Below are 54,533 nucleotides of genomic sequence, written 5' to 3' on the forward strand. Positions count from 1 at the left end.
AGCGCGCCAAGGGGCACGTCGCCGAGCTCGGCCTCGACGCGATCATCCCGATCGGCGGCGAGGGCACCCTCAAGGCGGCCCGGCTCCTCTCCGACGCGGGCCTGCCCATCGTCGGCGTCCCCAAGACCATCGACAACGACATCGCCGTCACGGACGTCACCTTCGGCTTCGACACGGCCGTCGGCGTGGCGACGGAGGCCCTCGACCGGCTCAAGACCACCGCCGAGTCGCACCAGCGTGTGCTCATCGTCGAGGTGATGGGCCGGCACACCGGGTGGATCGCCCTGCACTCGGGCATGGCCGCGGGCGCGCACGCGATCGTCGTCCCCGAGCGCCCCTTCGACATCGAGGAGCTGGCCGCGAAGGTCGGCGAACGCTTCTCCGCGGGCAAGAAGTTCGCGATCGTCGTCGCCGCCGAGGGCGCCAAGCCCCGTGAGGGCTCCATGAAGTTCGACGTGGGCGGCAAGGACGTCTACGGCCACGAGCGGTTCGCGGGCATCGCCCGTCAACTCTCCCTCGAACTGGAGCAGCGCCTCGGCAAGGAGGCCCGTCCGGTCATCCTCGGCCACGTCCAGCGCGGCGGCACCCCCACCGCGTACGACCGCGTCCTCGCGACCCGCTTCGGCTGGCACGCCGTGGAGGCCGTGCACCGCGGCGAGTTCGGCAACATGACGGCACTGCGCGGCACGGACATCACGATGGTGCCGCTCGCGGAGGCCGTGGAGACGCTGAAGACGGTGCCCGAGGAGCGGTACGCCGAAGCGGAGTGCGTGCTGTAGTCCGCTCGCCCGTCGAACTCCTGCCCCCGGTCGCGTCAGCGGCCGGGGGCAGTTCTACTCTGGTGCCGACACACGTCGCACAATCCGCACGAATCAGGAGCCACTGGATGGATCACAGCGGGCACGGCATGAACATGGATCTGCCGCCGTTCACGCTGGGGCGAGGCCTCGAGCTGTCGGCCGACCCCTTCTTCCTCATCGGCTGCCTGGTGGCCCTCGCCCTGTACGGGTGGGGCGTGGCGCGGCTCGTGCGGCGCGGCGACAAGTGGCCGGTCGGCCGCACGGTCTCGTTCGTGATCGGCATCCTGACCGTGCTCCTGGTGATGTGCACCAAGCTCAACGACTACGGCATGGTCATGTTCAGCGTGCACATGGTGCAGCACATGGTGATCAGCATGCTGTCGCCGATCCTGCTGTTGCTCGGCGCGCCGATCACGCTGGCGCTGCGTGCGCTGCCCGCGGCGGGGCGCGGCCACAAGGGTCCGCGCGAGTGGCTCCTCTGGCTCCTCCACAGCCGCTACGTCAAGATCATCACGCATCCCGCGTTCACGATCCCGCTGTTCATCGCGAGCCTGTACGCGCTCTACTTCACGCCGCTCTTCGACACGCTGATGGGTTCCAAGGCGGGCCACATCGGGATGATGGTCCACTTCCTCGCCGTCGGCCTCGTCTTCTTCTGGCCGATCATGGGCGTCGACCCGGGACCGCACCGCCCCGGCTACATCATGCGGATGCTGGAGCTGTTCGCGGGCATGCCGTTCCACGCGTTCTTCGGCATCGCGCTGATGATGGCGAGCCAGCCGATGATCGGCACGTACATGCACCCGCCCGCCTCGCTCGGCATCGACGCGCTCGCCGACCAGGAGGCCGCGGGCGGCATCGCCTGGGCGTTCAGCGAGATCCCGTCCGTGGTCGTCCTGGTCGCCCTGCTCTTCCAGTGGCGGCGCTCCGACGACCGCGAGGCGCGCCGCAAGGACCGCGCCGCGGACCGCGACGGCGACAAGGAGCTGGAGGCGTACAACGCCTATCTGGCCTCACTGGCCGCTCGCGGACGCTAGCGCCAGAGGGTCTTCCCGGGTCACGATGGTCTTCGGACCGCGGTCTGGGCGCGTGAGCGCCGCAGGCTGCCGGGAGGAGGCTGAGCGATGCCCGGTTCCACGAAGACCATGGGTGGGTTCACCATCGGGGGCCTCGTCATGGTGACGGCCTACACGGTGGCTCTCGGAAGCAACGGCTGGTTGTGGTTCGGCTGGGTGGTGCTCGGTCTGATCACGCTGGCCATGGTGCTGTCGCGGGCCACGTGAGGGCGGCGGCGGAAGGTTCAGAAGCGGAACACGTGGCCCGTGTCCGCGTCCAGGGCGCAGGCGTTCGGGTATGTCTTGCGCCAGGTGACCTCCTTGCCCTTGTAGGACCCGGTCGCCGTAGCCGTGACCGGGTCGAATTCCTTCGTGCAGGCGTGCGGGTCATCCGGCAGCCGGTCGAAGTCGCCCTTGGCCAGAGCGACCGCCCCGCACGCCATGGCCGCCTGCGGATGCGCCCCGGCGGGTTCGGGCACGCAGTGCAGCAGCACGCCGCGCACCCAGGTGTTCTCGGCGCCCGAGACGGTGAGGAAGAGCCCGCGCTTCGGGGCGGGCGCGGCGGGGTCGGCGGCATGGGCGGGCACGAGCCCGCCGAGAGCCAGCAGGGCGGTGGCGGCCACGAGGGGGAGCGAGCGCATGGGGGACCTCCGGGACACGCGTCGGATGGGACGGCGGCGGTGACGTTCCGTGGCGTCGGGCGACGCCGTGAAGAGGCCAGGGCACCCTTCCCCGGTGGCATGCGTCGCGCCGCCGCGCCGGTCCTTCGCCCGCCCGGCCGTACGCGACGACCCGTTCGGGCTCTCGCGTCCGCGCGATCGATTGACTACTGTGCGTCGGCACCGGGACCAGGGGGAAGGCGGCCGCCATGTTCTACCTACTGCTGAAGCACGTGATCCTCGGCCCGCTGCTCCGGCTGATGTTCCGGCCCAGAATCGAGGGCCTGGAGCATGTGCCGGACGGCGGCGCGGCAATCGTCGCGGGGAACCACCTGTCGTTCTCCGACCACTTCCTGATGCCGGCGATCATCAAGCGCCGCATCACGTTCCTCGCGAAGGCCGAGTACTTCACCGGGCCGGGACTCAAGGGCCGTCTGACGGCCGCGTTCTTCCGCAGCGCCGGACAGATCCCGGTGGACCGCTCCGGCAAGGAGGCGGGCCAGGCGGCGATCCGCGAGGGCCTCGGCGTGCTGCGCAAGGGCGAGCTGCTCGGCATCTACCCGGAGGGCACCCGCTCCCACGACGGACGCCTCTACAAGGGCAAGGTCGGGGTGGCGGCGATGGCGCTCAAGGCGCAGGTGCCGGTCGTCCCGTGCGCCATGATCGGCACGTTCGAGGCGCAGCCGCCCGGCCGGAAGTTCCCCAAGTTCAAGCGGGTGACGATTCGTTTCGGCGAGCCGCTCGACTTCACGCGCTACGTCGGGATGGACGGTGAGAAGGCCGTCCTGCGAGCCGTCACCGACGAGATCATGTACGCGATCCTCGGGCTCTCCGGGCAGGAGTACGTCGACAAGTACGCGGCCGTCGTGAAGGCGGAGGAGGCGGCGGAAGCGGAACGCGAGCGCGCGGCGGCGGGGGGCAAGGAGCCGCGACGGCGGCCTCGGATGCCGCTGAGCTGAGAGCCTGTCCTTGAGCCCCGAGCCGAGAGCCCGTCCTTGAGCCCCGTCTGCGCCCCGACGTCCGGCACGGGGTGCGCCACCGCCGCGACGCACCCCGCTTGGTAGCCGCTCGCTAGCCGAAGAACACCGAGTGCGGAACCGTGGCTCCGCCGTACACGCCACCGGTGTTGGGCGCCAGCGTGTCCTGCGGGAGGGTGCAGTCCTTGCCCCGGTAGAGCGTGGCCACGGTGTCGGTGAAGTTGTCGACGACGCCACCGCCGCCCGGCATCACGATGCACTCGTCGTCCGACGGGTTCTCCATGACCTGCCGGAAGCCCGTGTCGGCCCGGTTGTAGGCGAACTTGCCCGACGCGGCCTCGGCGCTGGTCGACAGACCCGTCACCAGCACGGCCGCGGACGCGGCCACCACGGCCGACCTGCCCAGTCGTTTCCACTTGCCCATGGGAATCCCCTGTTCTGAAGCGGACGATGTCCACTCCAGGACAGCAGGACGGCGCCGGGCCCACCGCCACTCCCCCGGGAAGACACCCGAAAGGAGCGGCGCCGCCGCGTGCGCTCCCGGGGCACGCGACGCACGAGCGACCCGGCCCGTCTGCCGACAGCAGATTCCTCTTCTGCGCGCGGCGCCCCGCGCCTACGGTCCGATCATGAAGAGCGCATTGGTGATCGGAGCGACGGGACAGATCGGGCGCGTCGCGGTGCGGGCCCTCGCCGAGGACGGCTGGGCGGTCCGGGCCGCGTCGCGGGGCGCGGGCCGCGACGAACGGTGGCCCGGGGACGTACGAGCGGTGCGGCTCGACCGGGAGGACGACGCGGCGCTCGCGGGCGCGCTCGGCGACGGTGTGGACCTCGTGGTCGACATGGTGGCGTTCACGGCCGCGCACGCCCGGCAGTACGTGGAGTACGCGGACCGGATCGGGTCGGCCGTGGTGCTGTCCAGCGGGGCGGTCTACGCGGACGGGCGGGGCCGCGGCTTCGACACCCAGGACGAGCCCGACGGCTTCCCCGCGTACCCCGTGCCGATCCCGGAGAGCCAGCCCACGGTCGAGCCAGGCGACGCGACGTACGGCACCCGCAAGATCGGCATCGAGCGGGACCTCCTGGCGCTCGGCGACACGCTGCCGGTGACACTGTTGCGGGCCGGCGCGATCTACGGCCCGTACTGTCCCGCACCGCGCGAGCTGTACTTCGTGAAGCGGAACCTGGACAAGCGGCGCACGCGCGTCCTCACCCACGGAGGACGCAGCCGCTTCCACCCGGTGAGCGTGCACAACATCGCGGAGCTCGTCCGTCTCGCGGCCGCGCGCCCCGGTTCCCGGGTCCTCAACGCGGCCGATCCGGAGGCGTCCACGGTCGCGGAGATCGGCGCGGCGATCGACCGCGTGATGGGGTTCGAGAGCGAGACGGTGACGGTGCCCGGCGAGGCCCCCGCCCCGAACGTCGGTGTCACCCCGTGGAGCACGGCGCATCCGGTCGTCTACGACATGTCGGCGGCGGAGCGGGAGCTGGGGTACCGCGCCGTGACGTCGTACGTCGACGCCCTGGAGGAGACGGTCGACTGGCTCACGAGCCGCCTGGGCGACCGCGACTGGCGCGAGGTGTTCCCGAGGATGGCGGCGAACTACGACCGGTCGGTCGACCTGTTCGACTACGCGGCGGAGGACGCGTGGCTGGCGGGAGACCGGATCTCCTGAGCCACCGGATACAGGAGACGGCCGCCACCGGGATTCGCGCCGGTGGCGGCCGTGCAGGTCACCTCATGCGTTACGGCTCGCGTTACGGCTTGGGCGTGGCGTGCGGGCCGCAGGTGACGTCGGACGCGTCGACCTCGCCGGTCAACAGGTAGGCGTCGACGCGGGTGTTCAGGCACGGGTTGGCGAGGTTGGTGATGCCGTGGGAACCGGCGTCCTTCTCCGTCACCAGGCGGGAGCCCTTGAGGCGCTTGTGCAGCTCGACGGCGCCCGGGTACGGCGTGGCGGCGTCACGCGTGGACTGCATGATCAGCGTCTTCGGCAGACCCTTGTGGGTCCCGACCTCGATCGGACGCTGCTGCTTGCTCGACCAGGTCGCGCAGGGCAGGTTCATCCAGGCGTTGCCCCAGGTCATGAAGGGGCTGGTCTTGTGGATGCGGGTGTTGTCGCGGTCCCACTTCTTCCAGCTGCGCGGCCACTTGGCGTCGGCGCACTCGACGGCGGTGTAGACGGCGTTGCCGTTCTCGCTCGCGATGTTGCCCGCGGTGTCGGAGAGGTCGGGGCTCGCCGCATCGATGAGGGGCTTCGGGTCGCCGGCGACGTACTTGCTCCAGTTCGTGGCGATCTCGACCCAGTACGAGTCGTAGTACGGCGCGTTCTGGAAGTACGACTGCAGCTCGGCCGGGCCGACGACGCCGTTCAGGGGCTGCTTCTTGGCGGTGGCGCGCAGCTTCTCCCACTGGGCGCGGACCTCGGTGTAGGTGCCGCCGAGGTGGAAGGCGGAGTCGTTCTTCGCGACCCACGTCATCCAGTCGATGAGGCGCTTCTCGAAGGCGACGTCCTGGTCGAGGTTGACCTCGTACCAGATCTTGTCCGTGCGCGGGTTGACGACGGAGTCGAAGATCATGCGGCGCACGTGCGTCGGGTAGAGGGTGCTGTAGACCGCGCCCAGGTAGGTGCCGTAGGAGACACCGAGGAAGTTCAGCTTCTTCTCGCCGAGCGCGGCGCGGATCACGTCCAGGTCGCGTGCGGTGTTGGGCGTCGTCATGTGCGGCAGCATGTCGCCGCTGCGCTCCTGGCAGCCGTCGGCGTACTCGGCGGCGAGCTTGCGCTGGGCGCGCTTGTCGGCCTCGCTGTCGGGAATCGGGTCCAGCTTGGGCGCCTTCACGAACTCCTGCGGGTCGACGCAGGATATGGGCGCGGAGTGGCCGACGCCGCGCGGGTCGAAGCCCACGAAGTCGTACGCCTTGGAGGTCTTCTCCCAGAGCTTGTTCTTGGTGGTGACACGGCGCGGGAAGCGCATGCCGGAGCCGCCGGGGCCACCGGGGTTGTAGACGAGGGCGCCCTGTCGCTCGTCCTTGGTGCCGGTGCTGCCGATGCGGTCGACGGCGATCTTGATCTTCTTGCCGTCGGGCTTGGCGTAGTCGACGGGGACGGTGACCCAGCCGCACTGGATGGGCTTCTCGAGCCCCCAGTCGGCGGGGCAGTCCCGCCAGTCGATGCCGGACTTCGCGGCGCGCTGCGCGGCGAGGACGGCGCCGCGCATCTCACGGTCCTTGCCGGAGCGGGCCGCGTCGGTCCGCGGCGTCGAAGCGGCGTCGGCGTTCGCCGTCGGGGCTGCGACGGCACCGGCTATCAGCGTCGCCGCGACGAGGGCCCCCGCGGATCCGAACACCGCCGTCCGCCGTCTGGTCCCTGGGGTCCTTCTCAAGTCGGGCCTCCCGCACATCGATTCGAGCAGATTCGATCAGTACGGGGGATCCTTGCGTCTGTGGGGTGGCCGAGAACAGATGGGGGGACTGTTCTTTACTAATCCGATAACCGGTGTGGGTGGTACCGGCTATCGGCGTGACGGGTTCAGACCGTGGGGATGGGTTCGCCCGTGGCCCGGCTGGCCGGTTCCTGCGGCTTCGTGGGTGGCCGGTTCGCGGGAGAATCGTTGCCGCGGGGTCGGACGCAGGCCGGGGAGGACGCCGACATGAGTGTGCTGTCGACCAGGCTCACCGAGAAGTACGCCGTCCCCCATCCGTTCGTCTGCGCCGGGATGGGCATCGTCGGCGGCAACCCCGAACTGGCGGTGGCCGTCGCCGAGGCGGGGGGTATCGGCGCGGTGGGAGCCGCTTTCATGCCCCCGGACGTCCTGCGGCAGACCATCCACGAGGTACGCAAGGGCGTCGGGCGTGCACCGTTCCACATCAACCTGATCACGTACTTCGACAACTCCGAGCACGTCTCCGTCTGCGCCGAGGAGCAGGTGCCGATCGTCTCGTACCACTGGGGCCACCCACCGGCCGAACAGCTCGAACAGCTCCGTGCGGCAGGGGTTTCGGTGTGGGAGCAGGTGGGCTCCGCCGACGCGGCCAGGCGTGCCGTCGACGACGGTGTGGAGGCGGTCGTCGCGCAGGGCTGGGAGGCCGGCGGGCACAACTTCGGCGGGCTGCCCACCATGGTCGGTGTGCCCGCCGTCGTCGACGCGGTGGGAGATCGCGCGCTGGTCCTCGCCGCGGGCGGCATCACCGACGGCCGCCAGGTCGCCGCGGCCCTCTGTCTGGGCGCCGACGGCGTCTGGGTGGGCACGCGCATGGCCGCCACGCGTGAGGCGCAGGTGCATCCGGAGCACCATCGTCGCCTCGTCGCGGCCCTGGGCGAGGACACGGTGCTCACCGCGATCTTCGGCCCCGAGTGGCCGGAGTTCAACCCGATGCGGGTGCAGCGCGACCGCGTGGTGGCCGAGTGGCACGACCGTCTCGCCGAAGTGCCGAGCGCCCGCGACGCGCTGGAACAGGTGGGCACGACCGTCCTTCAGGGCGAGGAGACCGTGCTGCGCAAGTTCAACGTACTGCCGCCCGTGCCGGCGACCGAGGCGGACTGGGAGGAGATGCCCTGGCTGATGGGCCAGGGCGTCGGCCTCATCCACGACATCAGGCCCGCCGGCGACGTCGTCCACGAGATGATGGGGCAGGCCGAGGAGGTGCTGACGGGGCGTCGGCAGCGGTGACGGGGATGCCCGGCCAATGGCCTCTCGGCGCTCGGTACGTAGGATGCTTGCATGCCCATGCCGAGACCCAGGCACCGCCGTACGTGGATCGCCACCTGGGCGGTGCTGTGCGCGGGCGGGGTCGCGGCCACCGCCGCGTTGAACGCCTCGTCCACGCCGGACCGGCCACCCGAGGAGCCCGTCAGCGCTCAGTGCCGGGCCTACATCGCCGAGGTCGACCGGCAGTTGGCCGAGGCCGAGCAGGGCGGCCGGAGGGACAGAGTGCAGGCCTACGCGGGCATCCGGAACAGCGGCGAGGACGACTGCGACGACGAACTCGCCCGCCATCTTCGAGAGATCCGATAGCCCGCCCTCGGCGTCGCCCCGCCCTCACCCCAGACGACGCAGAGCCTCGTCCATCGCCCTGCGGACCAGTAGCGCGTCCGGTGCGACGGCCGTGACCAGGACGCCCGGGCCCGCGAGCGGCGTGATCGCGGCCCACTCCCCCAGCGGTTCGGCGGGGGGCTTCTCGTGCGCGTACTCCGGTCGTACGACGATGAGTTGACCGATCGCGCGATGGCCCGCCAGGACCGCGGGGCCGTCCCAGCCGCCGGGGGCACCGGGGCCGCAGGCCAGTTCCTGGTCGAGGAGCAGGTGTCCGGCACGGCGTACCGTGAGGCGGCTGGTGAGGCGGCCCGGGACCTCTCCCGTGCGGCCGAGGACCTGCTCCTCGCGCAGCACCAGGCGTGCACCCGCGGCCAGTTCGGCGCTGGTCGTGACGCGCAGGTCGCTGCCGCACACCGAGATCAGCTGTTCCGGCAGCCAGTGCAGTTCGGCGCCGTCGGCCACGGACAGGCGGACGTCGTAGCGTGCCGCCTTCTCCGTCTGGCCCGGCAGCGCCATGGTGGCCGCCGCCGAGTCCATGTGGAGTGCGGCCCCGGCGTGGACGGCCGCCTCGACGGTGAGGTGGTCGCCGCCGAGGGGACCACTCATCGCCCCGACCAGCGTCACGCGCGCCGTGCGGCCCGTGGAGCGGGTGCGGCGCAGCGCGAGCGGGCCCTCGCCGTCGAGTACCGGCAGGGCGACGCGGCCGCGGTCATCGGTGCGTGCCTCCACGCGGGCGGTGGCGCGGATACCCGCGGCGTTCGGTCGCCTCCCGTCGGCGCCGGGGTGCGGGACGGCGTCCGCGACGGCCGCACCCCGGGACGCGAGGTCCACCGTCACGCCGACTCGGTCCACGCCGCGTACTGCTCACGCACCCATGCCGCGACCGGGCCGACGCCCTCGCCGGACCGCAACGACTGGAACGCCACGGGCAGTTCGGCGCGCTGGGCCTTCGCGTCGGCGGCCATCCGGGCGAGGTCGGAGCCGACATGCGGGGCGAGGTCGGTCTTGTTCACGACGAGCAGGTCCGCCGTCGAGACACCGGGGCCACCCTTGCGCGGGATGTCGTCGCCGCCCGCGACGTCGATGACGAAGATCTGCGCGTCGACGAGGCCCTTGGAGAAGGTCGCCGTGAGGTTGTCGCCGCCGGACTCGACGAGGATCAGGTCGAGCGGACCCACCTCGTCCTCCAGGTCCTCCACGGCCTCCAGGTTGGCGGAGATGTCGTCGCGGATCGCGGTGTGCGGGCAGGCCCCGGTCTCCACCGCGGTGATGCGCTCGGGCGGCAGGACGGCCTCGCGGAGCAGGAACTCGGCGTCCTCGCGGGTGTAGATGTCGTTGGTGACCACGGCGAGGGACAGTTCGTCGCGCAGGTCGCGGCAGAGCGCGGCGACGGTCGCCGTCTTGCCGGAGCCGACCGGCCCGCCGAGCCCTATGCGCAGCGCGCGGCGGGTGCCGTCGGGGCGGTGGGCGTCGGCGGATACGGCGGCGGGGCCGTCGTGGGAGTGGTCGAGGTGCATGTTGCTGCTCCTTCGTGTGGTGCCGGTGGTGCGGAGAGAGGCAGGTGTGCGGAGACCCGTACGGGCAGCCGCGAGGGCTAGGACGCGAAGAGCCGCACGGGCCATGCCGCGTGGGCCTCCGCGCTGATCTCCAGGAGCGGCGCGGACGCCGCGGGCAGCGCGTCGACGCCCTCGTCGACGGCGCGTCGCGCGGTTTCGGCGGCCCGGTGTGCCACCTCGTCGACGTCCGGGGCGAGCCGGGCGAGTACGGCCGTGGCGTCGAAGGGGTCGAGGCTGAGGAGCCGTACGGTGGCGGTCGCGGGGCCGCTGATCCCTTCGTACGCCGAGCAGTACGCGGCGTCCTCGGGGCCGAGTCCGGCGGCGCGGGCGGCGAGCCCGAGGACCACCGGCTGGTGGGCCCCCTTGGGAAACTGCCGGGCCAGCGCGTCCAGTTCGGGGTGCGGCCAGGTCGCGCGGGCGGCCCGCATCATCTGCCGGCCGAGGCGCCGCGCGGCGATGCGCAGGGCCGGTGACGGCGTGCGGGCGTCCGCAGCCGCGTCCAGGGCGCCCGGGTCGACGCCGAGGGCGGCGGCCGCGGCGAGGGCGGCCGCCACGAGCCCGGAGGTGTGCAGCCGGCCCCGGCAGAACGCCTCCAGGCTCGCCGCACCGGTGATGCGGCCCGCCTTGACGGCCGCTTCGGCCCCGCCGGAGTGGGCGTGCCCACCGGCGGGGAAGCGGCCGTCGGCCAGGACGAGGAGTGCTGCTCGTGACATGTGATCGTCGCCAGCTGTCGAGGGTGGAGGATCGGGGAGCGGGTTTCCGGCCGTCAGGCCGTCAGAACAGGAAGTACCGCTGTGCCAGCGGCAGTTCCGCCGCCGGTGACGGTTCGACGAGTTCTCCGTCGATCGTCACGGCGAAGCTGTCCGCCGCGACCTCGACCCGGGGCAGCGCGTCGTTCTCGCGCATGTCGGCCTTGCTGCGCCCCCGCGTGGAGCGGATCGCGGCGAACGGCTTGTCGAGGCCCAGGCGTTCCGGCAGTCCGTCGTCCAGGGCCGACTGGGTCACGAAGTTGACCGAGTTCAGGGCCGGGGCCCTGCCGTGTGCCCCGTACATCCGTCGGGGCAGCACCGGCTGCGGGGTCGGGATGGAGGCGTTCGCGTCGCCCATCTGCGCGTACGCGATCTGGCCGCCCTTGATGACGAGCTGCGGCTTGACGCCGAAGAACGCCGGTTCCCACAGGACGAGGTCGGCGAGCTTGCCGGACTCGACCGAGCCGAGCTCGTGGTCGATTCCCTGGGCGACCGCCGCGTTGATCGTGTATTTGGCGACATAGCGACGCGCGCGGCGGTTGTCGGCACGGGTGTCCCCGGGCAGGAAACCGCGGCGTCGCTTCATCACGTGCGCGGTCTGCCACGTACGCATGATCACTTCGCCGATGCGCCCCATCGCCTGGGAGTCCGACGACATGATCGAGATGGCGCCGAGGTCGTGGAGGATGTCCTCCGCCCCGATCGTGCTGGGCCTGATGCGCGACTCGGCGAAGGCGAGGTCCTCGGGGACGGCCGGGTTCAGGTGGTGGCAGACCATCAGCATGTCGAGGTGCTCCTCGACGGTGTTGACGGTGTGCGGCCGGGTGGGGTTGGTGGAGCTCGGCAGCATGTTGGGCAGCGAGACCGCCGTGATCATGTCGGGCGCGTGCCCGCCGCCCGCGCCCTCGACGTGGAAGGCGTGCAGCGTGCGGCCCGCGACCGCGTCGAACGTGGCGTCGATGAAGCCGGCCTCGTTCAGCGTGTCGGTGTGGACGGCGAGCTGGGCGCCGGTCTCCTCGCAGACGTTCAGACACGCGTCGATCGTGGCGGGCGTCGCGCCCCAGTCCTCGTGGATCTTGAAGCTGACGGCGCCGGCGCGCAGCTGGGCGTGCATCGACTCGGCGTTGACCGTGTTGCCCTTGCCGAGGAAGCCGATGTTGACCGGGCTGGACTCCAGCGCGGCGAACATCCGGGCCAGGTGCCAGGCGCCCGGCGTGATGGTCGTGGCCTTGCTGCCCTCGGCGGGCCCCGTACCGCCGCCGAAGAGCGTGGTGACACCGGAGGCGAGCGCCTCGTCGACGATGGTCGGCGAGATGAAGTGGATGTGGGTGTCGATGCCGCCCGCGGTGAGGATCTTGCCGTTGCCCGCGATGACCTCGGTCTCGGGGCCGATGACGAGGTCGGGGTGGACGCCGTCCATGGTGTCCGGGTTGCCGGACTTGCCGATGCCGGTGATGCGGCCGTCGCGGATGCCTATGTCGGCCTTGACGATGCCCCAGTGGTCGATGACCACCGCGCCGGTGATGACGGTGTCGGGCGCACCTTCGGCGCGGGTGGTGCGGGACTGGCCCATCGACTCGCGGATGACCTTGCCGCCGCCGAACACGGACTCGTCGCCGGAGCGGCCGGGTCCGCCCGAGCGGTCCTCCTCGATCTCGATCAGGAGGTCGGTGTCGGCGAGCCGGATCCGGTCGCCCGCCGTGGGGCCGAACAGATCGGCGTACGCGGCACGGGACAGCTCAGGCATCGAGGGCACCTCCGGTCTCGCCACGCAGGCCCGGCACGACACGCTTGCCGGCCAGCGGGACGAGTTCGACGTCGACGGGGATTCCGGGCTCGAAGCGCACGGCGGTTCCGGCGGCGATGTTGAGCCGCTTTCCGTGCGCGGCGCCGCGGTCGAAGTCAAGACCCGGATTGGCCTCGGCGAAGTGGTAGTGGGAGCCGACCTGGACGGGCCGGTCGGCTGCGTTGAGGACGGTGAGGCGGGTGACCTCGCGGCCCTCGTTGTAGGGGACGGGCTCGTCCGCGAAGAGGATCTCTCCGGGGATCAGCCCTTGTCCCGTGCCGTGCGGAGCGGCATGCATGTGACGCGAACTCCCGTCAGACGATCGGCTCGTGGACGGTGACGAGCTTGGTGCCGTCCGGGAAGGTGGCCTCGACCTGGACGTCGTGGATCATCTCGGCGATGCCCTCCATGACGTCGTCACGGGTGAGGATCCGCCGCCCGGAGGACATGAGCTCGGCGACGGTGCGGCCGTCGCGGGCGCCCTCCAGGATGTGGGAGGTGATGAGGGCGATCGCCTCGGGGTGGTTCAGGAGCAGTCCCCGCGCCCTTCGCTTCTCGGCCACGTCCGCGGCCACATGGATGAGCAGTCTCTCCTGCTCGTGCGGGGTCAGTTGCACGGTTCCCACCTCAAGTCCTCGCCCGAACCATGCGGGGTCCGGTCGCCGCGGCCACCGCGACGGGTATAGATGTAACACACATCGAAAGCGCGCGATCTTGCGCACCCCGGATAGAAAAACCGCTGGTGGCGTGGCACGGGAGGGTAGTTGGAAGGAGTTTCAACGAGGTTAACCAGTCATTGACCATCGCATGACTGTCCGCTGGGCTGCGCCATACCTGTCGATGCCCTGGGCAACCTTTCGAGGACCCGGGCGCAGCTCAGGGAATGTGCCGAACTGTTACGTCGCCCGCGGACCGTGGTGTTCCGCCGCGATGCCGAACCGCTGCCGCTCGGACGGCGCGGGTGTCACCGACCCGACCGACGTGACCGTACTGACCGTCCGCTCCTCCGTGTCCGCCGCGAGCCCTTCGAGACGCTCCAGATCGGCGGCGGACACCAGCGCCACGAGCGGCTTGCCGTGCCGCGTGACGACGACCCGCTCACCTCCGTAGACGACGCGGTTGATGAGCTCGGCGAGCTCTGCGCGGGCTTGCGTCACCGGAATCTCGTAGGCCATGCGTCCAGCTTAGACGCCACTCTTCGCGGGGCCGGGCATGAGCAAGCCCCCATGCGTTACGTACGTCCTGTACATTTTTTACAGAGACCGGAAGAGACCGGAAGAGAGGCGCGCCATGAACCGTCCGCACCGTCCACCGTCCGCCCGTCACGTCCTGCCCGAGTTCACCGAACGCACCAGTTCGGGGGCGCGGACCATGGATCCGTACTCCAAACTCCTCGAAGAGCGCATCGTCTTTCTCGGCACCCCCATCGACGACACCTCCGCGAACGACGTGATGGCGCAGTTCATGCATCTCGAGTACCAGGCGCCGGACCGCGACATCTCGCTGTACATCAACTCACCCGGCGGCTCGTTCAGTGCGATGACGGCGATCTACGACACCATGCAGTTCGTCAGGTGCGACGTGGAGACGACCTGCCTGGGGCAGGCCGCGTCCGCCGCCGCCGTGCTGCTCGCCGCCGGCACACCCGGCAAGCGGTTCGCGCTGCCCGGCGCGCGCGTCCTCATCCATCAGCCCGCCATCGCCGAACCGCTCAGGGGTCAGGCCACGGACCTCGCGATCCAGGCCGACGAACTCCTGCGTACACGGCGGCTGTTGGAGGAGATGCTCGCGCGCCACACGGGGCGGAGCGGGGAGCGGATCGCCGCGGACATCGAGCGGGACAAGATCCTCGACGCCCCCGCCGCCGTCGCGTACGGCCTTGTGGACCGGATCATTCCGAGCCGCAAGACGTCGCTCGCCGCCCGCGACCCGAGGTGACCCCGCCGATGCTGCCGCCCGAACTGCCGCCGCTCCCCGCGCTGACCCGCGCCGAGGCGGAGCTGATCGACCGCTATCTCGAAGTCGTCGATCTGCTCGGCCGGATCAATCCGGCCCGCGCCGAGCACACCTACGGCGGACTGCGCGCCGCCCAGGCCCTCGTCGGCCGGGCGGGCGCCCTGCGCGACGCGCTCGCCCTCATGCATCAGCGGGGCGAGAGTGAAGTGCACGCGCCGACGCTCGCCCAGGCTCTGCGCGTCCTCGACGGGGAGCGACGGGCCGGAAGAGTCACCGTGCCGCCCCCGCGCGAAGGCTGAGGCTCCGTCGGCCCACTGTGTCCTCCGACACCTCGACGTCCGGGGCGACTTCGAAACGGACCAGTCGGGCTACCACGGACGGCGTACGAATACGTCGTTCCTCGTGGGGGCGAAAGTTGCGTTCTGCGAGTACAGCACCGGCGGAATGGTGTATTCCGCTGCTGGTCGGGGGGTCGTAGGACCACGCCGTCCGGAGGCGATTTCGGCAGTGTCCACCTGAACAGGTCAGTCGTGAGGAGCCTCACAAAACGCCGTTTCGGCTCGGTTTTTCGACCCATCTCGGGTCAAGATCCCTTCCGACGACAAGCCCCCGCCACAGCGGCGGGGCGGTCCGGGCGGACGCCGAGTCCTGCCGCCACCCGGATGACCGGTCGACATCTGTGCAACGGCAGGAGTGGAGGACCCAGGTACGACGGGCCCGTCCGGGAAGTCCGGACGACGCCCTTGGGGTGAAGCCGCAGAGCACGACGCGGCCGGGCATCTTCGCCTGCCCGAACCCGACAGGTCATCTTTCACAGGCGGCTGACGAAGGGTTGCGCATGACCGCGCTGAATCATGTTCCGTCGCTGCTCACCAGGACCGGTGCCGCATCGGTCCTCACGCTCGCCGTCGTAGGCGGCACCGTCGTGGCCCCCGGGCTCACGTCGGAGGCCGAGGCAGCCACACACGGGACGAAGGCGCTCAATATCGCGGCGTCCAAGAAGGGCTCCCCGTACCGCTACGGCTCGGCGGGACCCAACCGGTTCGACTGCTCGGGACTGACGCTCTACTCGTTCAAGAAGACGGGCAAGAAGCTCCCGCGCACCGCCGCCGCGCAGTACAACAAGACCAAGCACATCTCCAAGTCCAGCCGGACCCGTGGCGACCTGGTGTTCTTCCACTCCGGTCGGAACGTCTACCACGTCGGGATCTACGCGGGTAACAACCGCATCTGGCACGCTCCCAAGAGGGGCACCGTCGTGCGCCTGGAGAAGATCTGGTCCAAGAGCGTCTGGTACGGCAGGGTCCGCTGAGATCCTGTCGTTGAACCACCGCGGCCGGTCCGGCGCGCGCCACGCACCGTCAGGTGCCGGTGCGTGGAGCGCGCCGACCGCAACGTCGCGGAGCCGCTCCAGGAGCTGAGGGTGACGCGGACGGGCCTCCAGATCCTCTTCGCCTTTCTGCTCACCCTCGCCTTCAGCCCGCGCTTTCCGTCGCTGGACGCGGTGCGGCGCGGCACCTACGTCACGACGCTGCTGCTCGCGGTGCTCGGGCTGTGGGGCGTACTGCCACGGCAGGTAGGGCGCCGGAACGTGCGATGGTCGGCCCCACGTCAGTGGGCGGCGTCGCGGGGAGTGCGACGGACGGGCGCGCGCCAGGGCAGCGCGATCCACACGGTCTTGCCGCCCTCGTCGGTGGGGCTGACCGAGAGCCTGCCGCCGCACTCGGCGGCCAGCCAGCGAATGATCACCATGCCGCGGCCGTTGTCCTGCTGGACGGCCGCGGGGAGGCGCTTGGGGTAGCGCGGATGGCTGTCGGTGACGCCGATCCGCAAGTGTTCGTCGCGGTCGAGTTCGACGTCGACCGTGAAGGTGGGCGACTGTCCCAGGGTGTGCTGCACTGCGTTGGTGGCGAGCTCGGAGACGATCAGTCTGATCGTGTCGGCCACCTCGGCGTCGCCGGGCAGGCCCCATTCCGCGAGCACGCGCGAGACGTATTTCCGGGCGGCGGGGACCGAGGCAGGATCGCTCGGCAGGGTGACGGAGGCTTCCTGGTGGTCTGCCATGACGGCGCTGTCCCTTTCCCACCGGGACCGGTCTCCGACCCGCGGCGGATGACTCGAGGACAGTCCCGGACTGGTGCTTCGCGCCAGCCTGCCACTCCTTGGCCGGTCACGGGTGGCGATCCACCGAGATGTGCATATATCTGTCGCTCGAAGCGGTGAACTCTGCTACGGCAGACCGTATTTGGGCGGGAGAGCGGTACTTCCTCTAATCTCGCCTACTGCCCTGCCCCGCCGCCGGGAAATCCGGCGGCTCCATCCGGAAGGAGACAGGCATGCAGTACGGCCCCGCGGTGCGCCGCCGTCAGCTCGGTGCCGAACTCCGCGCGCTGCGCGTGCAGGCGGGACTCACGAGCAGCCAGGCCGCGGCCAGGGCCGGCTGGCACCAGTCCAAGGTGAGCCGGATCGAGACGGGCCGCAGTGGCGTGAAGGCCGCCGACGTGCGGCTGCTCCTGGAGGTGTACCAGGTGCAGGACCCGCGCCTCGGTGAACTGCTCATAGCGTTCGCCGGCTCCGACGACCCGGGGGCGGGGCGCCACCACTGGTGGAAGGCGTACCGCGATCTGCTGCCCGCGACCTATCGGGATTTCATCAGCCTGGAGTCGCAGGCGAGTTGGATGCGCACACTCGAGACGACGGTCGTGCCGGGCCTGTTGCAGACACCCGCGTACGCGCGTGCGGTGACGCGGGCGGCACTCGGCGGAGTGCCGCAGAAGCAGGTCGACGCGTTGGTCGAGGTCCGTCTCGCCCGTCAGGACGTGCTGCGCGCGGATCCGCCGCTGCGTCTGCACGTGGTGATGGACGAGGCGGTGCTGAGGCGTCCGGTGGGTGGGGCGGAGGTTTTCGCCGAACAGTTGAATTGGCTACGACAAGCATCTCTTCTGCCCCACGTCGAGCTGCAGGTACTGCCGTTCGCCGCGGGTGAGCATGTAGGTCTGATCGGTTCTTTCGTTATTCTTTCATTTCCGGACATTGCTGATCTGGATGTGGTTGTTCTCGACCATTTGACGAGTAGCCTCTACCTCGAACGGAAAGAAGACCTCCAGGCGTACTCGGAGGCCTACTTGTCCCTTCAAGTACAAGCGCTCTCACCCGAGGACTCAACGGAATTCATCGCCGGGCTACGCGACGGCGCGTAAGGAGGCACCATGACCGCACTGCCTCGGTACGTACCTTCCAGCACGACACTTCAAGGTGCGCGGTGGCAGCGCAGCAGTTTCAGCAATGGAATGAACAACTGCGTCGAGACCGCCACCCTCGACTCGGGTCCACTGACCGGCCTGTGCGCCGTGCGTGACTCGAAGAACATCGCAGGGCCAGCCCTGCTCGTCTCCCCCGGCCCCTGGGAGTCGTTCCTCAACAGCCTCCGGTAGGCGCTTCCCGGCCCCGGGCGGGGCCCGGCACGCTATCGGTGCGCACTGCGGCTGATCACCCGTACGGCATCGGCGATCTGTGCGTCGGTGAGGTCCGCGCGGGCGGTCAGCCGCAACCGCGAGACGCCGTCGGGCACCGACGGCGGCCTGAAGCACCCCACGGCAAGACCCTCGGCCCGGCAGTCGGCCGCCCATCGGACGGCCCGCTCGGGCGACGGCGCGCGCACGGAGACGACGGCGGCGTCGGGACGTACCGCCGAAAGACCCTCGGCCGTGAGCCGCCGGTGCAGCTCGGCCGCGACCTCGCGGGCACGCGCGGCGCGTTCGGGCTCGCGGCGCAGCAGGCGCAGGGCGGCGAGCGCGGCACCGGCCGCGGCGGGCGCGAGACCCGTGTCGAAGATGAACGTACGGGCCGCGTTCACCAGGTGCTCGATGACCGCGGCGGGTCCGAGCACGGCGCCGCCCTGGCTGCCGAGGGACTTGGAGAGCGTCAGGGTGGCCACCACGTCGTCCGCCCCCGAGAGCCCCGCGGCGTGCGGCGCGCCCCGGCCGCCGTCGCCGAGCACGCCGAGGCCGTGCGCGTCGTCGACGATCAGCCCCGCCCCGAACTCCCGGCACACCGCGGCCTGTCCGGCGAGGGGCGCCATGTCGCCGTCCACCGAGAACACCGAGTCGGACACCAGGACGGCGGGCCCTCCGCCGTGGGCGTCCAGCGTCTTGCGCACCGCGTCGGGGTCGGCGTGCGGCACCACCTGGGTCGTCCCGCGCGCGAGCCGGCACCCGTCGATCAGGGACGCGTGGTTGCCCGCGTCGGAGACGATCAGTGAGCCGTGCGGGGCGAGCGCGGTGACGGCGGCGAGGTTCGCCGCGTAGCCGGAGGAGAAGACGAGGGCCGCCTCGAAGCCGCAGAACCCGGCGAGTTCGCGCTCCAGTTCGGCGTGCAGCTCCGTGGAGCCGGTGACGAGCCGCGATCCGGTCGCTCCGCCGCCCCACCGCCTGGCCGCGGCGGCGGCGCCCTCGACGACCTCGGGGTGCCGGGTCAGGCCGAGATAGTCGTTGCCCGCGAGATCGAGGAGCCCTTCGGGGTCCGCGGAGCGCGGGCGCAGGGTGCGGACGAGTCCGGCGTCCGCGCGCAGCCGCGCCTGCTCGTCGAGCCAGCCGAACGCCGTGCCGGAAGCCGCGCCCGTCAGAGGGTGCCTGTTTGTAGACATTGCACAGACCTTAGTCGCCGGACCCCCTGGCCAGGATGTGGCAATACCCACACCTCAAACCGTTTCTGTTGTGCGAAACCTCCTTGGCCGGGGAGGCTGCCGTACGTAAGGATCAGCGCCATGGACCTGCTGAACACGCTGGTGGACAAGGGGCTTCGGCGCGAGCTGCCGACCCGTGAAGAGGCGCTGGCCGTACTGGCCACCTCCGACGACGATCTCCTGGACGTAGTGGCCGCAGCCGGGAGGGTGCGGCGGCACTGGTTCGGGCGACGGGTGAAACTCAACTATCTGGTCAACCTCAAGTCGGGCCTGTGCCCGGAGGACTGCTCGTACTGTTCGCAGCGCCTCGGCTCCAAGGCCGAGATCCTCAAGTACACGTGGCTGAAGCCCGAGGAGGCCTCGCAGGCCGCGGCGGCCGGGGTCGCGGGCGGCGCGAAGCGGGTGTGTCTGGTCGCGAGCGGCCGCGGTCCGACCGACCGCGACGTGGACCGGGTGGCGAAGACCATCGCCGCGGTCAAGGAGGAGAACGAGGGCGTCGAGGTCTGTGCCTGCCTCGGTCTCCTCTCGGACGGGCAGGCGGAGCGGCTGCGGGGTGCTGGCGCGGACGCGTACAACCACAACCTCAACACGTCGGAAGCGACGTACGCGGACATCACCAAGACGCACACCTACGCCGACCGCGTCGACACCGTCCAGAAGGCGCACGCGGCGGGCCTGTCCGCCTGCTCGGGCCTGATCGCCGGCATGGGCGAGCAGGACGAGGACCTCGTCGACGTCGTCTTCTCGCTGCGTGAGCTCGACGCGGACTCGGTGCCGGTCAACTTCCTGATCCCCTTCGAGGGCACGCCGCTGGCCAAGGAGTGGAACCTCACGCCGCAGCGCTGCCTGCGCATCCTGGCGATGGCCCGCTTCGTCTGCCCGGACATCGAGGTGCGCATCGCCGGTGGCCGCGAGGTGCATCTGCGCTCCCTGCAGCCGCTCGCCCTGAACATCGCCAACTCGATCTTCCTGGGCGACTACCTGACCAGTGAGGGCCAGGCCGGCAAGGACGACCTGGCGATGATCGCGGACGCCGGTTTCGAGGTCGAGGGCATGGACCAGGTGACGCTGCCGCGGCACCGCGTCGACGCGGCGGCGGGGTGTGGTGCGCACGAGGGCGGTTCCTGTGGCTCGCACGAGGGCGGCGGGTGCGGGCCCTGCGGGTCCGCCGAGCCGGCCGCCGAGCCGGTGACCGAACCCGTGGCCGAGCCCGCGGCGGATTCCAACGAGGCGCGCACGGACCTGGTGGCGGTACGCCGCCGGGGTGCGGGAACGGACCTGGCGCCCAATGCCTGACCTGTCCACCGCGGATCTGCTCGCACTCGACCGGCAGCACGTCTGGCACCCCTACGCTCCGATGCCGGGCCGCCAGGAACCCCTGGTCGTCGAGTCGGCGAGCGGCGTCCGGATGCGTCTCGCGGGCGGCGACGAGCTGATCGACGGCATGTCGTCCTGGTGGTCGGCGATCCACGGCTACAACCACCCGGTCCTGAACGAGGCGGTACGCGGCCAGCTGGACCGCATGAGCCACGTGATGTTCGGCGGGCTCACCCACGAGCCCGCCGTCTCCCTCGCCAAGCGCCTCGTCGACATGACGCCCGACGGTCTCGAGCACGTCTTCCTCTCCGACTCGGGGTCGGTCTCGGTCGAGGTCGCCGTCAAGATGTGCCTCCAGCACTGGCGCTCGCTCGGCCGCCCGGAGAAGCAGCGGATGCTGACGTGGCGGGGCGGCTACCACGGCGACACCTGGCAGCCGATGGCCGTGTGCGACCCCAAGGGGGGCATGCACGAGCTGTGGCAGGGCGTGCTGCCGCGACAGGTGTTCGCGGACGCGCCGCCGAGCGGGTTCGACGCGTACGAGGAGGCGTACGCCGAGCACCTCCACGAGCTGATTGGACGGCATGCCGGTGAGCTCGCCGGAGTGATCGTCGAGCCGGTGGTGCAGGGTGCGGGCGGGATGCGGTTCCACTCCCCCGGCTATCTCCGGGCGCTGCGGCAGGCCTGCGACGCCCACGACGTGCTGCTGGTCTTCGACGAGATCGCGACGGGCTTCGGTCGTACGGGCGCGCTGTTCGCCGCCGACCACGCCGGGGTCACGCCCGATGTGATGTGCATCGGCAAGGCACTGACCGGCGGTTACCTGTCGATGGCCGCGACGCTGTGCACGTCCCGGGTCGCCGACGGGATCTCTGAGGGCGAGGTGCCGGTCCTGGCGCACGGCCCGACGTTCATGGGCAACCCGCTGGCGGCCGCGGTGGCCGGCGCCTCGATCGACCTGCTGCTCGGGCAGGACTGGCACACCGAGGTCAAGCGGATCGAGACGGGGCTGCGGGAAGGGCTCGCCGAGGCGGCCGCCCTCCCCTCGGTCCGTGAGGTCCGTGTCCTCGGGGCGATCGGCGTCGTCCAGCTGGACCACCCGGCGGACATGGAGGCGGCGACGCGGGCGGCGGTGCGCGAAGGCGTGTGGGTACGGCCGTTCCGCGACCTCATCTACACGATGCCGCCCTACATCACGGGCGACGACGACGTGGCACGGATCGCGCGCGCGGTGTGCGCGGCGGCGAAGGAGGGCTGACGTGACGGTGATCGTGGTGTCCGGCACGGGCACGGAGATCGGCAAGACGGTGACGACGGCCGCGGTGGCCGCCGTGGCCCGCGCGGCCGGGCGCAGCGTCGCGGTGCTCAAACCGGCGCAGACCGGGGTCGCTCCCGGTGAGCCCGGCGACGCCCAGGAGGTGCTGCGGCTCGCGGGCGACGGCATCACCACGCGTGAACTCGCCCGCTATCCCGAGCCGTTGGCGCCCGACGTGGCCGCGCGGCGGTCAGGACGCGCCCAGGTCCACCCGCGGGAGGTGGCCGACGCGGCGGCGAAGCTCGCGACCGAGCACGACCTGGTCCTGGTCGAGGGGGCGGGCGGTCTGCTCGTACGTCTCGACGACGAGGGCGGCACCCTCGCGGACGCCGCCCGGCTCCTCGGCGCCCCGGTGCTCGTCGTGGTGTCGGCGGGGCTCGGCTCGCTCAACACGACGCAGCTGACGGCGGAGGCGCTGCGGGCGCGCGGCGTGCGCCAGCTCGGTCCGCTGGTCGGCAGCTGGCCGGCCGTCCCGGACCTGGCGTCCCGCTGCAACCTCGCGGACCTGCCGAAGGACGCGGGGTCGCCGCTGCTCGGAGCGATCCCGGAGGGCGCCGGGGCGCTCGACGGCGCCGACTTCCGTGCGGCGGCGGCGGGTTGGCTGAGTCCTGAGCTCGGCGGCACGTGGGACGGGCTGTCGTTCGCCGAGCGGGAGGCGCCTGCGCCGCTGGTGCACTGATGCGGTGAGCGGGACGGCGGGTGGGTGGCCTCCGGGACGCGGTGGTGAGCCGCGTCCGCTCTTCGGGGTCGCCCGCCCGCCGCCGGGGCACCATGGCGGTATCCACTCGCCCCGCCGAGGTCTGCAACGAGGCCTTTGCCGAGGTCTTCTTCAGGAGGGCCCATGTCGCCGCGCTCCGCCAAGCCCGTGTCCCGGGACGCCGTGCACCACCCCGTCTTCGCCCGCTTCTACGCCCGGCAGAGCGTGGCCGCCGAGCCGGTGATCGGCGCCCATCGCCGTGAGCTGCTCGCCGGTCTCTCCGGCCGGGTGATCGAGGTCGGCGCGGGCAACGGGCTCAACTTCGCGCACTACCCGGGGGCGGTCTCGGAGGTGGTGGCGATCGAGCCGGAGCGGCTGCTGCGGCGGCTCGCGGTCGCGGCGGCGCTGCGTTCGGATGTACCGGTGGATGTCGTGCCGGGCGTCGCCGAGGCGCTGCCGGTGAAGAGTGAGGCGTTCGACGCGGTTGTCGTCTCGCTGGTGCTGTGCAGTGTGCGGGACGTGCCGCGGGCGCTCGGCGAGCTCCGCAGGGTGCTGCGGCCCGGCGGTGAGCTGCGGTTCTTCGAGCACGGCAGGGCACAGGGGAAGGTGATGGCGACCACGCAGCGCGCCCTGGACCGCACGGTGTGGCCGCCTCTGTTCGGCGGCTGTCACGTCGCCCGGGACACCCTGGCGGCCCTGCGCGACGCGGGGTTCGAGCTCGGTGCGCACCGGCGGCTCCTGGTGCCGGCGAAGGGGCCGCGGCTCCCCACGTCGTACTGCGTGCTCGGCACGGCGTACCGCCCCGACTCACCCTGACCGGCCTGTCGGCCCGTGCTCCCCATGCTCCCCGTGCTCACAGACTCCACAGGCGCAGCTGGTCCGCGATGGCGTGCACGCTCGCGCCGTCCTCCTTCACCAGCCGGGCGAGGTCGCGCACCTGCTCCGGCGAGGTGACGACCTTCAGGCCGCTGGAGACGAGGTAGGCGTAGGCGACGGAGGAGGCGAAGAGGGCGTTGGAGCGTTCGAGCGCCGGGATGTGGAGGAGGACCTGGAGGAGCGCCGCGGCGCGGTCGTGCGGGGTTTCGTAGACGGGCACGCCGAATATCTCCGCCTCGTGCCGGCTCACGGCGGCGACGAGTGCGCCCCAGTCGGTGACCTGGGGGTCACCGGGCGTCTTGTGTTCGGCGATCATGAGGAGCCAGGCAAGGTCGATTCTGAGGTTCAACGGCTCAGCGACGACCTTCACGCAGCGGGCGGCTGCCCTCGCGCTCCATGCCGAACTCCTCGGCGAAGACGGATTCGTACTGCTTCATGAAGTCGGCGGCGGCCTCGACGAAGGTGTGCCCGATTTCCCCGGCGTCCTGTTTGACCAGTTCTTCTATGTAGCGGTTCACGCTCATGCCCCGGGCCAGGGCGCGCTCCCGCGCGGCCCTGGCGGTGTCCTCGTCCACTCGCACGTTCAGCTGAGTCTTCGCCATACCGTCAAGCTAGCGCCAGGGTGCTAGCACGACAAGACCGCAAGGACCTTGTCCCTTACACACGACCCGGGGCCCGACCTCGGAGGGATACCGGAGACCCGCGCAGCCCCACTACTCTTCGCGGAAATACGGGAGTTGATACGGCCACAACCCAGGAGGCCGCCTTGTCCACACCTGCTTCGGCACCGTTCACGGACAGTTCGGAGCCCGCCGGGATCGCCGCGCGCGCCCGCGGCCTCACCAAGGCGTACGGCTCGGGCGAGACGACCGTGCTCGCCCTCGACTCGGTCGACGTGGACATCACACGCGGGCGCTTCACGGCCGTCATGGGTCCCTCCGGGTCGGGCAAGTCCACCCTGATGCACTGCCTGGCCGGTCTTGACAGCGTGTCCGCGGGCCAGGTGTGGCTCGGGGACACGGAGATCACGGGCCTCAAGGAGCGCGAGCTGACCCGGCTGCGGCGCGACCGCATCGGCTTCATGTTCCAGTCCTTCAACCTCATCCCCACGCTCAACGCCCTGGAGAACATGACGCTCCCGATGGACATCGCGGGGCAGCGGCCCGACCGCGACTGGCTGGAGCACGTCATCGACACGCTGGGTCTGCGAGACCGGCTCAAGCACCGGCCCGCGCAGCTGTCGGGCGGCCAGCAGCAGCGGGTGGCCTGTGCGCGGGCGCTCGCCGCGAAGCCGGAGCTGATCTTCGCCGACGAGCCGACGGGCAACCTGGACTCGCGGGCCGGACTCGAAGTCCTCGGCTTCCTGCGGGACGCGGTGGACCAGCTCGGCCAGACCGTGGTGATGGTGACCCACGACCCGAGCGCGGCCGGCCACTCCGACCTGGTCCTCTTCCTGGGAGACGGACGAATGGTGGACGAGATGGCGCGGCCGACGGCGGACGCGGTCCTGGAGCGCATGAAGAGGTTCGACGCGTCGCAGGCGGCGCCACCACCGGGCACTCCGCGTACGCCCGGGGACCGTCCGTCCGAGCAGAGCTGAGCGGGGGCCCCGGTGCTGAAGGCGACGCTCAGGAGTTTCCTCGCGCACAAGGGCAGGCTGGCGCTCTCCGCGCTGGCCGTGATCCTCTCGGTCGCGTTCGTGGCGGGCAGCCTGATCTTCTCGGACACGGTCACCCGCACCTTCGACCGCCTGTTCGCCTCCACGTCGGCCGATGTGACGGTGGCGCCGAAGGAGGACCTCGACGAAGCGGTGCCGTCCGGCCAGACGCCGACGCTGCCCGCGAGCCTCACGGAGCGGGTGGCCGGAGTCGCCGGGGTCGCGGACGCGCACATCGACGTGTCCGTCGACAACATCACCATCGTCGACCGCGACAACGAGTCCGTGGGCTCCACGACGGGCGCTCCCACGGTGGCCACGGACTGGCACCCCACCGACCGCAGCCCCGTGGAGCTCACCTCGGGTCACGCCCCGCGCGGCGAGGGCGAGGCGCTGATCGACGCGGACACGGCCGACAAGAAGGACGTGGAGATCGGGGACACCCTCACCGTCCTCGCGCGCCCCGGCTCGTTCAAGGTCGAGGTCGTCGGCATCGCCACCTTCACCACCACGAACCCCGGCGCCGCGCTCGTCTTCCTGGACACCGCGAGCGCCCAGCGCGAGCTCCTGGGTTCGACGAAGGCGGCGACCAGCATCTCCGTGACCGCCGACGACGGGGTGAGCGACACCGCCCTGAAGCGCCGCATCGGCGCCGAACTGGGCTCCGGCTACGACCTGGAGACCGCCGACGAGCAGGCCGAGTCCGCGGCGGCCGAGCTCGGCGGCTTCCTCGACGTCATCAAGTACGTGATGCTCGGCTTCGCCGGTGTCGCCGTCCTCGTCGGCATCTTCCTGATCGTCAACACCTTCTCGATGCTCATCGCACAGCGCACCCGCGAACTCGGGCTGCTGCGGGCGCTCGGCGCCGACCGCAGGCAGGTGCGGCGTTCCGTGCTCGTCGAGGCGCTGCTGCTCGGCCTCGTCGGTTCGACGCTGGGGCTCGCCGCGGGCATCGGTCTCGCCCTCGGTCTGATCAAGCTCATGGGTCTGCTCGGGATGAACCTGAAGTCCACGGAGATGGTCATCGGGTGGGCGACACCGGTCGCCTCGTACGTCGTCGGGGTAGGCGTGACGTTCGTCGCGGCGTTCCTCCCCGCCCGGCGGGCCGCACACGTCTCGCCGATGGCCGCGCTCGCGGACGCCGAGATCGCCGGTGTGGGGCGGCCGTTGAGGGTGCGGGCGGTCGCCGGCGCGCTCGTCGGGGCGGCCGGTGCGGCGGCGCTGGTGGGCTGCGCCACCGCGGAGAAGACGTCGTCGGCGGCGTCGCTCCTCGGTCTCGGGATCGTCCTGACCCTGATCGCCACGGTCATCGCGGGACCCCTCCTGGTGCGGCCGGTGATCCGGGTGCTCGGCGGCGTCTTCCCCGCGGTCTTCGGCTCGGTCGGCCGGATGAGCCAGCGCAACGCGCTGCGCAACCCGCGCCGCACGGGCGCCACCGCGGCCGCGCTGATGGTGGGGCTCGCGCTGGTCGGCGGCCTCTCGGTGGCCAGCGCGTCGATGACGAAGTCGTTCGACCGGCAGATCGACCGGACACTCGGCGCGGACTTCGTCGTGCAGAACAGCAACTTCATGCCCTTCTCCCCGGAGATCACCGGGAAGGTCGAGAAGACGGAGGGCGCGGGTCTGGTCGTACGCCAGCGCTTCACCCCCATCGAACTGGCGCTGCCCGACGGCAAGAACGTCGAGTCGACGGCAGCGGGCTACGATCCGCGGCTCGACGACGTCGCCAAGGTGACGTACGCGCAGGGCAGTTCGCGCGCGGCGCTCGCCCCGGGCCGGATCGGCATGGACGTGGACTTCGCGAAGAAGCACGAGGTGCGGGTCGGCGACAGCCTGCCCGCGACGTTCCCCGGCGGGCGCGGGACGAAGCTGACCGTCGGCGCGCTCACCGACCAGGACTCGCCCGAGGGCTTCGGCGTCGAGGGCGGGCTCTTCCTCGGGTTCGGCACGGTCGAGAAGTACGTGCCGGGCGGCCAGGACTCCGCTCTGTACGTCAACGCGGCGCCGGGCACGGACGCGGACACCCTCCGCGCCCACCTGGACAAGACGCTCGACCCGTACCCGCAGGTGCAGGTGCGCGACCAGGCCGACTACAAGGAGCTGATCCGGCAGCAGATCGCCGTGATGCTCTACCTCGTCTACGCCCTCCTCGGCCTCGCGATCGTCATAGCGGTCCTCGGCGTCGTCAACACCCTCGCCCTGTCGGTCGTGGAACGCACGCGCGAGATCGGACTGCTGCGCGCCATCGGCCTCGGCCGCCGTCAGCTGCGCCGCATGATCCGCCTGGAGTCGGTGGTGATCGCGGTCTTCGGGGCGCTGCTCGGGCTCGCGCTCGGGATGGTCTGGGGCGTCGCCGTGCAGCAGGTGCTAGCGCTGCAGGGCATGAAGGAGCTGGCGTTCCCCTGGACGACGATCGTCGCGGTGGTGATCGGTTCGGTGGTCGTCGGCCTCGCGGCGGCGCTGCTGCCCGCGCTGCGTGCGTCGCGCATGAATGTGCTGGCGGCCATCGCGCACGAGTAGGTGCCCCGGCGGGCGGGCCCGCCGCCGTCCACATCCCGGATATTTCGCGCGCCGGGGCGTCGGCCGGTGGTGGGATGGCCGTATGGATGATCTTCGGATACGGGCCGCGGCGCCCGAGGACCTGGACGCGGTGCTCGCCTTCTGGAAGGTGGCCGCCGAGGGCACGAGCATCAGCGACGACCGCTCCGGCGTGGAGCGGCTCGTCGCGCGCGACCCCGAGGCGCTGATCCTCGCCGAGCGCGGCGGCGGGCTCGCGGGGACGGTCATCGCGGGTTTCGACGGCTGGCGCTGCCACCTCTACCGCCTCGCGGTGCACCCGGACCACCGCAGGCGCGGCGTGGGCTCGGCGCTGCTCGCCGCGGCGGAGGAGCGGTTCGTGCGGCTCGGCGGGCGCCGCGGTGACGCGATGGTCCTGGACCGCAACGAGCTCGCCCACCACACCTGGCACGCGGCGGGCTACGCGCGCGAGCCGCAGTGGAGCCGGTGGGTGAAGCCGCTGGGTGAAGCCCCCTCTGCGGGGTAGAGGGGTAGCCCCCGCAGTCCCGGCAGATCCCGGCATGTCCCGCCGGATCCCGACAGAGGTTCGAGTGGCTTTGCTGATCCTTTACCATGGACGCAATACTCGTATCCAACTGAAAGGTGTGAGCGTCCGCCCATGGGCGAGCCTCCCAGTACCCGACATCGCGCATTCCTCCCGCCCCTGCCCGATCATGGGACGGAGGTGACCCGATGACCGAAGTGCTCCTGCTCCTCGTGGCGGTGCTGCTCTGCCTGGCGTGCGGTGTGTTCGTCGCCGCGGAGTTCTCCCTCACGACGGTCGAGCGCAGTGAGCTCGAGCGGGCCGTCGAGCGCGGCGAGCGCGGCGCCGCCGGCGCCCTCAAAGCCGTCAAGAACCTCACCTTCCAGCTCTCGGGCGCGCAGCTCGGCATCACCGTCACCAACCTGGTGGTCGGCATGCTCTCCGAGCCGTCCATCGCCGCCCTGATCGCGGGCCCGCTGCGCGACCTCGGCATACCGCGGTCCGCCGCGTCCTCCGTCGCGCTGGTGATCGGCACGGCCCTCTCGACCGTCTTCCTGATGGTCATCGGTGAGCTGGTGCCCAAGAACTGGGCCATCTCCTCGCCGCTCGCCGTCGCCAAGCGGGTGGCCACGCCGCAGCGGCTGTTCAGTGCCGCGTTCCGGCCGTTCATCGCGCACCTCAACAACACCGCGAACCGTTCCGTACGCCGCTTCGGCATCGAGCCCGCCGAGGAGCTCGCCTCCGCGCGCGGCCCCAAGGAACTGATCGCCCTGGCCCGTCACTCCGCCAAGGAGGGCGCGCTGGAGGCGGACACGGCCGAGCTGTTCGTGCGGACGCTGAACCTCGCCGACCTCACCGCGGAGAACGTGATGACGCCCCGCGTGCAGGTCATGGCCCTGGAGACGCACGCCACCTGCGAGGACGTCGCGAACGCCACGCGTGCCACCGGCCTGTCCCGCTTCCCCGTGTACCGCGGGAACCTCGACACGGTCGTCGGCGTCGCGCACATCAAGGACGTGCTCGCCGTGCCCGCGGAGCGCAGGCCGCGCGTCTCCGTCGCCGAGCTGATGCGCGAGCCGCTGCTCGTGCCGGAGACGCTCACCGTCGACCGGCTCCTCGACCGGCTCTCGGGCAAGCGCACGATGGCCGTGGTCATCGACGAGTACGGCGGCACGGCCGGGGTGGCGACCCTGGAGGACATCGTCGAGGAGGTCGTCGGCGAGGTGCGGGACGAGCACGACCCGCACGAGACGCCCGACATCTCCCACGAGGGCACCGACGACGACGGCAGGACGCTCTACTCCGCCGACGGCGCCGCCCGCACCGACCAGCTCGCGCGGGTCGGCCTGCGGGTGCCCGACGGGCCGTACGAGACGCTCGCGGGCCTCGTCGCCACGGAGCTCGGCCGCATCCCCGCCGTCGGTGACGGCGTCGAGGTGGGCGGCTGGCGGCTCGACGTCGTGGACGCGTCGGGACGGCGCGCCGCCCGCGTCATGCTGCACGCCCCGCTCGACGCCGACGACAGCGACGACACCACGGAGGATGTCCGATGATCGCCGTCCAGTTGCTGATCGGTCTGGCGACGCTCGTCGTCAACGCCTTCTTCGTGGGCGCCGAGTTCGCCCTCATCTCCGTGCGCCGCAGCCAGATCGAGCCGCACGCGGAGGAGGGGAACAAGCGCGCCAAGAGCGTGATGTGGGGCCTGCAACACGTGTCCGCGCTGCTCGCGGCGGCGCAGCTCGGCATCACGCTGTGCACCCTCGTCCTCGGTATCGTCGCGGAACCGGCGATCGCGCACCTTCTGGAGCCCGTCTTCGACGCGGTGGGCGTGCCGCACGGCCTGGTCCACCCGATCTCGTTCGTCATCGCGCTGACCCTGGCGACGTATCTACACATGCTCCTGGGCGAGATGATCCCGAAGAACATCGCCCTCGCGGAGCCCGTGCGTTCCGCGCTGCTGCTCGGGCCGCCGCTGGTGGCGCTCGCGCGGGCGCTGCGGCCGGTGATCTTCGCGATCAACGCGTTCGCCAACGGTCTGCTGAAGCTGCTGCACGTCGAGGCCAAGGACGAGGTGTCGGCGAGCTTCTCCGACGACGACCTGGCCCGCATGGTCAAGGACTCCGGTGACGCGGGTCTGATCGACAACCGTGCGCAGGAGCGGCTGCACGACGCGCTGGAACTGGGCCGCCGTCCGGTACGGGACGTGGTCCTGCCCCTGGAGGCGGTGGTCTACGCGCGCGTGGGCGTCACTCCGGAGAAGCTGGAGCAGCTCTCGGCCGAGTCCGGGTTCTCCCGCTTCCCCGTGGTCGACGACGGCCGCCGGATCGTCGGCTATCTGCACGTGAAGGACGCGCTGGACCGGGCGCCGCGCGATCTGCCGTTCCGGGTACCGGACATGCGCAAGATCGCCCAGGTGCGCGAGACGACTCCGCTGGACGACGTCCTGACGGCCATGCGCGGCAGCCGCACGCACGTGGCGGCGGTCCTCGGCTCGGACGGGCGCCTTGCCGGCATGGTCACGATGGAGGACGTCCTGCAGAAGCTGTTCGGGCAGCCTGTGTGAGGTGAGGGTTCGCGGGCCCCGGACTCTTCGGGGCCCGGGGCCTCACCCCGCCGTCTCCCCCGTGCGCACCCTCTTCGTCGGCTCCTCCGTGAGGCCGGGGCCGGACGCGCCGACCTCCGAGGCGCCGATCGCCGTCAGGACCGCGAGGACCGCGGCGAGACCCGCCGTCGCGAAGGCCGCGCCCCACTCCACGTCCAGGAGGCTGGTCGCCCCCGCCACCAGGACCGCGGCAAGCGCCTGCGCGAACGTGCGGATCGCGCGTTCCGCGGTGGCCTTCCAGAAGGCTGCGTTCCACATGGCGGGCTCGCTCTCTCGTGACGACGGCGTGCCTATGACATACCGCCGCGGAGCCACGCTGCCCAGATCCGCCGGGCGCGGCGCCGGGTTACGATCGTCTCTGCCATGCAGATGAATGCCAACTACACCAGTCTCGTCGCGGTGGGCGACTCCTTCACCGAGGGCATGTCGGATCTGCTGCCCGACGGCACGTACCGCGGGTGGGCCGACCTCCTCGCCGCCCGGATGGCCGCGCACACCCCCGGCTTCCGCTACGCGAACCTGGCCGTGCGCGGCAAGCTCATCGGGCAGATCGTCGACGAGCAGGTGGACCTCGCGGCCGCGATGCAGGCCGACGTGGTCACCCTCGTCGGCGGCCTCAACGACACACTGCGCCCCAAGTGCGACATGGGCCGGGTGCGCGGTCTCCTGGAGGAGGCCGTCGAGCGGCTCGCCCCCTCGTGCAAGCAGCTCGTCCTGATGCGCAGCCCGGGCCGGAACGGCCCGGTGATGGAACGCTTCCGTCCGCGCATGGAGGAGCTCTACTCCTACGTCGACGACCTGGCGTCCCGGCACGACGCGATCGTCGTCGACCTCTACGGCGCGGCCGTACTCGGCGACCAGCGCATGTGGGACGTGGACCGCCTGCACCCCACCGCGGAAGGGCACCGCAGGATCGCCGAGGCCGTGTGGCAGGCGCTCGGGTACGAGCCGGAGGACGACTGGCAGACGCCGCTGCCCGCCGCCGTGCCGCCGGGCTGGGCCACCCGCCGCGTCGCCGACGTCCGGTTCGCCCGGCAGTACCTCGGCCCGTGGATAGGGCGCCGCCTCACCGGCCGCTCGTCCGGCGACGGACGCGCCCCGAAGCGCCCCGACCTGCTCCCGTACGACGGCCCGCTCCCCTAGCGCCCGGGTTGGCAGCCGGGGCCTAGAACACCGACCAGCCCGTCACCGTGGTGAAGTGGTCGAGCGCGGCCACGCCGGCCACGGAGTTGCCGTACGAGTCGAGGCTCGGGCTCCACACGCACAGGGTGCAGCGGCCCGGGATCACGGCGACGATGCCGCCGCCGACGCCGCTCTTGCCCGGCAGGCCGACGCGGTAGGCGAAGCTGCCCGCCGCGTCGTACGTGCCGCAGGTGAGCATGACCGCGTTGACCTGCTTCGCCTCGCGCGGCGGCAGCAGACGCGTGCCGTCGTTGCGCAGCCCGTGCCGGGCCAGGAAGGCCGCCGAGAGGGCGAGGTCGCGGCAGTTCATGCGGATCGCGCACTGCCGGAAGTAGTGCTCCAGGACCGTGGACACGGGGTTGTCGAGGTTGCCGTAGCTGGCCATGAAGTGGGCGAGGGCGGCGTTGCGGTCGCCGTGCTCGGCCTCCGAGGCCGCGACCACCGGGTCGAAGGCGACGTCCGGGTTGCCGCTCTCCGCGCGCAGGAACTCCAGCATCGTCGTGCCCGCGTCGCCGGTGAGGCTCTGCAGCCGGTCCGTGACGACGAGCGCGCCCGCGTTGATGAACGGGTTGCGCGGGATGCCGTTCTCGTACTCGAGCTGGACGAGCGAGTTGAAGGGGTTGCCGGACGGTTCCGTGCCGACGCGGTCCCAGATGCGGTCGCCACCCTCCGCGAGGACGAGCGCGAGGCTGAACGCCTTCGAGATGGACTGGACGGAGAACGGTTCCTGCCAGTCCCCCACGCCGTGCACGTCGCCGTTGACGTCGGCGACCGCGATCCCGAAGCGCTCGGCGTCCACGTCCGCGAGCGCCGGGATGTAGCCGGCGACCTGGCCGCGGCCCACGAGGGGCCGGGCGAAGGCGGCGACTTCTTCGAGAACGGCCTGGTAATCCACAACCTGAGCTTTCTTCGGGTACGTCGTCGTGTACGTCGTCGGCGATGGGCGCGCACCGCGATACGACCGTTTCACACCCACCCACACCGATTCACACCGGAAAGTCGCTGGATACGGGCTATGTCGTCGGCCGCGGCCACAGGATAACGCCTGGCCGGGAAGCAGCGACCTGGCGGACGTGCGGCTCGCCCGGCGTCCGGATCCGCTCTGGGAAATCGTGTGCCGCGCCGGGAAGGGCGTCCTGCACACGGCAACTCCGCTGGGCCGACGCCTCATTGACGGCGCCTGACACCGGACGACCGTCCCCCGACCTTTTGGCCGGGACCAAAAAGTCGGGCGCTCGTCGCCCCGATGCGCCCAGGCTGTGCGCGGAAGAGAACACGTCCACGCCACGCACGACTTAGGGAGTTCGAGCACAGGCCGATCAAGCACTCCGTACAGGAACCCTCGTCGCCACGCAGGCCCGGGCCGGAGATCTCCCCGAACAACAAGAAGGGCTGGGGCAACTGGTCGGACGCGTGGTACGTCCGCCCCTGCTGAGCGGTCCGGCGCTGTGACCTGGAGGTTCCTACATGCACGGATGGTTCGGAGCCTGTATGGACGCCCGGTAAACTTCGTGCACGTGACTGCCGCGCCCGCAAAGCCCCGTATCCCGAACGTCCTCGCCGGACGTTATGCCTCCGCCGAGCTCGCCACCCTCTGGTCGCCCGAGCAGAAGGTGAAGCTGGAGCGTCAGCTCTGGCTCGCCGTGCTGCGTGCGCAGAAGGACCTCGGGATCGAGGTTCCCGACGCCGCCATCGCCGACTACGAGCGCGTGCTCGACCAGGTCGACCTGGCCTCGATCGCCGAGCGCGAGAAGGTCACGCGCCATGACGTGAAGGCCCGCATCGAGGAGTTCAACGCCCTCGCCGGGCACGAGCACGTCCACAAGGGCATGACCTCGCGCGACCTCACCGAGAACGTGGAGCAGCTGCAGATCCGGCTCTCCCTGGAGCTGATCCGCTCCCGTGCCGTCGCGGTCCTCGCCCGGCTCGGCAAGCTCGCCGGTGAGTACGGCGAGCTGGTCATGGCGGGCCGCTCCCACAACGTCGCCGCGCAGGCGACGACGCTGGGCAAGCGCTTCGCGACCGGTGCCGACGAGCTCCTCGTCGCGTACCGCCGCCTGGACGAGCTGATCGGCCGCTACCCGCTGCGCGGCATCAAGGGTCCGGTCGGCACCGCCCAGGACATGCTCGACCTGCTCGGCGGCGATGCCTCCAAGCTCGCCGACCTGGAGCAGCGGATCGCCTCGCACCTGGGCTTCGAGTCGGCCTTCACCTCGGTCGGCCAGGTCTACCCGCGCTCCCTCGACTACGACGTCGTGACCGCGCTCGTGCAGGTCGCCGCCGCGCCCTCCTCCATCGCCAAGACGATCCGCCTGATGGCGGGCCACGAGCTGGTCACCGAGGGCTTCAAGCCCGGCCAGGTCGGCTCGTCCGCGATGCCGCACAAGATGAACACCCGCTCCTGCGAGCGCGTCAACGGCCTCACCGTCATCCTGCGCGGCTACGCGTCGATGACCGGAGAGCTGGCGGGCGACCAGTGGAACGAGGGCGACGTCTCCTGCTCCGTCGTACGACGGGTCGCCCTGCCCGACGCGTTCTTCGCGCTCGACGGGCTGCTCGAGACCTTCCTGACCGTGCTGGACGAGTTCGGGGCGTTCCCCGCGGTCGTGGCGCGTGAGCTCGACCGCTACCTCCCCTTCCTCGCCACCACCAAGGTCCTGATGGCCTCGGTGCGCGCGGGCGTCGGCCGCGAGGAGGCCCACGAGGCCATCAAGGAGAACGCGGTCGCCTCCGCCCTTGCCATGCGCGAGCAGGGTGCCGAGCGCAACGAACTGCTCGACAAGCTGGCCGCCGACTCCCGTATCCCGCTGGACCGTGCGCAGCTCGACGAGCTGATGGCCGACAAGCTGTCGTTCACGGGCGCCGCGAGCGACCAGGTCACCACGGTCGTCGGTCAGATCGAGGCGCTGCTCAAGGAGCACCCGGAGGCCGCGGCCTACACGCCCGGCGCGATTCTGTAGCGGCGCTCCGCACTGGCATCCGGCCCGCCCACCTTTTCGGTGGGCGGGCCGAGCCGTGTCGCGGACGAGCGGTGTCAGGCCGCGCGGGCGGCCGGGCGGACGCCGTCGGCCTCGGCGCGCACCCGGGCGCAGCTGTTGCTGATCAGACGCGAGACGTGCATCTGCGAGATGCCGAGCTTCTCCGCTATGCGGCTCTGCGTCATGTCCTCGAAGAAGCGCAGGTAGAGGATGGTCCGCTCGCGCTCGGGCAGCTTCCGCAGCCCCCGCTTGGCCGCCTCCCGGTCGGTGACGATGTCGTACGCGGCGTCGGGTGCGCCGAGCGTGTCGGCGAGGCTGAAGCCGTCCGGGTCGGCGGACGAGATCTCGGCGTCCAGCGACAGGGCGCTGTAGCCCTCCATGGCCTGCATGCCGTCCTTCACCTCATCCTCCGTCAGGCCCGCGTGCGCGGCGATGTCGGCGATGGATGGTTCGGGTCCGCTGCCCGGCAGGTCGCGGAGTTCGCGTCGGGCGACACGGACCTTGTTGCGCAGGTCCTGGACGCGGCGGGGAACGCGCACGTCCCACATGCGGTCGCGGAAGTGCCTGCGCAGTTCACCGGTGATGGTGGGCACGGCGTAGCTCTCGAAGGCGCCGCGGCCGGGCTCGTACCGGTTGACGGCCTTGACCAGGCCCACCGCGGCGACCTGTCGCAGGTCTTCGAGGGTCTCGCCCTTGTTGCGGTAGCGGGCGGCGAGACGGTGAGCCATGGGCAGCCATGCCTCGACGATCTCCGCGCACAGGACCTCCCGCTCCGGGCCGTCCTCGAGAGCGGCGAGCCGGGCGAACTCAGCGGTGGTGTCGGGTGCGTCGTGGTGCGAGTGCCGGGCCGCGGTGCGGCGGGCCGAGTATTCATTGAGGTTCGTCAGCATCAGTTCGCTCCTCAGCGGTGCGTCAACAAGGACCGCGAGGAGACGGGGCAGCCCGGCACAGGGCATCCACCGGGAGCAAACACACCGCTCCCCGCAAACGCGCCTCCGGTCCGAAGCACGACGTTCGCCTGCCCCTGCGTTTAACCACCAAACAGATGTCCGCACACGGATCTGGGGAACGGCCTGTGAGCCCGACTACAGGATTCCGTATGTGCGTTCGTGACTTCGCTCGATTCGTCGAAGCCCTGCATGTACCGGCAGGCGCGGGGCACACGGGACGCGGGGTGCGCGGCGTCGGAACGGCCACCGGACGCACGCATCGCCGACCGGCCGCATTGGGGTGCGGCCGGTCGGCCCTCCTCCTCCCCGGGGTTCCCTCGCCGGGTGGCTCACTTCCCGCCGGTCAGTACCTCGCTGTCCAGGCGCCTGAGCATGTCGGCCGGGTCCGCGAAGACGGCCGAGGCGCCCGGCTCTTCCAGGTCGGCCCGCGGGATGCCTCCGCAGAGGAGCGCGACACCGCGGACGCCGGCGCGGGACGCCGCCTGCATGTCCCACACCGTGTCGCCGACGAACAGCGCCTCCTCCGCGGAGCATTCGGCGATGTCCAGGGCGTGGTGGATGGGGTCGGGGGCCGGCTTGCCGGAGGACACGTCGTCCGCGCTCGCGACGCCGGCGATGACGTCGTCGGCGTCGATGGCCCGGCGCAGCGCCCCGAGCTCCTCGCCGCCCGCCGAGGTCGCGAGGACGATGCGCCGGCCGCGGTCGTGCAGCGCGTGCAGGAGGTCGCGGGCTCCGTTCAGCGCGGGCAGCCGCTCGAAGTACGTGCCGTACAGCGTCTTGTGCGCGGCGCTGATCTTGTCGTCCTGGTCGCGGTCGCGGTCCTCGCCGAGGAGCCGGGCGATGAGGTCGGTCGAGCCGAGCCCGACGGCCCGGTGGATGTCGTGCATCGCGACCTGTTGTCCCGCTTGGCGGAACGCCTCCCACCAGGTGGTCACGTGCAGGTGATTGGTGTCGGTGAGTGTTCCGTCCACGTCGAACAGCGCCGCTCGGGCCATGCTTCGCGCCTTTCCGTAAGGGGGGTCGAATGCCTCAGAATTCAGCCGATCGGCTCAGCGCACTCCGGTGATGACGAAGCCACTGCGGGGCCTGGTCGGCATGCGGTGCAGGGTGATGCGCAGGTCCTGCTGGGGGACGTCGTAGTCGAGTCGCGCGAGGTGCGGGAGCAGGGTGCTGAGGACGGCGAGGGTGACGTCCTCGCCCGGGCAGCGGTGCCCCTGGGAAACCTCGCCGCCGCCCTGCGGGACGAGTTCGTCGCGGCCGGGCTCGCGGCCGTCGAACCGGTCGGGGTCGAAGACGTACGGGGAGTTCCACAGCTCCGGGTCGTGGTTCTGTCCGTAGAGGTCGAGGAGGACCATGGCGCCCTCGGGGATCGGCTCGCCGTGCCACTCGATGTCGGCGGGGGCGAGACCGGCGACGAACGGCGCGAACGGGTAGAAGCGCCGTACCTCGTGGGCGAACGCGCGGGCGTAGCCCTCGTCCCGCGCGGCGAGGCGCTCCCGCAGTGCCGGATTGCGGTGCAGGGCGTGCGCGCCGAACACCGTGTACCAGGTGACGGCGACGGTGGGCCGCAGGATGTTGAGGATCTCCACGGCGGCCGTACGCGGATCGAGCAGCTCGCCGTCGGCGTCCCGGTGGAAGGCGACGGCGGCCACCACGGACGGCGGGCGCCCGTCCCCGTCGGACACCTCTCCCCCGGCCGAGCGGAGGTCCTCCACGAGGCGGGCCAGGCGGCCCTCCTGGCGCTGCCGGGCGCGCCGCGCCTTCCAGTGCCGTGGCCCGGCGGTGGCGAAGCCGTCGACCATCGCCACGAGGTCCTCGGCGGTCCGCCGCGCTTCGTCGTCTGGGTGCTCGGGCAGCGGGGCGCCCGCCCAGGCGCACACGGCCCGCGTGATCAGCAGGCTCACCTCGTCGAACAGCGTGACCTGCGGGCGGCCCGCCCACTCCTTGGCCGACCGCTCCCACTCCTGCTCGACGTGGCGCGCGAGGCCCGCGACGCCGTCCGTGTCCTTCAGGACCGTCACGAAGAGCGCCTTGCGCTTACGGTGCTCCTCGCCGTCGAGCGTGTGCACCGCCCCCTTGCCGAAGAGCGTGCTCAGCACCGGCTCGGGCAGGGCCGTGCGGCGGCGGACGTGGTCCTCGTCGTAGAAGAACCCGACGGCCGCGGGTCCGCGCAGCGCGACGACCGGCTTGCCGAGCAGGCGGGTGCGGACGGGCCCCGGCCCGTTGCGGCGGCTCAGGTCGGGGAGCCACGCGTAGCCCTTGGTGAGCAGCTGCAGCGTGTTGTCCAGCATGGGGTCCTCCAGGGTGGAAAGGACGCAGGCCACAGGGGGTCGACGTACGACGCCGTCCTCGTGGCCTGCCGATCATGCTCACGGGTTCCCCGGCTCCACCTCCGCGAATCAGGGCGAAAGGTCCCCTATAGGCCGATGTCCCGGCTCCTGAAGTCCTCCAGCGACTCCCTGCGGACCAGCAGCCGGGCGTGTCCGTCGGCCACGGCGACCACGGGCGGACGGCCGACGAGGTTGTAGCCGGACGCCATCGACAGGTGGTACGCCCCGGCGACGGGGACGCCGAGCAGGTCGCCCGGCCGCACGTCGCCGGGCAGCGCGACATCGGAGGCGAGGATGTCGCCGGCTTCGCAGTGCCGGCCGACGACGGTCACCGGGGCGGGTTCGGCGGTGGAGCGGCGTCCGACGAGCCGGGGCAGGTAGCGCACGCCGTACAGGGCCGGCCGCGGGTTGTCGCTCATGCCGCCGTCGACGGCGACGAAGGTCCGCGCGGCGGTGCGCTTGACCGCGAGGACCCGGTAGAGCGCGACTCCGGCGGGGCCCGCGATGGCGCGTCCGGGCTCGACGGTCAGGCGGGGCACCGGCAGGTCCGCCGCCGCGCAGCTTCCGACCAGTTCGGCCCGCACCCTGCGGGCGAGCGCGGCGATGTCGAGTGCCTCCTCGCCGGGCCGGTACGCGATGCCGTGCCCGCCTCCGAGGTCCAGTTCGGGCAGGGTGAGCCCGTGCTGGTCCTTGATGCGGGCCATCAGGCCGACCATGCGGCGCACGGCGGCGAGGAAGGGCTTCTCGGTGGTGATCTGGGAGCCGAGGTGGCAGTGCAGACCCACCAGTTGCAGGGTCGGCTGGCCGAGGATGCGGGCGACCGCGTGCTGGGCGGAACCGTCCGTGAGGGAGAGCCCGAACTTCTGGTCGTCGGTGCCGGTCCGGATCTTGGCGTGCCCGCCCGCGGCGATGCCGGGCGCCACCCGCACCAGCACCTTCTGGCGGCTGCCCGGCGGCACGGCGGCGGCGAGCCGGGCGATCTCGGACGCGCTGTCGATGACGATCCGGCCCACGCCGAGCCGGAGGGCGGCGGCCAGGTCGTGCGGGCTCTTCGCGTTGCCGTGCAGCACGATGCGGTCCGCGGGAAAGCCGGTGGTGACGGCGAGCTCCAGTTCCCCCGCGGAGCACACGTCGAGGCCGAGGCCCTCCTCCTCCACCCAGTGCGCCATGGCGCGGCACAGGAACGCCTTGGCGGCGTAGAGGACGTCGGCGTCCGGAAAGGCCCGCCGATACGTACGACAGCGGGCGCGCACGTCGGCCTCGTCGATGAGGTAGGCGGGGGTGCCGAAGCGCTCCGCGAGGTCGGTGAGCGGAACACCGCCGACGGTGAGGTCGCCGTGGGCGGGCTGGGTGGTGGTCGCGGGCCAGATGGAGAGGTCGGTGTCGGCGGGGGTGGCGGGGGCGGCAGGGGCGGTCGGCGCCGCCGGGGCGGGGGACGGGAGCTTCGTGGGGGACAGGGACGGGGACGGGAGCGGGGGTACGCGCAGTGTGGTCATGGCAGCTTCTCTCTTCGCCTTGTCTCGTCCTCAGCCGTTCCGTGTGGTCAGGGCGCCCACCAGGGGCTCGGTCCCGCGGGTCGCGCACGGGGCGGCGGTCGTCCGGTGGGGGCCGACGGGGTGGGCGGCGAGCCGGGGGTCGACGGTGATCCGACCGACGCCGAGTGGTTCGGCGAGGGACCGGAGTGCCGGTTCGGAGAGCCGGATCCACGGCTGCCGGGGGCCGAGCGCCGCGCGCAGGAGCCGGGGGGTCGTGAAGGCGACGGCGGTGCGGCCGCCGACGGGTGTGCGGAACAGGCGGGCCACACAGCCCGCGGGTCCCGGCCGGACGGGGACGAACAGCGGTCCGGCCGGGCCGGGTTCGCAGGGCTCGGGGTCCTCGGCGTACAGGAGCTCGGCCATGGGTTCCTCCAGGGAAGACGGCAGGCGGAAGGGCGGGGAAGACGACAGCGAACAGAACGGACACCGCGGGTCCGGTCGGAATCCGACGGCATACGGTGACGTTATGCCCGGCACCGGGTGTCAACCGACCCTCCATGACGCGACGTTGACGCAACCGCGTCCACCCCTGACGCGATGCGTGCGCCGGAGACGGTCCCGCCGTCAAGGAGGCGTCGATTCCGCACAGGCGCTCTTGAGCGAGCGGGCCGGGGCCAGTTGGATGTCGGTCGGAACGGGAACCCGGCGCCCAGGCAGCCGGCCGCCGGTCACGGCCCTGCCGACCGGTGCGTCCCGTTCACTCGAAGGTCTCACTCCGGAGGAGCGTCTGATGATGCAGCTTCCCCCGCACCACCTGCCCGCCGTGCCGCGCTGGTTCGCGCCCGGCTCCCCCGGGCCCGCGTCCCTCCCCGAGCACGTCGCCACCACCGGCGTCGGCCGCTGGTGGGCCGACCGCGCCCTCGACCCGCGTACCGTCGCGGTCTCCTGCGCGGGCCACGTGCTGCTGCGCGGCGACCCGAACAGCGTCGCGCCCGACCTGCTCGCGCCGTTCGCCCGCAGCCACGTCGAGGCCCCCGCCCGCTTCCTGCCGGTGCTCGGCGCCGCCTTCGACCGCCTCGTACCGGCCGAGCGCATGGTGTACGTCCATCGCGAGCCGGTGCCACCGCCGCGGCCGCCGCGGGGCGTGACCGTACGCCGCCTGACGGCCTCCGACGCGCCCGCGCTCGCCGCGCTCTCCCCCGACTCGACGTGGATCCACGACAGTTGGGGCGGCCCGGAGGGGCTGGCCGGCTCCGGGCACGCCTGGGCGGCGGTGGACAAGGGCGGCGACGTCGCCGCCGTGGCCTGCAGCTACTTCACCGGACAGACGTACGAGGACGTGGCCGTGCTGACCACCCCCGAGCGCCGCCGCGAACGCCTCGCCCTCGCCTGCGTCACCGCCCTGTGCGCGGACGTCGCCGCGCGCGGCCGCACGGCGAGCTGGTCGTGCGGCCGCGACAACCGGCCCAGCCGTCTGCTGGCCTGGACGGCGGGGTTCCGGCTGCACCGCGAGTACGTGCAGTACGTCACGGGGAAGGCGCTCGCACCGCCCCGGACCTCCACCGACGTCCCGGCGTGACGCCCGGCTGCCGCGATATCTGCCGCCATGCCCGACTTGGCGCCCGACTCGATGCCTCCGGCCGGTAATAGCCCTCTGCTCGTTTGAGATCAAGAGCCACCGGAAGAGGGCAAGGTCACAGCCATTCATGACACCCCGTGCCACGGATTGCGCCCTAGCATCGGGGCATGACGGTCCTGCCTGACGACGGGCTTTCGCTGGCCGCCGAGTTCCCTGATGCGACCCATGAGCAGTGGCACCGCCTTGTGGAAGGCGTGCTGCGCAAGTCGGGTAAGGACGTATCGGGCACGGCCGCAGAGGAAGCGCTGTCCACCGCCCTCGAGGACGGGCTCACCACCCGCCCCCTGTACACCGCGCGCGACACCGCGCCCGACGCCGGACTCCCCGGCTTCGCCCCGTTCGTCAGGGGTTCCGTTCCCGAGGGCAACACCCCGGGCGGCTGGGACGTCCGGCAGCGGTACGCGAGCGCCGACCCCGCGCGCACCAACGACGCGGTCCTCACCGACCTGGAGAACGGCGTCACCTCCCTCTGGCTGACCGTGGGCCCCGCCGGCCTCCCGGTCTCCGGCCTGGAGCGCGCCCTGGACGGCGTCTACCTCGACCTGGTGCCCGTCGCGCTCGACGCGGGCGACCAGGCCGAGCCCGCCGCACGGGAACTGCTGCGCCTGTACGAGGCCGCGGGCATCGCCGACGACGCGGTGCGCGGCACGCTCGGCGCCGACCCGCTCGGGCACGAGGCCCGCACCGGGGAGAAGGTGGCCTCCGTCAAGGGGGTCGCCGACCTGGCGCGACTGTGCGGCGAGCGCTACCCCGGCCTGCGCGCCCTGACCGTGGACGCCCTGCCGTACCACGAGGCGGGCGCCTCCGCCGCGCAGGAGCTCGGCGCCTCGCTCGCCACGGGCGTCGCGTACCTGCGCGCGCTGTACGAGGCCGGCCTCAGCGTCGACAAGGCCTTCGCGCAGCTGGAGTTCCGGTTCGCGGCCACCGCCGACCAGTTCCTCACCATCGCCAAGCTACGGGCCGCGCGCCGTCTCTGGGCGCGCGTCGCGGAGGTGTCCGGCGTTCCGGCGGCCGGCGGGCAGCGGCAGCACGCGGTGACCTCGCCCGTCATGATGACCCGCCGCGACCCGTGGGTGAACATGCTGCGGACGACCGTGGCCTGCCTGGGCGCGGGCGTGGGCGGCGCGAACGCCGTCACGGTCCTGCCCTTCGACCACGAGCTCGGCCTGCCGGACGCGTTCGCGCGCCGCATCGCCCGCAACACGTCGACGATCCTCCTTGAGGAGTCGCACCTGGCACGCGTCATCGACCCGGCAGGCGGCTCCTGGTACGTGGAGCGGCTCACCGACGAACTCGCCCACGCCGCCTGGGACTTCTTCAAGGAGATCGAGCGCGCGGACGGGCAGGTGGCGGCCCTGCGCTCCGGTCTGATCGGCGACCGGATCGCCGCGACCTGGGCGGAGCGCAAGAAGAAGCTGGCCAGGCGCCGCGAACCCATCACGGGCGTCAGCGAGTTCCCGCTCCTCACGGAGCGTCAGGTGGAGCGCGAGCCCGCGCCCGCCGCGCCGTCCGGCGGTCTGCCCCGGGTGCGCCGCGACGAGGCGTTCGAGGAGCTGCGCGCCCGCTCGGACGCCCATCTGGCGGCGACCGGCGCCCGCCCCAAGGTCTTCGTCGCCGCGCTCGGCTCCGCCGCCGCGCACACGGCGCGGGCGACGTTCGCCTCGAACCTCTTCATGGCGGGCGGGATCGAGCCCGTGCACGACCCGGTGTCGGTGGACGCGGAGACGGCCGCCGAGGCGTTCGCGGCGAGCGGCGCCACGGTGGCGTGCGTCTGCTCCAGCGACGCGCTCTACGCCGAGCAGGCCGAGGCCGTCGCGCGGGCCCTGAAGGCGGCGGGCGCCCTGCGCGTGTTCCTCGCCGGGCGCGGGGAGTTCACCGAGATCGACGAGTACGTCTTCGCCGGCTGCGACGCGGTCGCCGTCCTCACCTCCACCCTCGACCGCATGGGAGTGGCGTAATGCGGATCCCCGAGTTCGACGACATCGAGCTGGGCACGGGCGGCGGTCCGTCCCCTTCGGCTCCTTCAGCCGAGCAGTGGCATGCCGCCGTCAAGGAGTCCGTCGGCAAGTCCGAGGCGGACCTGCTGTGGGAGACACCCGAGGGCATCGCGGTCAAGCCGCTGTACACCGGGGCGGACGCGGAGGGCCTCGACTTCCTGGAGACGTACCCGGGCGTCGCGCCGTACCTGCGCGGACCGTACCCGACGATGTACGTGAACCAGCCGTGGACGATCCGGCAGTACGCGGGCTTCTCGACCGCGGAGGAGTCCAACGCGTTCTACCGCCGCAACCTCGCGGCAGGACAGAAGGGCCTGTCGGTCGCCTTCGACCTGCCGACCCACCGCGGCTACGACAGCGACCACCCGCGCGTCACCGGTGACGTCGGCATGGCGGGCGTCGCCATCGACTCGATCTACGACATGCGGCAGCTGTTCGACGGCATCCCGCTGGACAAGATGACCGTGTCGATGACGATGAACGGCGCGGTGCTGCCCGTTCTCGCGCTGTACATCGTGGCGGCGGAGGAACAGGGCGTGCCGCCCGAGAAGCTGGCCGGGACCATCCAGAACGACATCCTCAAGGAGTTCATGGTCCGCAACACCTACATCTATCCGCCGAAGCCCTCGATGCGGATCATCTCCGACATCTTCGCGTACACCTCGCAGAAGATGCCGCGCTACAACTCGATCTCCATCTCCGGCTACCACATCCAGGAAGCGGGCGCGACGGCCGACCTGGAGCTCGCGTACACCCTCGCCGACGGCGTGGAGTACCTGCGCGCGGGCCGGGACGCGGGGCTCGACGTGGACGCGTTCGCGCCGCGGCTCTCCTTCTTCTGGGCGATCGGCATGAACTTCTTCATGGAGGTCGCCAAGCTCCGCGCGGCGCGCCTGCTGTGGGCGAAGCTGGTCAAGCAGTTCGACCCGAAGAACGCCAAGTCGCTCTCCTTGCGCACCCATTCGCAGACGTCGGGCTGGTCGCTGACCGCGCAGGACGTGTTCAACAACGTCACGCGGACGTGTGTCGAGGCGATGGCGGCGACGCAGGGCCACACGCAGTCCCTGCACACGAACGCGCTGGACGAGGCGCTCGCCCTGCCGACCGACTTCTCCGCGCGCATCGCCCGCAACACGCAGCTCCTGATCCAGCAGGAGTCGGGGACGACCCGGACGATCGACCCGTGGGGCGGCAGCGCCTACGTCGAGAAGCTCACGTACGACCTGGCCCGGCGTGCCTGGCAGCACATCGAGGAGGTCGAGGCGGCGGGCGGCATGGCGCAGGCCATCGACGCGGGCATCCCGAAGCTGCGCGTCGAGGAGGCCGCGGCGCGCACGCAGGCCCGCATCGACTCGGGGCGCCAGCCGGTCATCGGCGTCAACAAGTACCGGGTGGACAGCGACGAACAGATCGACGTCCTGAAGGTCGACAACTCCTCGGTGCGCGCCCAGCAGATCGCCAAGCTGAAGCGGTTGCGCGAGGAGCGCGACGAAACGGCCTGTCAGGACGCGCTGCGCGCCCTGACCACGGCGGCCGAGCGCGGCCCCGGGCAGGGCCTGGAGGGCAACCTGCTGGCGCTCGCGGTGGACGCGGCCCGCGCGAAGGCGACGGTCGGTGAGATCTCCGACGCACTGGAGAAGGTGTACGGGCGGCACGCGGGTCAGATCCGTACGATCTCCGGTGTGTACCGCACCGAAGCAGGCCAGTCCCCGTCCGTCGAGCGCACGCGCGCGCTCGTGGACTCCTTCGACGAGGCCGAGGGGCGCAGGCCGCGCATCCTCGTCGCGAAGATGGGCCAGGACGGACACGACCGCGGCCAGAAGGTCATCGCCACCGCCTTCGCCGACCTGGGCTTCGACGTCGACGTGGGCCCGCTGTTCCAGACGCCGGCGGAAGTCGCGCGCCAGGCCGTCGAGGCGGACGTGCACATCGTGGGCGTCTCCTCCCTCGCCGCCGGCCACCTCACCCTCGTACCGGCACTGCGCGAGGAGCTGGCCGCCGAGGGCCGCGACGACATCATGATCGTCGTGGGCGGCGTCATCCCGCCGCAGGACGTCGAGGCGCTGCACGAGGCGGGCGCCACGGCGGTGTTCCCGCCCGGCACAGTGATCCCCGACGCGGCGTTCGACCTGGTGAAGCGACTGGCGGCCGATCTCGGCCACGAACTGTGAGTCGGTGAGCTGCGAGCAGAGCCATGCCTGTGACGATCGACATCGATACGTATGTGAAGGGCGTCCTCGACGGGAAGCGCGCGTTCGTCGCGCGGGCCATCACCCTCGTCGAATCGACCCGTCCGCAGCACCGCGCGCTGGCGCAGCAGCTCCTGACCGAGCTGCTCCCGCACAGCGGGCGGGCGCGGCGGGTCGGCATCAGCGGAGTGCCGGGCGTGGGCAAGTCCACGTTCATCGACGCGCTCGGCACGATGCTGACCTCGCTGGGGCACCGGGTCGCGGTGCTCGCGGTCGACCCGTCCTCGACGCGCACGGGCGGTTCCATCCTGGGCGACAAGACCAGGATGGAACGGCTGGCGCTGGATCCCGCCGCTTTCGTACGGCCCTCCCCCTCGGCGGGGACGCTCGGCGGGGTCGCCAAGGCGACGCGCGAGTCCATCGTGGTGATGGAGGCGGCGGGGTACGACGTGGTGCTCGTGGAGACCGTGGGCGTAGGGCAGTCGGAGACGGCGGTCGCGAACATGGTCGACACGTTCCTGCTGCTGACCCTCGCCCGCACCGGCGACCAGCTGCAGGGCATCAAGAAGGGCGTACTGGAACTCGCGGACGTCATCGCCGTGAACAAGGCGGACGGCCCGCACGAGCGGGACGCGCGCTCGGCGGCCCGTGAACTCGCGGGCGCGCTGCGGCTGATGCATCCGGCCGACGCGGCGTGGACTCCCCCGGTGCTGACCTGCAGCGCCCGCGAGTCCAGCGGGCTCGACACGCTGTGGGAGCGGATCGAGCAGCACCGCGCCCTGCTCGACTCGACGGGCCGCCTCGCCGCCAAGCGCCGCGACCAGCAGGTCGACTGGACGTGGTCGATGGTGCGGGACGAGCTCCTCGGCAGACTCCTCGGCCACGCGGAGGTCAAGCGGCTCGCCACGGACCTCGAACAGCGCGTCCGCGAGGGCACCGTGACGGCCACGTCCGCCGCCGAGCAGATCCTCGACGCGTTCCAGGGCGGCGACCGCGAACGTCCCTGACCGCACCCCGCGTACGCCACCCCGGTGATGCGCGTACATCCCGTGATCCGCGTACGTCCCCGTGAACGGAGCCACCCGCACCATGAGCACCGCGCCCGACGCCCCCGCCGACGCCCCCGTCCTGCACCGCCGCGAGGGCCGCGCCGGGCACCTCGTCCTGAACCGGCCGCGGGCCATCAACGCCCTGAACCACGCCATGGTCCGGCTCATGGCGGAGGCCCTGGACGCGTGGGAGCGGGACGAGTCGGTGGCGACGGTGCTGGTCACCGGCGCCGGGGAGCGCGGGCTGTGCGCGGGCGGCGACATCCGCTCGATCCACGACGACGTGCGCGCGGGCCGCGCGGCGGCGTCGGCGGCTTTCTGGCACGACGAGTACCTCCTCAACGCGCGCATCGCCCGCTACCCGAAGCCGTACGTGGCCGTGATGGACGGCATCGTGATGGGGGGCGGTGTCGGCATCTCGGCGCACGGGGACGTCCGGGTCGTCACGGAGCGGTCGCGGGTGGCGATGCCGGAGACGGGCATCGGCTTCGTGCCCGACGTGGGCGGCACGTATCTGCTGACGCGGACGCCCGGTGAACTCGGCACGCATCTGGCGCTGACGGGGACGCCGGTGGGCGCGGCCGACGCGCTGCTGTGCGGACTCGCGGACCATTACGTGCCGTCGGAGCGGCTGCCGGAGTTCACCGCGGCGCTCGCCGACGCGGACGCGGCGGATGTCGTGCGCGACTTCGCTGCCCCGGCTCCGGCCGGTGAACTTGCGGCCCGTCGCGAGTGGATCGACCACTGTTACGCCGCGGACTCCGTCGAGGAGATCGTGGACCGGCTGCACGCCAGCGGCGACCGGCACGCGAAGGAGGCGGCGGAGACGATCCTGTCCAAGTCCCCGACCTCCCTGAAGGTGACGCTGGCCGCGCTGCGCAGGGCACGTGAACTGCCCACCCTGGAAGCGGTCCTGGAACAGGAATACCGCGTGTCCTGTGCCGCCCTGGCCTCGCCCGACCTGCCTGAGGGCATCCGGGCCCAGGTCGTCGACAAGGACCGCAGGCCGCGCTGGTCGCCCGCTGAGCTGGCGCGCGTGACGGAGGCGGATGTGGCCCGCTTCTTCGAACCGACGGGCACGGACTCGCTGGGCCTCGTCTGACGGGGACCGCACGCGGCCGTCACGGCGGGTCCGTCTCCGTCACCACCGCGAGCAGCTGGAACGGCAGTTCCTTGTCCCACTGGGCGACCCCGAGGGCTATCCAGCGGCCGTCGACCCGCCACAGGTGCAGGTCAGGCACGCAGGAGCTCAAGTGCGCCCACGGCTGCGGTATCTCCTCGTCCGCCTCGCCGAGGTCCGCCGCCGCGGCGCGTTCGAAGAGGCTCGCCAGGCTGAACCGCTGCGGCGGGCCCCAGCGGTCGGCGAGGAGCACGGTCAGGGCGTCGCGCTCGGCGTCGTACTGCTCCTCCGTGAGGTGCCATCGCGTGCCGTCGTCCTCCCAGAAGGTGTCACTCGTCAGTAACTCCGCGATGTGGAACCCGGGGCCCTGGGAACCGTGCTCGGACCTGCCGTGCTCCGCGGGGAAGTCCCGGGAGCGCAGCAGGTCGATCACGGCGAGATGGTGTGCGCTGCTCATGACGTCCAGTAAAGCGGGCACCACTGACAACGCGTCATGCGTCGCGCGTTCCCCGTCACCCGTCACGCGTCGCGGCGGCGCACGGCCCACCAGCCGGCGAGCAGCACGGCCGCCGTCCAGGCCGCGCACACCGCGAGCCCCGCCCACGGGCCGAGGCTCCCGGTCGTGGTCTCGTGCAGCACCTGCTGGCCCGCCTTGTCCGGCAGGTACCCGGCGGCGCCGTCCGCGACGTCGCCGACCACGAACGAGACGATGAGCGTGAACGGGATGAGGATGCTGAGGACGGCGACTCCGCTGCGCAGGACGGCGGTCAGGCCCGCCGCGAGCAGCGCCATCAGCGCGAGGTAGACGCCGCCGCCGACGCAGGCGCGCACGGCGCCCGCGTGGTTGAGCCCGATCGCGTACTCGCCGAGGAAGGCCTGGCTGGTGAGGAAGGTGGCGAAGCCGGTGACGAGTCCCGCGAGCAGCGCGAGGCCGCCGATGACCATCATCTTGGAGCCGTAGAAGAGCCCGCGGCGCGGTACGGCGGCGAGAGAAACGCGCAGGGCGCCGCTGGTGTACTCGGACGACATCGCGGTCGTTCCGAAGCTGATCGCCGCGATCTGGCCGAAGTTGAAGGCGTAGAAGGCGTCGAAGAGCGGTTCGGCGTCCGGGTTGTCGGCCTCGGCCCGGCCGATGGTCGCGGAGGCCAGCACGGTGATGGCGAGGGTCGCGGCGAAGATGACGAGCAGCGAGATCAGGCTCGACCGCAGCGATCTGATCTTGATCCACTCGGCGTGCGTGACGGGCAGTACGGCGGAGTTCTCCATGGCCATGCTCAGGCCTCCTGACGGGGCGCGGGTGCGGTGGTGGTGCCGGCTCTGAACTGGGCCTGGTCGGCCGTCAGGGCGAGGTAGGCCTGTTCCAGGGAGGTGTGCTCGTCGGCGAGTTCGAGGACCTGGACCCCGGCGGTCGCGGCGATCGCCCCGACCTCCTCGGCCTTCACCCCTTCGACCGTCCAGCGGCCTTCGACCGAGTCCCCGAGGACGTACCCGCGGCCGGACAGCAGTTCACGGAGCAGGTCCGGGTCCGTCGTCCGTACGCGGACCCGCGCCTGGCCGTGCGACGCGATGAACTCGGTCATGGGGTCGTCCGCGAGCAGCCGACCCCGGCCGAGGACGACGAGGTGGTCGGCGAAGGTCGCGGTCTCGTTCATGAGGTGGCTGGAGACGAGGACGGTGCGCCCCTCCGCGGCCAGTCGGCGCAGCAACTCGCGGATCCAGATGATGCCTTCGGGGTCGAGGCCGTTGGACGGCTCGTCCAGCATCACGACCTCGGGGTCGCCGAGCAGAGCGGCCGCGATGCCGAGCCGTTGCCGCATGCCCAGCGAGAACGTCTTGATCCGCTTGCCCGCGACGGATCCGAGCCCCGTTTCGTCCAGTACCTCGTCCACGCGCCGGGCGGGGAGCCGGTTGCTGACGGCGAGCGCGAGGAGGTGGTTGCGGGCGGTACGCGAGCCGTGGGCCGCGTTGGCGTCGAGGAGCGCCCCTACGTGGCGCAGGGGTTCGGCGAGTTCGGTGTAGCGGCGCCCGCCCACCGTGGCCGTGCCCGAGGTGGGGCGGTCCAGGCCGAGGACGAGGCGCATGGTGGTCGACTTGCCGGCGCCGTTGGGGCCGAGGAATCCGGTGACCCGGCCGGGGCGGACGCTGAACGTGAGGGCGTCCACGGCGCGGGCCGTGCCGTACTCCTTGGTCAGGTCTTTGACGTCGATGCTGGTCATGGGCATCAGCCTGGCCGCCGCGGCCCCTTGGGGGCTTCCCCCGCCCGGGGAGATCGTCTCCCCCTCACGGGGGAGTCGTGGGGTGCGGGTGGCCTGGCACGATGGCGCCATGCCCGGCTTCCTCGGACCTCTCTCGCGTGCGGTCACGTACACGCGCTGGCTGCACATCTTCTTGGGGTCGGCCATCGCATGGGTGATCGCCTCGATCTATCCGGGGCTCTCCGAACCCTCGTACATCGACTGGGTGCTCGTCGGGGTCACCCCCGTGCCCTTGCTGGTGGCGGCTGCCCTGATGCCCGTGATCCGCAGGGCCGAGGGGCTGCAGGCCCGGATGATGCTGTTTCCCGGTCACCACGCGTCCGTGCCGGGCGGCGAGGTGGAGGAGTCCGGCATCTCCGTCGCCCCTTCGGCCTCCTGGCGGGACCGGGCACGGACCGCCGTATGGCTGGTGTTCCGCCTGGAGACGGGCGTCGCCCTGGTTCATGTGACGGGCCAGCTCATCGGAATGGTCTTCGCGCTGGTGGGTGCGAACGACCAGGCGCCGGAGACGGACGGCCTGCTGCTCACCCCGCCCGACACGGCCTGGATCAAGGTGCCGCTGAGCCTCCTGCTCGTCCTCGCGCAGCTCGGTGTGCTGCTCGCGGCGGGCCACCTGACGGCCGTGGTGGCCCGGCGTCTGCTCGGCCCCTCCCCCGCCGAACGCCTCGCCGTCATGGAGGAGCGCACCGAGCAGCTCCTCGAACGCAACCGCATCGCGCGCGAGCTGCACGACTCCATAGGGCACGCCCTGACCGTCGCCGTCGTCCAGGCGGGCGCCGCCAGGGCCGCATCCGACCCGGCGTTCACCGCACGGGCCCTGGAGGCGGTGGAGGAGACGGGGCGGGCCGCGCTGGAGGACCTGGAGCGGGTCCTGCGGGTGCTGCGCGAGGACGAGCAGCCCGTGAGCGGGCGGCCGACGCTCACCGACGCCGACCGGCTGCTCCAGTCGGCGCGTGCCTCGGGCGCGAAGGTCGACATGGAGGTGACGGGTCCGGTGGAACGGCTGCCAGGACCCGTCTCCCGTGAGGGCTACCGCATGCTCCAGGAGGCGCTCACCAACGTCCTGCGCCACTCCGGCCCCGTGCCCGTGCGCCTGCGTATCGCCGTGGACGACGCCCGCCTGGTGATGAACGTGCGCAACGCGCTGCCGAGCCCCACCGGTTCGACGGGGCGCGGCGGCAGCGGGCTGCGCGGCATCCGGGAACGGGCCACCCTGCTCGGCGGCCGGGCCACCACGGGACCGCACGACGGCGACTGGCAGGTGCACGTCGAACTGCCCCTGAAATGATCTACGCTGGCCGGATGACGGTCACCGTGCTCCTCGTCGACGACGAACCCCTCGTACGCGCGGGCCTGCGTGCCGTCCTCGAGGCGCAGCCGGACATCCGCGTGGTCGGCGAGGCGGCGGACGGCGCGGCGGTCATCCCCCTCGTCCGCGAGCTGCGCCCCGACGTGGTCGCGATGGACGTCCGCATGCCGCTGCTCGACGGCATCGAGGCGACCCGCGCGGTGCTGCGCACCGTGCAGGATCCGCCGAAGATCCTCGTGGTCACGACCTTCGAGAACGACGAGTACGTGTACGAGGCGCTGCGCGCGGGCGCCGACGGGTTCCTGCTGAAGCGCGCGAGGCCCGCGGAGATCGTGCACGCGGTGCGGCTGGTCGCCGAGGGCGAGTCGCTGCTGTTCCCCGCGGCGGTCCGGCAGCTGGCGGGCGAGTACGGCACGGAGCGGGGCAATCCGGAGGCCCGGGACGCGCTGGAGAAGGCCGCGCTGACCGAGCGTGAGGCGGAGGTGCTGCGGCTGATGGCGCGCGGCCTGTCGAACGCGGAGATCGCGGCCCGCCTCGTCGTGGGCACGGAGACGGTCAAGTCGCATGTCAGCGCCGTCCTCGGGAAGCTGGGGGCGCGGGACCGGACGCAGGCGGTCATCGCCGCGTACGAATCCGGTTTTGTCTCGCCGGGGTGACGGCGCTGCCTGCCGGGACGACGGTGCCGGACGCGGTACGGACGGGCCCGGCACTCGCCGCCGTACCGTCCTGCGAGTACGATCCGGCCATCACGCGCACGAGCTGGGAGGACGGACGTTGGGGCAGCTGAGCGGCGGGGACCCCTCCCTGTTGCGGCGTATCAACTCCGCGGTGGTGCTGCACGCGCTGCGCGCCGCGGACTTGGCGACGCTCACGGAGATCACCCGCGTGACCGGGCTCTCCCGGCCCACCGTCGAGGGGGTCGTCGAAGGGCTCATCGAGGCCGGGCTCGTGGTGGAGTCGGCGGCCGAGGACGGCGGCGCGCGGCGCCAGGGCCGGCCAGCGCGGAAGTTCCGGTTCCGGGCGGAGGCGGGACATCTGCTCGGTCTGGAGATCGGCCCGCACCGGGTGGCCGCCGTGCTCTCGGACCTGGACGGCAAGGTCCTCGGGGCGGCGTCGAAGGCCGTCTCCGCGGAGGCGTCCGCGGACGACCGGCTCGAACGTCTGCGCACGGCGGTCGCCGATCTGCTGCGCCGCGCCGGGATCGCCCGCAGTTCGCTGCGGGCCGTCGGGGTGGGCAGCCCCGGCATCCTGGACGCGGACGGCACGGTGCGGCTGAGCACGGCGCTGCCCGAGTGGACGGGGCTTCAGCTGGGCGAGCGGCTGCGCCGGTCGTTCAAGTGCCCGGTCCTGGTGGAGAACGACGCCAACGCCGCGGCCGTCGCCGAGCACTGGAAGGGCGCCGCGACCGACACGGACGACGTGGTGTTCGTCCTCGCGGGGCTGAGCCCGGGGGCCGGTTCACTGATCGGCGGGCGCCTGCACCGGGGTTACGGCGGCGCGGCGGGCGAGATCGGCGCGCTGCACCTGCTGGGCCGTGAGGTCACGCCGGAGACGCTGCTCTCGACCACGGACGAGCCGCTGCACCCCTTGGACGAGCAGGCCGTCGCCGACGTGTTCGCGCACGCGCGCGAGGGCGACGAGCGGGCGAAAGCGGCCGTGGAGCGGTTCATCCAGCGGCTCGTGCACGACGTGGCCGCCCTGGTCCTCGCGCTCGATCCGGAGCTGGTCGTCGTGGGCGGCTGGGCGGCGGGTCTCGACGGCGTCCTTGAGCCGCTGCACCGGGAGCTGGAGCGCTACTGCCTGCGGCCGCCGCGGGTGGCTCTCTCGCTGCTGGGCGAGGCGGTCGTGTCGACCGGGGCGCTGCGGCTGGCGCTCGATCACGTCGAGGAGCAGCTGTTCGCCGTCGAGGGGACCGTCACCGCACGGCGGTGAGAGTCCCCTGACGAAACGAACGAAGCGAACGAGCCCAATGAAGCGGGCGGCGCGGGGGCGCGGCGTCAGGAAGCGCGGCGCTCCGTGTCGTGGTGTATCTCGACCCCGCCGGAGTCCCCGAACGTGAGGCGGCAGGTGTCGGCCCGGTAGGTGGCCACGGAGACCGCGGCCGTGCGCCCCTCGGCGAAGAAGCGCGTCGTCACGACGAGCACCGGTGCGCCGGGCAGGCGGTCGAGGGCCTTGGCGTCGTCCGCGCGGGCCGAGCCGAGTTCGACGGCGCGGTCCTGCCCTTCGAGGCCGAGCCGGGACAGCTCGCGCAGGACGACACGCGCGCGTGCCGCGCCGGACGGCTCGTCCATGCCGGTCAGTTCGGCGACCGACGACGTGGGCACGTACAGCAGCTCGGCGGCCACGGGCTGGCCGTTCGAGACGCGGGTGCGGCGCACCACGTGCACCTGCTCGTCCGCGGCGGTCTCGAGCATGCGGGCCACGTCCGCCGGCGGGACCGCCGGGGCGCAGTCCGCGAGCTGCCAGGCGTCGCCGACCGCGCCCGGCCACGAACCCTGCGCGGATCCGACGGCCACGCCCATCCGCGGCGGAGCGACGGTGGTGCCCACTCCGCGGCGGCGCTGGAGCCTGCCTTCGAGTTCGAGCTGTTCGAGAGCCTGCCGGAGGGTGGCGCGGGCGACACCGAAACGGGCGGCAAGGTCGCGCTCGTTCGGCAGGATCTCGCCCACGGAGAACTCGGAGTCGAGCGCCTCACTGAGCACGGTCTTCAGATGCCAGTACTTCGGCTCCGGCACCGTTTCGAGCTGCGTGGTCCCCACCCTGTCCTCCGCAATCGCCGTGACCGGCGGCGTTTTAGCGCCCTTGTTTATTAAAGGTTCCTGCACTATCTCTGCGACCATAGGCCCGCACCCACCCTTGGTCAAGACCAATCCTCGATCCGTTACAGCCTGCACAGGGACGATGCCACAGAGCATTCATGCGGAGTTCGCGCGGGGCCAAGCAGGCGTAATCGGCCAGCCGCACGTGAACGGCCGGCGAAGAACACACGAATGAGCCCCCGCCGATCGTGGCGGGGGCTCTGAGCTGCGGCGACGCACCGCTCGCCGCGATGCGCGGCCGGAACCCTAGGGGGCGAGCGACACGAGCTTGTCCGGATTGCGGACGATGTAGACGTCCTGGATGAGGCCGTCGGCGACGTCCAAGCGGAACACGCTGTCGGGTCGGCCGTTCACGAGGACGAGGAGGCACTCCGCGCCGTTCGCCTCGATGAAACGGACTTCCAGTTCGCGCGCCTCCGCGGCCACCTTGCCCGCGGTGCTGTGCAGGAAGCGGCCCACCTTGTCCGCGGACTCCAGG

57 protein-coding genes, 1 pseudogene and 1 riboswitch (2 of these 59 running past the window's edge) are annotated in these 54,533 nt (G+C 71.7%); of the genes and pseudogenes, 32 read left to right on the forward strand and 26 right to left on the reverse strand.

The annotated features are described in order from the left end of the window. The 3 genes from DEJ49_RS01530 to DEJ49_RS35850 form a co-directional block, all read left to right on the forward strand. A protein-coding gene (locus DEJ49_RS01530; protein ID WP_150181996.1) for a 6-phosphofructokinase crosses the window boundary here: on the forward strand, window positions 1–779 show its 3' portion. 247 nt of this gene lie to the left of the window's left edge; only the last 779 of its 1,026 coding nucleotides appear in the window; its start codon lies beyond the left edge, outside the window; its stop codon occupies window positions 777–779. 107 nt (window positions 780–886) lie between these two features. Next, entirely contained in the window at window positions 887–1,837 is a 951-nt protein-coding gene (locus tag DEJ49_RS01535) for a cytochrome c oxidase assembly protein (protein WP_150181997.1), read from the forward strand. Between the two features lie 87 nt (window positions 1,838–1,924). Continuing rightward, a complete protein-coding gene (locus DEJ49_RS35850) occupies window positions 1,925–2,083 on the forward strand; it encodes a hypothetical protein (RefSeq protein ID WP_167357829.1) in 159 nt (52 codons plus the stop codon). A gap of 17 nt (window positions 2,084–2,100) precedes the next feature. On the opposite strand, the gene DEJ49_RS01540 is transcribed toward DEJ49_RS35850, so the two are convergent. Further along, window positions 2,101–2,496, reverse strand: coding sequence for an SSI family serine proteinase inhibitor (locus DEJ49_RS01540; RefSeq protein WP_150181998.1), 396 nt, complete (start codon window positions 2,494–2,496; stop codon window positions 2,101–2,103). 227 nt (window positions 2,497–2,723) lie between these two features. On the opposite strand from DEJ49_RS01540, the gene DEJ49_RS01545 reads away from it, so the two are divergent. Further along, entirely contained in the window at window positions 2,724–3,473 is a 750-nt protein-coding gene (locus tag DEJ49_RS01545; protein ID WP_150164128.1) for a lysophospholipid acyltransferase family protein, read from the forward strand. A 112-nt stretch (window positions 3,474–3,585) separates the two neighbouring features. Here DEJ49_RS01545 and DEJ49_RS01550 read toward each other — a convergent pair whose 3' ends face one another. After that, on the reverse strand, window positions 3,586–3,915 hold the full coding sequence (locus DEJ49_RS01550) for a hypothetical protein (RefSeq protein ID WP_150181999.1): 330 nt from the start codon (window positions 3,913–3,915) through the stop codon (window positions 3,586–3,588). A gap of 205 nt (window positions 3,916–4,120) precedes the next feature. Between DEJ49_RS01550 and DEJ49_RS01555 the strand changes: the two genes are divergently transcribed. Beyond that, window positions 4,121–5,167 carry an NAD-dependent epimerase/dehydratase family protein gene (locus DEJ49_RS01555; protein ID WP_190329235.1) on the forward strand — a complete coding sequence of 349 codons (1,047 nt, stop codon included), beginning with the start codon at window positions 4,121–4,123 and terminating at the stop codon, window positions 5,165–5,167. A gap of 82 nt (window positions 5,168–5,249) precedes the next feature. Here the strand turns inward: DEJ49_RS01555 and DEJ49_RS01560 are convergent, their stop codons facing one another. Further along, window positions 5,250–6,893, reverse strand: coding sequence for an alpha/beta hydrolase (locus tag DEJ49_RS01560; RefSeq protein ID WP_150182000.1), 1,644 nt, complete (start codon window positions 6,891–6,893; stop codon window positions 5,250–5,252). A 249-nt stretch (window positions 6,894–7,142) separates the two neighbouring features. Between DEJ49_RS01560 and DEJ49_RS01565 the strand changes: the two genes are divergently transcribed. Then, the gene (locus DEJ49_RS01565) at window positions 7,143–8,162 is read left to right on the forward strand and encodes an NAD(P)H-dependent flavin oxidoreductase (protein ID WP_150182001.1); all 1,020 of its coding nucleotides are present in this window, start codon (window positions 7,143–7,145) and stop codon (window positions 8,160–8,162) included. Between the two features lie 51 nt (window positions 8,163–8,213). Beyond that, window positions 8,214–8,507, forward strand: a complete 294-nt coding sequence (locus DEJ49_RS01570; RefSeq protein ID WP_150182002.1) for a hypothetical protein — start codon at window positions 8,214–8,216, stop codon at window positions 8,505–8,507. Window positions 8,508–8,531: 24 nt separating this feature from the next. Here the strand turns inward: DEJ49_RS01570 and DEJ49_RS01575 are convergent, their stop codons facing one another. From DEJ49_RS01575 to DEJ49_RS01605, 7 genes are all read right to left on the reverse strand, one after another. After that, complete coding sequence (locus DEJ49_RS01575; protein ID WP_150187983.1) at window positions 8,532–9,275, reverse strand: urease accessory protein UreD; 744 nt, start codon at window positions 9,273–9,275, stop codon at window positions 8,532–8,534. Between the two features lie 86 nt (window positions 9,276–9,361). After that, complete coding sequence (gene ureG / locus DEJ49_RS01580) at window positions 9,362–10,045, reverse strand: urease accessory protein UreG (RefSeq protein WP_150182003.1); 684 nt, start codon at window positions 10,043–10,045, stop codon at window positions 9,362–9,364. Between the two features lie 77 nt (window positions 10,046–10,122). Further along, a complete protein-coding gene (locus tag DEJ49_RS01585; RefSeq protein WP_150182004.1) occupies window positions 10,123–10,797 on the reverse strand; it encodes an urease accessory protein UreF in 675 nt (224 codons plus the stop codon). A gap of 61 nt (window positions 10,798–10,858) precedes the next feature. Continuing rightward, the gene (locus DEJ49_RS01590) at window positions 10,859–12,580 is read right to left on the reverse strand and encodes an urease subunit alpha (protein WP_150182005.1); all 1,722 of its coding nucleotides are present in this window, start codon (window positions 12,578–12,580) and stop codon (window positions 10,859–10,861) included. After that, a complete protein-coding gene (locus tag DEJ49_RS01595) occupies window positions 12,573–12,884 on the reverse strand; it encodes an urease subunit beta (RefSeq protein ID WP_150187984.1) in 312 nt (103 codons plus the stop codon). The genes DEJ49_RS01590 and DEJ49_RS01595 overlap by 8 nt, the downstream gene beginning before the upstream one ends. 49 nt (window positions 12,885–12,933) lie before the next feature. Further along, the gene (locus DEJ49_RS01600; protein ID WP_055563552.1) at window positions 12,934–13,236 is read right to left on the reverse strand and encodes an urease subunit gamma; all 303 of its coding nucleotides are present in this window, start codon (window positions 13,234–13,236) and stop codon (window positions 12,934–12,936) included. Between the two features lie 279 nt (window positions 13,237–13,515). Next, entirely contained in the window at window positions 13,516–13,794 is a 279-nt protein-coding gene (locus DEJ49_RS01605; protein ID WP_150182006.1) for a type II toxin-antitoxin system Phd/YefM family antitoxin, read from the reverse strand. 115 nt (window positions 13,795–13,909) lie between these two features. Here DEJ49_RS01605 and DEJ49_RS01610 point away from each other — a divergent pair, with 115 nt between their 5' ends. The 4 genes and pseudogenes from DEJ49_RS01610 to DEJ49_RS36250 all read left to right on the forward strand — a co-directional run. After that, the gene (locus tag DEJ49_RS01610) at window positions 13,910–14,557 is read left to right on the forward strand and encodes an ATP-dependent Clp protease proteolytic subunit (protein ID WP_150182007.1); all 648 of its coding nucleotides are present in this window, start codon (window positions 13,910–13,912) and stop codon (window positions 14,555–14,557) included. 8 nt (window positions 14,558–14,565) lie between these two features. Next, complete coding sequence (locus DEJ49_RS01615) at window positions 14,566–14,874, forward strand: hypothetical protein (RefSeq protein WP_150182008.1); 309 nt, start codon at window positions 14,566–14,568, stop codon at window positions 14,872–14,874. A gap of 359 nt (window positions 14,875–15,233) precedes the next feature. Continuing rightward, a riboswitch (cyclic di-AMP (ydaO/yuaA leader) is annotated at window positions 15,234–15,410 on the forward strand. A gap of 3 nt (window positions 15,411–15,413) precedes the next feature. Next, the gene (locus DEJ49_RS01620) at window positions 15,414–15,887 is read left to right on the forward strand and encodes a C40 family peptidase (RefSeq protein ID WP_150182009.1); all 474 of its coding nucleotides are present in this window, start codon (window positions 15,414–15,416) and stop codon (window positions 15,885–15,887) included. A 63-nt stretch (window positions 15,888–15,950) separates the two neighbouring features. Next, window positions 15,951–16,124 (forward strand): annotated as a pseudogene (locus DEJ49_RS36250) (DUF6328 family protein); the annotation flags it as partial. 62 nt (window positions 16,125–16,186) lie between these two features. Here the strand turns inward: DEJ49_RS36250 and DEJ49_RS01625 are convergent. Next, window positions 16,187–16,639: an ATP-binding protein gene (locus DEJ49_RS01625; protein WP_150182010.1), complete on the reverse strand. Its 453-nt coding sequence runs from the start codon at window positions 16,637–16,639 to the stop codon at window positions 16,187–16,189. 272 nt (window positions 16,640–16,911) lie between these two features. On the opposite strand from DEJ49_RS01625, the gene DEJ49_RS01630 reads away from it, so the two are divergent. Both DEJ49_RS01630 and DEJ49_RS01635 read left to right on the forward strand, forming a co-directional pair. Continuing rightward, window positions 16,912–17,775, forward strand: a complete 864-nt coding sequence (locus DEJ49_RS01630; protein ID WP_150182011.1) for a helix-turn-helix domain-containing protein — start codon at window positions 16,912–16,914, stop codon at window positions 17,773–17,775. A 9-nt stretch (window positions 17,776–17,784) separates the two neighbouring features. Beyond that, window positions 17,785–18,009 (forward strand): DUF397 domain-containing protein, encoded by a 225-nt coding sequence (locus tag DEJ49_RS01635; RefSeq protein ID WP_150182012.1) that lies wholly within the window; start codon window positions 17,785–17,787, stop codon window positions 18,007–18,009. A 32-nt stretch (window positions 18,010–18,041) separates the two neighbouring features. Here DEJ49_RS01635 and DEJ49_RS01640 read toward each other — a convergent pair whose 3' ends face one another. Beyond that, window positions 18,042–19,220, reverse strand: coding sequence for an 8-amino-7-oxononanoate synthase (locus tag DEJ49_RS01640; RefSeq protein ID WP_150182013.1), 1,179 nt, complete (start codon window positions 19,218–19,220; stop codon window positions 18,042–18,044). Between the two features lie 120 nt (window positions 19,221–19,340). Between DEJ49_RS01640 and bioB the strand changes: the two genes are divergently transcribed. The 4 genes from bioB (at window position 19,341) to DEJ49_RS01660 (ending at window position 23,404) form a co-directional block, all read left to right on the forward strand. Further along, on the forward strand, window positions 19,341–20,555 hold the full coding sequence (gene bioB, locus DEJ49_RS01645) for a biotin synthase BioB (protein WP_150182014.1): 1,215 nt from the start codon (window positions 19,341–19,343) through the stop codon (window positions 20,553–20,555). Further along, on the forward strand, window positions 20,548–21,834 hold the full coding sequence (locus tag DEJ49_RS01650; RefSeq protein WP_150182015.1) for an adenosylmethionine--8-amino-7-oxononanoate transaminase: 1,287 nt from the start codon (window positions 20,548–20,550) through the stop codon (window positions 21,832–21,834). Before bioB ends, DEJ49_RS01650 begins: the two co-directional genes overlap by 8 nt. 1 nt (window position 21,835) lies before the next feature. Next, a complete protein-coding gene (bioD, locus tag DEJ49_RS01655) occupies window positions 21,836–22,570 on the forward strand; it encodes a dethiobiotin synthase (protein WP_150182016.1) in 735 nt (244 codons plus the stop codon). A 162-nt stretch (window positions 22,571–22,732) separates the two neighbouring features. Next, window positions 22,733–23,404: a class I SAM-dependent methyltransferase gene (locus tag DEJ49_RS01660; protein WP_150182017.1), complete on the forward strand. Its 672-nt coding sequence runs from the start codon at window positions 22,733–22,735 to the stop codon at window positions 23,402–23,404. A 37-nt stretch (window positions 23,405–23,441) separates the two neighbouring features. Here DEJ49_RS01660 and DEJ49_RS01665 read toward each other — a convergent pair whose 3' ends face one another. Both DEJ49_RS01665 and DEJ49_RS01670 read right to left on the reverse strand, forming a co-directional pair. Next, entirely contained in the window at window positions 23,442–23,813 is a 372-nt protein-coding gene (locus DEJ49_RS01665) for a fic family toxin-antitoxin system, toxin component (protein WP_069884487.1), read from the reverse strand. 4 nt (window positions 23,814–23,817) lie between these two features. Beyond that, window positions 23,818–24,066, reverse strand: coding sequence for an antitoxin (locus DEJ49_RS01670; protein ID WP_150164163.1), 249 nt, complete (start codon window positions 24,064–24,066; stop codon window positions 23,818–23,820). 164 nt (window positions 24,067–24,230) lie between these two features. Here DEJ49_RS01670 and DEJ49_RS01675 point away from each other — a divergent pair, with 164 nt between their 5' ends. From DEJ49_RS01675 to DEJ49_RS01695, 5 genes are all read left to right on the forward strand, one after another. Further along, window positions 24,231–25,064, forward strand: a complete 834-nt coding sequence (locus tag DEJ49_RS01675; RefSeq protein WP_150182018.1) for an ABC transporter ATP-binding protein — start codon at window positions 24,231–24,233, stop codon at window positions 25,062–25,064. Window positions 25,065–25,076: 12 nt separating this feature from the next. After that, window positions 25,077–27,641 carry an ABC transporter permease gene (locus DEJ49_RS01680; protein ID WP_150182019.1) on the forward strand — a complete coding sequence of 855 codons (2,565 nt, stop codon included), beginning with the start codon at window positions 25,077–25,079 and terminating at the stop codon, window positions 27,639–27,641. A gap of 82 nt (window positions 27,642–27,723) precedes the next feature. Next, on the forward strand, window positions 27,724–28,164 hold the full coding sequence (locus DEJ49_RS01685) for a GNAT family N-acetyltransferase (protein WP_150182020.1): 441 nt from the start codon (window positions 27,724–27,726) through the stop codon (window positions 28,162–28,164). 206 nt (window positions 28,165–28,370) lie between these two features. Continuing rightward, on the forward strand, window positions 28,371–29,714 hold the full coding sequence (locus DEJ49_RS01690; RefSeq protein ID WP_150182021.1) for a hemolysin family protein: 1,344 nt from the start codon (window positions 28,371–28,373) through the stop codon (window positions 29,712–29,714). Further along, window positions 29,711–30,724, forward strand: a complete 1,014-nt coding sequence (locus DEJ49_RS01695) for a hemolysin family protein (RefSeq protein ID WP_150182022.1) — start codon at window positions 29,711–29,713, stop codon at window positions 30,722–30,724. Before DEJ49_RS01690 ends, DEJ49_RS01695 begins: the two co-directional genes overlap by 4 nt. A 42-nt stretch (window positions 30,725–30,766) precedes the next feature. Here the strand turns inward: DEJ49_RS01695 and DEJ49_RS01700 are convergent, their stop codons facing one another. Continuing rightward, window positions 30,767–31,021 carry a holin gene (locus DEJ49_RS01700; protein WP_150182023.1) on the reverse strand — a complete coding sequence of 85 codons (255 nt, stop codon included), beginning with the start codon at window positions 31,019–31,021 and terminating at the stop codon, window positions 30,767–30,769. A 105-nt stretch (window positions 31,022–31,126) separates the two neighbouring features. On the opposite strand from DEJ49_RS01700, the gene DEJ49_RS01705 reads away from it, so the two are divergent. Next, complete coding sequence (locus DEJ49_RS01705; RefSeq protein ID WP_150182024.1) at window positions 31,127–31,906, forward strand: SGNH/GDSL hydrolase family protein; 780 nt, start codon at window positions 31,127–31,129, stop codon at window positions 31,904–31,906. A 22-nt stretch (window positions 31,907–31,928) separates the two neighbouring features. On the opposite strand, the gene DEJ49_RS01710 is transcribed toward DEJ49_RS01705, so the two are convergent. Beyond that, window positions 31,929–32,840: a glutaminase gene (locus DEJ49_RS01710; protein WP_150182025.1), complete on the reverse strand. Its 912-nt coding sequence runs from the start codon at window positions 32,838–32,840 to the stop codon at window positions 31,929–31,931. A gap of 622 nt (window positions 32,841–33,462) precedes the next feature. Between DEJ49_RS01710 and purB the strand changes: the two genes are divergently transcribed. Beyond that, a complete protein-coding gene (purB, locus tag DEJ49_RS01715; RefSeq protein ID WP_150182026.1) occupies window positions 33,463–34,905 on the forward strand; it encodes an adenylosuccinate lyase in 1,443 nt (480 codons plus the stop codon). Between the two features lie 74 nt (window positions 34,906–34,979). On the opposite strand, the gene DEJ49_RS01720 is transcribed toward purB, so the two are convergent. From DEJ49_RS01720 to DEJ49_RS01740, 5 genes are all read right to left on the reverse strand, one after another. Continuing rightward, window positions 34,980–35,813, reverse strand: a complete 834-nt coding sequence (locus tag DEJ49_RS01720; protein ID WP_150182027.1) for a SigB/SigF/SigG family RNA polymerase sigma factor — start codon at window positions 35,811–35,813, stop codon at window positions 34,980–34,982. Between the two features lie 389 nt (window positions 35,814–36,202). After that, window positions 36,203–36,868, reverse strand: a complete 666-nt coding sequence (locus tag DEJ49_RS01725; protein WP_150182028.1) for an HAD family hydrolase — start codon at window positions 36,866–36,868, stop codon at window positions 36,203–36,205. 54 nt (window positions 36,869–36,922) lie between these two features. Further along, complete coding sequence (locus DEJ49_RS01730) at window positions 36,923–38,164, reverse strand: cytochrome P450 (protein WP_150182029.1); 1,242 nt, start codon at window positions 38,162–38,164, stop codon at window positions 36,923–36,925. A gap of 125 nt (window positions 38,165–38,289) precedes the next feature. Then, window positions 38,290–39,699: a diaminopimelate decarboxylase gene (gene lysA, locus DEJ49_RS01735; RefSeq protein WP_150182030.1), complete on the reverse strand. Its 1,410-nt coding sequence runs from the start codon at window positions 39,697–39,699 to the stop codon at window positions 38,290–38,292. Window positions 39,700–39,729: 30 nt separating this feature from the next. Continuing rightward, complete coding sequence (locus DEJ49_RS01740; RefSeq protein WP_223832681.1) at window positions 39,730–40,101, reverse strand: SAV_915 family protein; 372 nt, start codon at window positions 40,099–40,101, stop codon at window positions 39,730–39,732. Window positions 40,102–40,468: 367 nt separating this feature from the next. On the opposite strand from DEJ49_RS01740, the gene DEJ49_RS01745 reads away from it, so the two are divergent. From DEJ49_RS01745 to DEJ49_RS01765, 5 genes are all read left to right on the forward strand, one after another. Beyond that, the gene (locus DEJ49_RS01745; protein ID WP_150182031.1) at window positions 40,469–41,257 is read left to right on the forward strand and encodes a GNAT family N-acetyltransferase; all 789 of its coding nucleotides are present in this window, start codon (window positions 40,469–40,471) and stop codon (window positions 41,255–41,257) included. Between the two features lie 167 nt (window positions 41,258–41,424). Next, window positions 41,425–43,275: a methylmalonyl-CoA mutase small subunit gene (gene mutA / locus DEJ49_RS01750; RefSeq protein WP_150182032.1), complete on the forward strand. Its 1,851-nt coding sequence runs from the start codon at window positions 41,425–41,427 to the stop codon at window positions 43,273–43,275. Continuing rightward, complete coding sequence (gene scpA / locus DEJ49_RS01755; protein ID WP_150182033.1) at window positions 43,275–45,485, forward strand: methylmalonyl-CoA mutase; 2,211 nt, start codon at window positions 43,275–43,277, stop codon at window positions 45,483–45,485. The genes mutA and scpA overlap by 1 nt, the downstream gene beginning before the upstream one ends. 23 nt (window positions 45,486–45,508) lie before the next feature. Further along, entirely contained in the window at window positions 45,509–46,510 is a 1,002-nt protein-coding gene (gene meaB / locus DEJ49_RS01760; protein WP_150182034.1) for a methylmalonyl Co-A mutase-associated GTPase MeaB, read from the forward strand. Window positions 46,511–46,592: 82 nt separating this feature from the next. After that, a complete protein-coding gene (locus DEJ49_RS01765; protein ID WP_150182035.1) occupies window positions 46,593–47,654 on the forward strand; it encodes an enoyl-CoA hydratase/isomerase family protein in 1,062 nt (353 codons plus the stop codon). A 19-nt stretch (window positions 47,655–47,673) separates the two neighbouring features. Here DEJ49_RS01765 and DEJ49_RS01770 read toward each other — a convergent pair whose 3' ends face one another. The 3 genes from DEJ49_RS01770 to DEJ49_RS01780 all read right to left on the reverse strand — a co-directional run bounded on the left by DEJ49_RS01770 (window position 47,674) and on the right by DEJ49_RS01780 (window position 49,888). Beyond that, complete coding sequence (locus DEJ49_RS01770; RefSeq protein ID WP_150182036.1) at window positions 47,674–48,129, reverse strand: hypothetical protein; 456 nt, start codon at window positions 48,127–48,129, stop codon at window positions 47,674–47,676. Window positions 48,130–48,191: 62 nt separating this feature from the next. Next, a complete protein-coding gene (locus DEJ49_RS01775; protein ID WP_150182037.1) occupies window positions 48,192–48,944 on the reverse strand; it encodes an ABC transporter permease in 753 nt (250 codons plus the stop codon). 2 nt (window positions 48,945–48,946) lie between these two features. Further along, window positions 48,947–49,888 carry an ABC transporter ATP-binding protein gene (locus tag DEJ49_RS01780; protein ID WP_150182038.1) on the reverse strand — a complete coding sequence of 314 codons (942 nt, stop codon included), beginning with the start codon at window positions 49,886–49,888 and terminating at the stop codon, window positions 48,947–48,949. Between the two features lie 109 nt (window positions 49,889–49,997). On the opposite strand from DEJ49_RS01780, the gene DEJ49_RS01785 reads away from it, so the two are divergent. From DEJ49_RS01785 to DEJ49_RS01795, 3 genes are all read left to right on the forward strand, one after another. Then, the gene (locus DEJ49_RS01785; RefSeq protein ID WP_150182039.1) at window positions 49,998–51,215 is read left to right on the forward strand and encodes a sensor histidine kinase; all 1,218 of its coding nucleotides are present in this window, start codon (window positions 49,998–50,000) and stop codon (window positions 51,213–51,215) included. A gap of 14 nt (window positions 51,216–51,229) precedes the next feature. Beyond that, window positions 51,230–51,892: a response regulator transcription factor gene (locus DEJ49_RS01790; RefSeq protein ID WP_150182040.1), complete on the forward strand. Its 663-nt coding sequence runs from the start codon at window positions 51,230–51,232 to the stop codon at window positions 51,890–51,892. A gap of 118 nt (window positions 51,893–52,010) precedes the next feature. Then, on the forward strand, window positions 52,011–53,168 hold the full coding sequence (locus DEJ49_RS01795; RefSeq protein WP_150182041.1) for an ROK family transcriptional regulator: 1,158 nt from the start codon (window positions 52,011–52,013) through the stop codon (window positions 53,166–53,168). A 65-nt stretch (window positions 53,169–53,233) separates the two neighbouring features. Here DEJ49_RS01795 and DEJ49_RS01800 read toward each other — a convergent pair whose 3' ends face one another. Together DEJ49_RS01800 and DEJ49_RS01805 are read right to left on the reverse strand one after the other, a co-directional pair. Continuing rightward, complete coding sequence (locus tag DEJ49_RS01800; RefSeq protein ID WP_150187985.1) at window positions 53,234–53,995, reverse strand: GntR family transcriptional regulator; 762 nt, start codon at window positions 53,993–53,995, stop codon at window positions 53,234–53,236. A 306-nt stretch (window positions 53,996–54,301) separates the two neighbouring features. Further along, window positions 54,302–54,533: the 3' end of an RNA polymerase sigma-70 factor gene (locus tag DEJ49_RS01805; protein WP_150182042.1), read on the reverse strand. The gene runs 659 nt beyond the window's last position; 232 of the gene's 891 nt are visible here — the last part of the coding sequence; its start codon lies off the right edge, out of view — the gene reads right to left on this strand; its stop codon occupies window positions 54,302–54,304.

Source organism: Streptomyces venezuelae (genome assembly GCF_008642335.1).
Classification (GTDB): Bacteria; Actinomycetota; Actinomycetes; order Streptomycetales; family Streptomycetaceae; genus Streptomyces; species Streptomyces venezuelae_F.

Excerpts from the sequence above, each read along its gene's own strand:
- DEJ49_RS01535 (WP_150181997.1), top strand. The coding sequence starts at position 887 with ATGGATCACAGCGGGCACGGCATGAACATGGATCTGCCGCCGTTCACG.
- DEJ49_RS35850 (WP_167357829.1), top strand. The coding sequence starts at position 1,925 with ATGCCCGGTTCCACGAAGACCATGGGTGGGTTCACCATCGGGGGCCTC.
- DEJ49_RS01540 (WP_150181998.1), bottom strand. The coding sequence starts at position 2,496 with ATGCGCTCGCTCCCCCTCGTGGCCGCCACCGCCCTGCTGGCTCTCGGC.
- DEJ49_RS01545 (WP_150164128.1), top strand. The coding sequence starts at position 2,724 with ATGTTCTACCTACTGCTGAAGCACGTGATCCTCGGCCCGCTGCTCCGG.
- DEJ49_RS01550 (WP_150181999.1), bottom strand. The coding sequence starts at position 3,915 with ATGGGCAAGTGGAAACGACTGGGCAGGTCGGCCGTGGTGGCCGCGTCC.
- DEJ49_RS01555 (WP_190329235.1), top strand. The coding sequence starts at position 4,121 with ATGAAGAGCGCATTGGTGATCGGAGCGACGGGACAGATCGGGCGCGTC.
- DEJ49_RS01560 (WP_150182000.1), bottom strand. The coding sequence starts at position 6,893 with ATGTGCGGGAGGCCCGACTTGAGAAGGACCCCAGGGACCAGACGGCGG.
- DEJ49_RS01565 (WP_150182001.1), top strand. The coding sequence starts at position 7,143 with ATGAGTGTGCTGTCGACCAGGCTCACCGAGAAGTACGCCGTCCCCCAT.
- DEJ49_RS01570 (WP_150182002.1), top strand. The coding sequence starts at position 8,214 with ATGCCCATGCCGAGACCCAGGCACCGCCGTACGTGGATCGCCACCTGG.
- ureG (WP_150182003.1), bottom strand. The coding sequence starts at position 10,045 with ATGCACCTCGACCACTCCCACGACGGCCCCGCCGCCGTATCCGCCGAC.
- DEJ49_RS01585 (WP_150182004.1), bottom strand. The coding sequence starts at position 10,797 with ATGTCACGAGCAGCACTCCTCGTCCTGGCCGACGGCCGCTTCCCCGCC.
- DEJ49_RS01590 (WP_150182005.1), bottom strand. The coding sequence starts at position 12,580 with ATGCCTGAGCTGTCCCGTGCCGCGTACGCCGATCTGTTCGGCCCCACG.
- DEJ49_RS01605 (WP_150182006.1), bottom strand. The coding sequence starts at position 13,794 with ATGGCCTACGAGATTCCGGTGACGCAAGCCCGCGCAGAGCTCGCCGAG.
- DEJ49_RS01610 (WP_150182007.1), top strand. The coding sequence starts at position 13,910 with ATGAACCGTCCGCACCGTCCACCGTCCGCCCGTCACGTCCTGCCCGAG.
- DEJ49_RS01615 (WP_150182008.1), top strand. The coding sequence starts at position 14,566 with ATGCTGCCGCCCGAACTGCCGCCGCTCCCCGCGCTGACCCGCGCCGAG.
- DEJ49_RS01620 (WP_150182009.1), top strand. The coding sequence starts at position 15,414 with ATGACCGCGCTGAATCATGTTCCGTCGCTGCTCACCAGGACCGGTGCC.
- DEJ49_RS01625 (WP_150182010.1), bottom strand. The coding sequence starts at position 16,639 with ATGGCAGACCACCAGGAAGCCTCCGTCACCCTGCCGAGCGATCCTGCC.
- DEJ49_RS01630 (WP_150182011.1), top strand. The coding sequence starts at position 16,912 with ATGCAGTACGGCCCCGCGGTGCGCCGCCGTCAGCTCGGTGCCGAACTC.
- DEJ49_RS01635 (WP_150182012.1), top strand. The coding sequence starts at position 17,785 with ATGACCGCACTGCCTCGGTACGTACCTTCCAGCACGACACTTCAAGGT.
- DEJ49_RS01640 (WP_150182013.1), bottom strand. The coding sequence starts at position 19,220 with ATGTCTACAAACAGGCACCCTCTGACGGGCGCGGCTTCCGGCACGGCG.
- bioB (WP_150182014.1), top strand. The coding sequence starts at position 19,341 with ATGGACCTGCTGAACACGCTGGTGGACAAGGGGCTTCGGCGCGAGCTG.
- DEJ49_RS01650 (WP_150182015.1), top strand. The coding sequence starts at position 20,548 with ATGCCTGACCTGTCCACCGCGGATCTGCTCGCACTCGACCGGCAGCAC.
- DEJ49_RS01660 (WP_150182017.1), top strand. The coding sequence starts at position 22,733 with ATGTCGCCGCGCTCCGCCAAGCCCGTGTCCCGGGACGCCGTGCACCAC.
- DEJ49_RS01670 (WP_150164163.1), bottom strand. The coding sequence starts at position 24,066 with ATGGCGAAGACTCAGCTGAACGTGCGAGTGGACGAGGACACCGCCAGG.
- DEJ49_RS01685 (WP_150182020.1), top strand. The coding sequence starts at position 27,724 with ATGGATGATCTTCGGATACGGGCCGCGGCGCCCGAGGACCTGGACGCG.
- DEJ49_RS01690 (WP_150182021.1), top strand. The coding sequence starts at position 28,371 with ATGACCGAAGTGCTCCTGCTCCTCGTGGCGGTGCTGCTCTGCCTGGCG.
- DEJ49_RS01695 (WP_150182022.1), top strand. The coding sequence starts at position 29,711 with ATGATCGCCGTCCAGTTGCTGATCGGTCTGGCGACGCTCGTCGTCAAC.
- DEJ49_RS01700 (WP_150182023.1), bottom strand. The coding sequence starts at position 31,021 with ATGTGGAACGCAGCCTTCTGGAAGGCCACCGCGGAACGCGCGATCCGC.
- DEJ49_RS01705 (WP_150182024.1), top strand. The coding sequence starts at position 31,127 with ATGCAGATGAATGCCAACTACACCAGTCTCGTCGCGGTGGGCGACTCC.
- DEJ49_RS01720 (WP_150182027.1), bottom strand. The coding sequence starts at position 35,813 with ATGCTGACGAACCTCAATGAATACTCGGCCCGCCGCACCGCGGCCCGG.
- DEJ49_RS01725 (WP_150182028.1), bottom strand. The coding sequence starts at position 36,868 with ATGGCCCGAGCGGCGCTGTTCGACGTGGACGGAACACTCACCGACACC.
- DEJ49_RS01730 (WP_150182029.1), bottom strand. The coding sequence starts at position 38,164 with ATGCTGGACAACACGCTGCAGCTGCTCACCAAGGGCTACGCGTGGCTC.
- lysA (WP_150182030.1), bottom strand. The coding sequence starts at position 39,699 with ATGACCACACTGCGCGTACCCCCGCTCCCGTCCCCGTCCCTGTCCCCC.
- DEJ49_RS01740 (WP_223832681.1), bottom strand. The coding sequence starts at position 40,101 with ATGGCCGAGCTCCTGTACGCCGAGGACCCCGAGCCCTGCGAACCCGGC.
- DEJ49_RS01745 (WP_150182031.1), top strand. The coding sequence starts at position 40,469 with ATGATGCAGCTTCCCCCGCACCACCTGCCCGCCGTGCCGCGCTGGTTC.
- mutA (WP_150182032.1), top strand. The coding sequence starts at position 41,425 with ATGACGGTCCTGCCTGACGACGGGCTTTCGCTGGCCGCCGAGTTCCCT.
- scpA (WP_150182033.1), top strand. The coding sequence starts at position 43,275 with ATGCGGATCCCCGAGTTCGACGACATCGAGCTGGGCACGGGCGGCGGT.
- meaB (WP_150182034.1), top strand. The coding sequence starts at position 45,509 with ATGCCTGTGACGATCGACATCGATACGTATGTGAAGGGCGTCCTCGAC.
- DEJ49_RS01765 (WP_150182035.1), top strand. The coding sequence starts at position 46,593 with ATGAGCACCGCGCCCGACGCCCCCGCCGACGCCCCCGTCCTGCACCGC.
- DEJ49_RS01770 (WP_150182036.1), bottom strand. The coding sequence starts at position 48,129 with ATGAGCAGCGCACACCATCTCGCCGTGATCGACCTGCTGCGCTCCCGG.
- DEJ49_RS01775 (WP_150182037.1), bottom strand. The coding sequence starts at position 48,944 with ATGGCCATGGAGAACTCCGCCGTACTGCCCGTCACGCACGCCGAGTGG.
- DEJ49_RS01780 (WP_150182038.1), bottom strand. The coding sequence starts at position 49,888 with ATGACCAGCATCGACGTCAAAGACCTGACCAAGGAGTACGGCACGGCC.
- DEJ49_RS01785 (WP_150182039.1), top strand. The coding sequence starts at position 49,998 with ATGCCCGGCTTCCTCGGACCTCTCTCGCGTGCGGTCACGTACACGCGC.
- DEJ49_RS01790 (WP_150182040.1), top strand. The coding sequence starts at position 51,230 with ATGACGGTCACCGTGCTCCTCGTCGACGACGAACCCCTCGTACGCGCG.